Annotated in this window: 49 protein-coding genes (1 of these 49 cut by a window edge); 25 read left to right on the plus strand and 24 right to left on the minus strand. The window is 72.0% G+C overall.

Annotated features, from left to right (window positions below; genetic code table 11):
- Positions 1-7 precede the first annotated feature (7 nt).
- Together A3IC_RS0133620 and A3IC_RS0133625 are read right to left on the minus strand one after the other, a co-directional pair.
- Complete coding sequence (locus A3IC_RS0133620; protein ID WP_020554475.1) at positions 8-676, minus strand: hypothetical protein; 669 nt, start codon at positions 674-676, stop codon at positions 8-10.
- Positions 677-753: 77 nt separating this feature from the next.
- On the minus strand, positions 754-1,119 hold the full coding sequence (locus tag A3IC_RS0133625) for an ankyrin repeat domain-containing protein (RefSeq protein ID WP_026219055.1): 366 nt from the start codon (positions 1,117-1,119) through the stop codon (positions 754-756).
- Between the two features lie 303 nt (positions 1,120-1,422).
- Between A3IC_RS0133625 and A3IC_RS58010 the strand changes: the two genes are divergently transcribed.
- Complete coding sequence (locus A3IC_RS58010; RefSeq protein WP_020554477.1) at positions 1,423-2,295, plus strand: arylamine N-acetyltransferase family protein; 873 nt, start codon at positions 1,423-1,425, stop codon at positions 2,293-2,295.
- A gap of 3 nt (positions 2,296-2,298) precedes the next feature.
- Complete coding sequence (locus A3IC_RS0133635) at positions 2,299-2,970, plus strand: O-methyltransferase (RefSeq protein ID WP_020554478.1); 672 nt, start codon at positions 2,299-2,301, stop codon at positions 2,968-2,970.
- A gap of 99 nt (positions 2,971-3,069) precedes the next feature.
- Here the strand turns inward: A3IC_RS0133635 and A3IC_RS0133640 are convergent, their stop codons facing one another.
- Positions 3,070-5,883 (minus strand): DUF6493 family protein, encoded by a 2,814-nt coding sequence (locus A3IC_RS0133640; protein ID WP_020554479.1) that lies wholly within the window; start codon positions 5,881-5,883, stop codon positions 3,070-3,072.
- Positions 5,880-7,277 carry an SWIM zinc finger family protein gene (locus tag A3IC_RS0133645; protein WP_020554480.1) on the minus strand — a complete coding sequence of 466 codons (1,398 nt, stop codon included), beginning with the start codon at positions 7,275-7,277 and terminating at the stop codon, positions 5,880-5,882. The genes A3IC_RS0133640 and A3IC_RS0133645 overlap by 4 nt, the downstream gene beginning before the upstream one ends.
- Before the next feature lie 485 nt (positions 7,278-7,762).
- On the opposite strand from A3IC_RS0133645, the gene A3IC_RS0133650 reads away from it, so the two are divergent.
- Complete coding sequence (locus tag A3IC_RS0133650) at positions 7,763-8,629, plus strand: helix-turn-helix domain-containing protein (protein ID WP_026219056.1); 867 nt, start codon at positions 7,763-7,765, stop codon at positions 8,627-8,629.
- A 49-nt stretch (positions 8,630-8,678) separates the two neighbouring features.
- Here the strand turns inward: A3IC_RS0133650 and A3IC_RS0133655 are convergent, their stop codons facing one another.
- From A3IC_RS0133655 to A3IC_RS0133665, 3 genes are all read right to left on the minus strand, one after another.
- Positions 8,679-8,915 carry a DUF397 domain-containing protein gene (locus A3IC_RS0133655; protein ID WP_020554482.1) on the minus strand — a complete coding sequence of 79 codons (237 nt, stop codon included), beginning with the start codon at positions 8,913-8,915 and terminating at the stop codon, positions 8,679-8,681.
- A gap of 437 nt (positions 8,916-9,352) precedes the next feature.
- Entirely contained in the window at positions 9,353-9,808 is a 456-nt protein-coding gene (locus tag A3IC_RS0133660; protein WP_040877594.1) for an ATP-binding protein, read from the minus strand.
- Positions 9,809-10,193: 385 nt separating this feature from the next.
- On the minus strand, positions 10,194-11,264 hold the full coding sequence (locus A3IC_RS0133665) for a hypothetical protein (protein ID WP_020554484.1): 1,071 nt from the start codon (positions 11,262-11,264) through the stop codon (positions 10,194-10,196).
- Positions 11,265-11,553: 289 nt separating this feature from the next.
- Here A3IC_RS0133665 and A3IC_RS0133670 point away from each other — a divergent pair, with 289 nt between their 5' ends.
- The 6 genes from A3IC_RS0133670 to A3IC_RS0133695 all read left to right on the plus strand — a co-directional run bounded on the left by A3IC_RS0133670 (position 11,554) and on the right by A3IC_RS0133695 (position 21,892).
- Positions 11,554-12,573, plus strand: a complete 1,020-nt coding sequence (locus A3IC_RS0133670; RefSeq protein WP_026219058.1) for an acyl-CoA dehydrogenase family protein — start codon at positions 11,554-11,556, stop codon at positions 12,571-12,573.
- Positions 12,573-13,730, plus strand: a complete 1,158-nt coding sequence (locus A3IC_RS0133675) for an acyl-CoA dehydrogenase family protein (protein WP_020554486.1) — start codon at positions 12,573-12,575, stop codon at positions 13,728-13,730. The genes A3IC_RS0133670 and A3IC_RS0133675 overlap by 1 nt, the downstream gene beginning before the upstream one ends.
- A 144-nt stretch (positions 13,731-13,874) precedes the next feature.
- Entirely contained in the window at positions 13,875-16,352 is a 2,478-nt protein-coding gene (locus tag A3IC_RS62990; protein ID WP_020554487.1) for a serine/threonine-protein kinase, read from the plus strand.
- Positions 16,353-16,737: 385 nt separating this feature from the next.
- Positions 16,738-18,102: an ABC transporter substrate-binding protein gene (locus A3IC_RS0133685; RefSeq protein WP_158696199.1), complete on the plus strand. Its 1,365-nt coding sequence runs from the start codon at positions 16,738-16,740 to the stop codon at positions 18,100-18,102.
- Between the two features lie 230 nt (positions 18,103-18,332).
- A complete protein-coding gene (locus A3IC_RS58025) occupies positions 18,333-19,496 on the plus strand; it encodes a globin domain-containing protein (RefSeq protein ID WP_020554489.1) in 1,164 nt (387 codons plus the stop codon).
- A gap of 89 nt (positions 19,497-19,585) precedes the next feature.
- Positions 19,586-21,892, plus strand: a complete 2,307-nt coding sequence (locus A3IC_RS0133695; protein ID WP_020554490.1) for an FdhF/YdeP family oxidoreductase — start codon at positions 19,586-19,588, stop codon at positions 21,890-21,892.
- 80 nt (positions 21,893-21,972) lie between these two features.
- On the opposite strand, the gene A3IC_RS0133700 is transcribed toward A3IC_RS0133695, so the two are convergent.
- On the minus strand, positions 21,973-23,160 hold the full coding sequence (locus tag A3IC_RS0133700) for an FAD-dependent oxidoreductase (protein WP_020554491.1): 1,188 nt from the start codon (positions 23,158-23,160) through the stop codon (positions 21,973-21,975).
- Positions 23,161-23,255: 95 nt separating this feature from the next.
- Here A3IC_RS0133700 and A3IC_RS0133705 point away from each other — a divergent pair, with 95 nt between their 5' ends.
- Positions 23,256-24,464: a carboxylate--amine ligase gene (locus A3IC_RS0133705; protein WP_020554492.1), complete on the plus strand. Its 1,209-nt coding sequence runs from the start codon at positions 23,256-23,258 to the stop codon at positions 24,462-24,464.
- Between the two features lie 9 nt (positions 24,465-24,473).
- Positions 24,474-25,409, plus strand: coding sequence for a glycoside hydrolase family 16 protein (locus A3IC_RS0133710; protein WP_020554493.1), 936 nt, complete (start codon positions 24,474-24,476; stop codon positions 25,407-25,409).
- Here A3IC_RS0133710 and A3IC_RS0133715 read toward each other — a convergent pair.
- The 7 genes from A3IC_RS0133715 to A3IC_RS0133750 all read right to left on the minus strand — a co-directional run bounded on the left by A3IC_RS0133715 (position 25,306) and on the right by A3IC_RS0133750 (position 34,228).
- Positions 25,306-26,145, minus strand: a complete 840-nt coding sequence (locus A3IC_RS0133715; protein WP_020554494.1) for a polysaccharide deacetylase family protein — start codon at positions 26,143-26,145, stop codon at positions 25,306-25,308. The two genes, A3IC_RS0133710 and A3IC_RS0133715, sit on opposite strands and share 104 nt — an antisense overlap.
- Positions 26,142-26,486, minus strand: a complete 345-nt coding sequence (locus tag A3IC_RS58030) for a hypothetical protein (RefSeq protein WP_020554495.1) — start codon at positions 26,484-26,486, stop codon at positions 26,142-26,144. The genes A3IC_RS0133715 and A3IC_RS58030 overlap by 4 nt, the downstream gene beginning before the upstream one ends.
- Positions 26,483-29,296, minus strand: a complete 2,814-nt coding sequence (locus A3IC_RS66940; protein ID WP_052173932.1) for a glycosyltransferase family 2 protein — start codon at positions 29,294-29,296, stop codon at positions 26,483-26,485. Before A3IC_RS66940 ends, A3IC_RS58030 begins: the two co-directional genes overlap by 4 nt.
- Positions 29,293-30,585 (minus strand): oligosaccharide flippase family protein, encoded by a 1,293-nt coding sequence (locus A3IC_RS0133735; protein ID WP_020554496.1) that lies wholly within the window; start codon positions 30,583-30,585, stop codon positions 29,293-29,295. The genes A3IC_RS66940 and A3IC_RS0133735 overlap by 4 nt, the downstream gene beginning before the upstream one ends.
- Positions 30,582-31,856: a glycosyltransferase family 2 protein gene (locus tag A3IC_RS0133740; RefSeq protein WP_020554497.1), complete on the minus strand. Its 1,275-nt coding sequence runs from the start codon at positions 31,854-31,856 to the stop codon at positions 30,582-30,584. Before A3IC_RS0133740 ends, A3IC_RS0133735 begins: the two co-directional genes overlap by 4 nt.
- Positions 31,853-32,662, minus strand: coding sequence for a glycosyltransferase family 2 protein (locus A3IC_RS0133745; RefSeq protein WP_079026843.1), 810 nt, complete (start codon positions 32,660-32,662; stop codon positions 31,853-31,855). The genes A3IC_RS0133740 and A3IC_RS0133745 overlap by 4 nt, the downstream gene beginning before the upstream one ends.
- Positions 32,663-32,905: 243 nt before the next feature.
- A complete protein-coding gene (locus tag A3IC_RS0133750) occupies positions 32,906-34,228 on the minus strand; it encodes a DUF5685 family protein (RefSeq protein ID WP_020554499.1) in 1,323 nt (440 codons plus the stop codon).
- A 117-nt stretch (positions 34,229-34,345) separates the two neighbouring features.
- On the opposite strand from A3IC_RS0133750, the gene A3IC_RS63000 reads away from it, so the two are divergent.
- The 4 genes from A3IC_RS63000 to A3IC_RS0133770 all read left to right on the plus strand — a co-directional run bounded on the left by A3IC_RS63000 (position 34,346) and on the right by A3IC_RS0133770 (position 38,968).
- Entirely contained in the window at positions 34,346-34,888 is a 543-nt protein-coding gene (locus A3IC_RS63000) for an arsenate reductase/protein-tyrosine-phosphatase family protein (RefSeq protein ID WP_020554500.1), read from the plus strand.
- A 145-nt stretch (positions 34,889-35,033) separates the two neighbouring features.
- Positions 35,034-36,761: a penicillin-binding transpeptidase domain-containing protein gene (locus A3IC_RS58050; protein WP_020554501.1), complete on the plus strand. Its 1,728-nt coding sequence runs from the start codon at positions 35,034-35,036 to the stop codon at positions 36,759-36,761.
- 16 nt (positions 36,762-36,777) lie between these two features.
- Positions 36,778-37,659, plus strand: a complete 882-nt coding sequence (locus A3IC_RS0133765) for an acyl-CoA thioesterase (RefSeq protein ID WP_020554502.1) — start codon at positions 36,778-36,780, stop codon at positions 37,657-37,659.
- Positions 37,660-37,798: 139 nt separating this feature from the next.
- On the plus strand, positions 37,799-38,968 hold the full coding sequence (locus tag A3IC_RS0133770; RefSeq protein ID WP_020554503.1) for a hypothetical protein: 1,170 nt from the start codon (positions 37,799-37,801) through the stop codon (positions 38,966-38,968).
- Between the two features lie 34 nt (positions 38,969-39,002).
- Here the strand turns inward: A3IC_RS0133770 and A3IC_RS0133775 are convergent, their stop codons facing one another.
- A complete protein-coding gene (locus tag A3IC_RS0133775; protein ID WP_020554504.1) occupies positions 39,003-39,344 on the minus strand; it encodes a YkvA family protein in 342 nt (113 codons plus the stop codon).
- 18 nt (positions 39,345-39,362) lie between these two features.
- The gene (locus tag A3IC_RS0133780) at positions 39,363-40,742 is read right to left on the minus strand and encodes an NADP-dependent succinic semialdehyde dehydrogenase (RefSeq protein ID WP_020554505.1); all 1,380 of its coding nucleotides are present in this window, start codon (positions 40,740-40,742) and stop codon (positions 39,363-39,365) included.
- Between the two features lie 140 nt (positions 40,743-40,882).
- Here A3IC_RS0133780 and A3IC_RS0133785 point away from each other — a divergent pair, with 140 nt between their 5' ends.
- Positions 40,883-41,218 carry a glyoxalase superfamily protein gene (locus A3IC_RS0133785; RefSeq protein ID WP_020554506.1) on the plus strand — a complete coding sequence of 112 codons (336 nt, stop codon included), beginning with the start codon at positions 40,883-40,885 and terminating at the stop codon, positions 41,216-41,218.
- Positions 41,219-41,226: 8 nt separating this feature from the next.
- Here A3IC_RS0133785 and A3IC_RS63005 read toward each other — a convergent pair whose 3' ends face one another.
- Together A3IC_RS63005 and A3IC_RS0133800 are read right to left on the minus strand one after the other, a co-directional pair.
- Positions 41,227-41,619 (minus strand): leucine-rich repeat domain-containing protein, encoded by a 393-nt coding sequence (locus tag A3IC_RS63005; RefSeq protein WP_020554507.1) that lies wholly within the window; start codon positions 41,617-41,619, stop codon positions 41,227-41,229.
- 236 nt (positions 41,620-41,855) lie between these two features.
- The gene (locus A3IC_RS0133800) at positions 41,856-42,488 is read right to left on the minus strand and encodes a TetR/AcrR family transcriptional regulator (RefSeq protein WP_020554508.1); all 633 of its coding nucleotides are present in this window, start codon (positions 42,486-42,488) and stop codon (positions 41,856-41,858) included.
- A gap of 99 nt (positions 42,489-42,587) precedes the next feature.
- Between A3IC_RS0133800 and A3IC_RS0133805 the strand changes: the two genes are divergently transcribed.
- The 7 genes from A3IC_RS0133805 (at position 42,588) to A3IC_RS0133835 (ending at position 50,652) form a co-directional block, all read left to right on the plus strand.
- Positions 42,588-43,247 carry an FMN-dependent NADH-azoreductase gene (locus A3IC_RS0133805; protein WP_020554509.1) on the plus strand — a complete coding sequence of 220 codons (660 nt, stop codon included), beginning with the start codon at positions 42,588-42,590 and terminating at the stop codon, positions 43,245-43,247.
- On the plus strand, positions 43,247-43,567 hold the full coding sequence (locus A3IC_RS0133810; RefSeq protein WP_020554510.1) for a DMT family transporter: 321 nt from the start codon (positions 43,247-43,249) through the stop codon (positions 43,565-43,567). The genes A3IC_RS0133805 and A3IC_RS0133810 overlap by 1 nt, the downstream gene beginning before the upstream one ends.
- Positions 43,568-43,771: 204 nt before the next feature.
- Positions 43,772-44,608 carry an ABC transporter ATP-binding protein gene (locus tag A3IC_RS0133815; protein WP_020554511.1) on the plus strand — a complete coding sequence of 279 codons (837 nt, stop codon included), beginning with the start codon at positions 43,772-43,774 and terminating at the stop codon, positions 44,606-44,608.
- A 9-nt stretch (positions 44,609-44,617) separates the two neighbouring features.
- Positions 44,618-47,182 (plus strand): ABC transporter permease, encoded by a 2,565-nt coding sequence (locus A3IC_RS0133820; protein ID WP_020554512.1) that lies wholly within the window; start codon positions 44,618-44,620, stop codon positions 47,180-47,182.
- A 115-nt stretch (positions 47,183-47,297) separates the two neighbouring features.
- Complete coding sequence (locus A3IC_RS58060) at positions 47,298-48,434, plus strand: sensor histidine kinase (protein WP_245599748.1); 1,137 nt, start codon at positions 47,298-47,300, stop codon at positions 48,432-48,434.
- Positions 48,431-49,081, plus strand: coding sequence for a response regulator (locus A3IC_RS0133830; protein WP_020554514.1), 651 nt, complete (start codon positions 48,431-48,433; stop codon positions 49,079-49,081). Before A3IC_RS58060 ends, A3IC_RS0133830 begins: the two co-directional genes overlap by 4 nt.
- Before the next feature lie 125 nt (positions 49,082-49,206).
- On the plus strand, positions 49,207-50,652 hold the full coding sequence (locus A3IC_RS0133835) for a TerD family protein (RefSeq protein WP_020554515.1): 1,446 nt from the start codon (positions 49,207-49,209) through the stop codon (positions 50,650-50,652).
- A 29-nt stretch (positions 50,653-50,681) separates the two neighbouring features.
- Here A3IC_RS0133835 and A3IC_RS58065 read toward each other — a convergent pair whose 3' ends face one another.
- Both A3IC_RS58065 and A3IC_RS58070 read right to left on the minus strand, forming a co-directional pair.
- Positions 50,682-51,377 (minus strand): hypothetical protein, encoded by a 696-nt coding sequence (locus tag A3IC_RS58065; protein WP_020554516.1) that lies wholly within the window; start codon positions 51,375-51,377, stop codon positions 50,682-50,684.
- A gap of 51 nt (positions 51,378-51,428) precedes the next feature.
- Positions 51,429-52,127: a TetR family transcriptional regulator C-terminal domain-containing protein gene (locus A3IC_RS58070; RefSeq protein WP_020554517.1), complete on the minus strand. Its 699-nt coding sequence runs from the start codon at positions 52,125-52,127 to the stop codon at positions 51,429-51,431.
- A 133-nt stretch (positions 52,128-52,260) separates the two neighbouring features.
- Between A3IC_RS58070 and A3IC_RS0133850 the strand changes: the two genes are divergently transcribed.
- Entirely contained in the window at positions 52,261-52,581 is a 321-nt protein-coding gene (locus A3IC_RS0133850) for a 4a-hydroxytetrahydrobiopterin dehydratase (protein ID WP_020554518.1), read from the plus strand.
- Positions 52,582-53,090: 509 nt separating this feature from the next.
- Complete coding sequence (locus A3IC_RS0133855) at positions 53,091-53,615, plus strand: hypothetical protein (protein ID WP_020554519.1); 525 nt, start codon at positions 53,091-53,093, stop codon at positions 53,613-53,615.
- Positions 53,616-53,636: 21 nt separating this feature from the next.
- Here A3IC_RS0133855 and A3IC_RS0133860 read toward each other — a convergent pair whose 3' ends face one another.
- The 3 genes from A3IC_RS0133860 to ureA form a co-directional block, all read right to left on the minus strand.
- Entirely contained in the window at positions 53,637-54,671 is a 1,035-nt protein-coding gene (locus tag A3IC_RS0133860) for an agmatine deiminase family protein (RefSeq protein ID WP_020554520.1), read from the minus strand.
- A 238-nt stretch (positions 54,672-54,909) separates the two neighbouring features.
- A complete protein-coding gene (locus A3IC_RS0133865) occupies positions 54,910-56,583 on the minus strand; it encodes an urease subunit alpha (RefSeq protein WP_020554521.1) in 1,674 nt (557 codons plus the stop codon).
- A 20-nt stretch (positions 56,584-56,603) separates the two neighbouring features.
- Positions 56,604-57,166: the 3' portion of an urease subunit gamma gene (gene ureA, locus A3IC_RS0133870; RefSeq protein WP_020554522.1), read on the minus strand. Its footprint extends 286 nt past the window's final position; 563 of the gene's 849 nt are visible here — the last part of the coding sequence; its start codon lies beyond the right edge, outside the window — the gene reads right to left on this strand; the stop codon is at positions 56,604-56,606.

Consider the following 57,166-nt stretch of genomic DNA (forward strand, 5'->3'; position numbering starts at 1 on the left):
CCCCCCCTCACCCACCCCCCAAATAAACCTGCCGATACCCACTCCACACCGCCGGCCCCAGGTCCGCCGGCACGTGTGGTGGAAGCGGCCACATCGGCCCGCTCACCTCGCACAGGACCACGTGCAGACCCTCGCCCGCGTCGAACCAGCGCAGGCCCACCGCGCCGGGTGAGCGCAGCAGTTCGGCGACCGCCTCCTCGTGCAGCCAACGCCCCATCGCCGCGCCCGAGCCGTGCGCGGTCAGGTGCAGCAGTTTGTCGCCGGCCGGGAAGAGCCGGCTCGCCGACACGTTGGGCCAGCGGCGGATCTCCCGGCAGTCCAGGCGTGAGGAGGTGACCGCGCCGCTGAGTTCGGGCGGCAGCGGTGTACCGGTGGTGTCGTGCAGGTCGCCGCCGTCGGCGGCGAGCACCCCGACGTGCTTGAGGTCGTACACGGTCAGGTAGCGCGCCGCCGGCGGCCCGGCCTCGGCCTCACCGTTGCCGAACGCCCCGCACAGCACGAAGCGGCGCGCCCGCCGGAAGCCGGGCATCCGCAGCAGATCGTCGTGATGCCGATCGCACCAGGGGGAAAACGTGCCGTCGAGCGCCTCGGGCAGATCCGAGCGCAGGTGCAGCAGGCCCGCGCCGATGGGGAATTCGTCCGGGTCCAGTCGCGGTATCGCGGGTTGGTCGGACATCGTTCGCGCCTCCCCCCGGGCCCTCCCGCCCGGGTGTCCCTGGCGCAGGCGGGAACTGACGGAAAGTCATAATTTTGTTACCCACCGGTCGCGGAAAGCATGTCCTCTTTGCCGAACATCCGAGCGGCCTCGCGCGCGCTCGGCGTGCCCGCGTCCGGATCGGCGCCCGCGGTCACGAGCGCCGCGACCACCTCGCGCTCGCTCTTGAACACGGCGCCCGCGAGCGGGGTCTGTCCGCGGTCGTTGGCCCGGTCCGGGTCCGCGCCGCGGGCGAGCAACGCGCGAACCGCGTCGGCGTGTCCGTGGTAGGCGGCGAGCATCAGCAGGGTGTCGCCTCGGTCGTTGGCCAGGTTCGCCGGCAGGCCCGCGTCCACGTAACGGCCGAGCGTCTCGGCGTCACCGGTGCGCGCGGCCTCGAACAGTCGCCCGGCCAACTCCTCGATCGCCCGCTCGTCCTGTTCAGCCTGTTCGTCCTGCTCGTCCTGCTCAGCCTGTTCGGCCTGTTCGTCCCGCTCGTCCCGCTCGTCCCGCTCGTCCCGCTCGTCCTGCTGCCCCGGCTGCTGCTGCTGCTCGCTCACGATCGATCTCCGAGAACACGACGACGTGCCGGTGTGACGGTCGAGCCGACACCGGCCCGACCGGATCCGAACCTATCGGGTGGCGCGCCGGGGCAACGGCGTCGCCGGCCGAGGCGCGCGTGTGAGAATCGGTGCCATCGTGGCCCCCGGATCCCAAGGAGACGGCTCGTGCGCCATCCGCACCACCTCGACCTCGACGCCTACTTCGCCCGCACCGGCTGGTCCGGCGAGCGGGCACCCACCTGGGCCACGCTGCGCTCGCTGCACCTGGCGCACGTGGTCGGCATCCCGTTCGAGAACGTCGAGGTCCTCCTGGGCGGGGTGCCCTCGCTTGAGCTCGCCGATCTGGAGGACAAGCTGGTCCGCCAGGGGCGGGGCGGCTACTGCTTCGAACACAACCTGCTCTTCGCCGCCGTGCTGGAGACGCTGGGCTTTCGGGTCACCCGGCTGGCCGCGCGGGTGCGGATGGGTACGGACACGATCCGCCCGATGACCCACATGTTGCTCTCGGTCGAGGTGCCCGGCGAGGCGCACCCCTATATCGCCGACGTCGGCTTCGGCAGCGGCGGCCTGTTGGAGCCGCTGCCGCTGCTGCCGGGCGTGGCCAGTCCGCAGGGGGCCTGGCGCTACCGGCTGGTGCGCGAGCGGGACCTGTGGCTGCTGCAGACCGTGTACGGCGAGGACGGCTGGTTCACGGTGTACTCGTTCACCCTGGAGCGCCGGGAGTCGGTCGACTTCGAGATGGCCAACTGGTACATCGCGACGCACCCGCGCTCGCCGTTCCGCAATACGCTGCGGGTGCAGTGCAGCGGCCCGCATCGGCGTGCGTACATCGACGGCCGACTGCTGACCGTGGTGCACAGCGACGGGTCCCGGGAGGAACGCGAGTTGACAAACGATCACGAGGTGCTGCGGCTCCTGGTCCGCGACTTCGGGTTGCTGCTGCCCTGGGACACGGCCTTCCCCGCGCCGTCCGAACCACCCGCGCCCGGCGAAGCGCCCCGGCGCCCCGAATCCGCCGCGCGACCCGAGGAGAGCTGAGCCATGTCCTTCGACAAGCAGGTGCAGGTCACCGCCGAGCTGTACGACTACCTCCTGGACCACTCGCTCGCGCCGGACGAGGTTCAGCGCGGCGTGATCGAACGGACCCGGGAGATGGGCCGGTTCGCCGGATTGCAGGTGCCGGCCGAACAGGGCGCGCTGTTGACGCTGCTGGCGGGCGTGATCCGGCCCAGGGTCGCGGTCGAGGTCGGCACGTTCACCGGCTATTCGGCGCTGTGCATCGCCAAGGGCCTGGCCGAGGGCGGCCGGCTGCTGTGTTGCGACGTGTCCGAGGAGTGGACCGCGATCGCCCGCGAGGCGTGGCGCGAGGCGGGCGTGGACGACCGGATCGACCTGCGGATCGCCCCGGCCCTGGAGACGCTGGACGCGCTGCCCTCGCACCCGCACATCGACCTGGCGTTCCTGGACGCGAACAAGGACGGCTACATCTCCTATTGGGAGGCGCTGGTCCCGCGGATGCGGCCGAACGGTCTGTTGATCGTCGACAACGTGCTCTTCAGCGGCCTGGTCCTCAAGCCGAGCGGCGACCCGACGCCGGAGGCGGTGGCCGCGTTCAACGCCCACGTCAAGGCCGACCCGAGGGTCGAACCGGTGATGCTTCCGGTCGCGGACGGCATCACCCTGGCCCGGGTGAAGGAGCTCAACGAACTGTGATCCAAGGGCCGGACGGGCCGTTCTCGACCCGTCCGGCCGCTGTGGCTTCACCGGCCCGCCCGGCCCGCTCGGCCCGTCCGGTGGACATGCGGCGTGTACTCAGCCGCGGTCGGCCAGAAGCCGGCGCAACCGCTTCGCCTCGCCGACCGCCCGCGAACTCCCCTTCCGGTCGGCCAGCGCGTCCAGCCCCGGGATCGACCCGGCCCGCCCACCGCCGCTCGCGGCGGTCTCCGCGGCCACCGCCAGGGCGTCCGCGAGGCCGGTGTGCTTCGTACCGGCGAGCAGATCGGGCAGCAAGCCGCTCATGACGCCCCACACCGCCCGCCCCGCGCCCGCCCGGGCCGCGTCCTGCAACGAGGTGACCACCCGGGTGGTCTTCAGCCCTCGGGTACGCACCGCCTCGCCGATGTCGCGGCCCAGCGCCGCGGTGTCCCACGCGTCGCCCCGGGCCGCCAGGGTCACCACCGCGTCCACCGCGGCGGCGCGGTCCTCGGCCGTTCGGGCGCCGAGCGCGTAGGCCAGCGCGAGCGACATGCCCGGTCCGAGTGGGCCGTGCGACTCGGCCAGGGCGGGCAGGATCTCCGCGCCTCGACAGCTCCCGTCGATCGCGCGCTGGGTACGGATCGCCACGTGCGCGGCGAGCGCGTCCCGGTCCCGGGGCAACACCAGCGGCCAGCAGTGCAGGTCCGGCTCGGTGTTCTCGGACCGGCCACCGCCGCGCGCGGCGGCCCCCGGGTCGGCCAGGTCGTACAGGATCAGCGCGCTCTTGGGCAGCAGCTCACGATCGCCGGGGGCGACCGAGGCCAGGGGGCCGTCGAAGTGCACCCAGCCCCGGTCCCGGTTGGAGAACTCGCGGTGGATCCGGTCGAAGCGCCGCCGCCCGACGACCGCGGCCGGCGGCCCGCCGGCGGCCAGGACCGCGGCCACCCGCAGCCCGGCGGGCGAGGTGAGCCGGCCGGCCCGGGCGGCCACGACGGGATCGACGTCGGCGGGCAGCCGCAGCAGCGCCTGGTCGACGTCCCGACGCCACGGGGTGTGTCCGGAGGCTTCCCACTGTTCCAGGCCCGCCACGAGGGCGTGGGGGTCCACGAAGCCGGTCGCGTCGGCGATCTCGGCCAGGTACGGGCCGCTGCGTGGCAGACGCAGCCGGGTGCCCACCTCGTACAGGCGCGCGAGCAGGAAGCGTTGCGCGGGTTCGAGTCGCTCGACATCGACCTTGGCGCCGGGGATCAGCTCGTGATCGGATGCCTCGGTGCCCTTGCCGAACAGGCTGCGGAACCAGCCGGAGCGGGAACCGCCGTAGCCGGTGGCGGCGGCCACCATCGCGCCGACCGCACCCTGCACCTGATGAATGAACCAGTGCTGGTGGATGATGTGTCCGTGCCGTTCGGTGAGCGGCAGCAGCGCGGTGTGCAACGCCTCGCGGTCGCGGGCGTGTTCGCGCAGCATCGCGGAGACGATCCGCTCCACCGCGAGCGGGTCGGTGGCCCGGCCACGCGGATCCACCCACGGGTTCGCGGTGCGGGCGAACAACACCGCCAGTTCCTCGACCAGTTCGGCCGGCGAGGCGATCGGCGGCGGCAGCTCGCGCGGAGGTGGCGGCGCGAGCGGCGGCGCCGGATCGGGCTCGGCGGCCACGCTCTCGCCGATCAGGGCCGCCGCCTCCGGGCGCAGCGCCTCGCCCAGCAGCGGCAGTCGCGCACGCACCTCGTCGTGCACGAGGGCGGCCTGGTCCGGGGCCAACGGGCCGACCCGCTTGGCGATCAGGGTGAGTGCCCGCTCCTGGAGGTCGACCGCGGTCGACCCGAACACGGTGCAGGCACAGGCCAACAGGGTGCCCGCGTGGTCCGGGTGGCGTTCGATCGACTGGGCGAGCCAGACGAGTTGGCTGCGGACCAACTTCTTCTCGCTCCGAAACAGCACCGACCGGCTCGCCTCGGCGAGCCGTTCCGCGTCCAACCGACCTGCCGCGTCCAGCCGGCGCAGCACCTCCTGGGCGGTCCCGGCCACCGGTGACGGTGCGTCCGGGAGCAACCGCAGGTAGGAGTCGACACGGGCGGCGAGTTCGTCGTCGGTGGGCGCCATCGCGTCGTGCATGCGCACGAACGCGCGCAGTGCGTTCGGGCGTTCGCCGCGCAGCAGGCGGGAGAGACAGCCGTCCAGGACGATGTCCCGCTCGATCACCTTCGCGTCGGCGAGTTCGGCCAGCGCGGCGCCCCAGCCGGGCGACCCGGCCTGCTTCAGGGACTCGTGATTCTCCAGGTGTGCGCCGACTCCGGCGACCTCGAACAGCGCGGGCAGCAGGTCGGTGAAGTAGGGGTCCTCGCGCAGTCGTTCGGTGAGCGTGCGCCCGGCGGCTCCGGTGCTCTCCTGCCCCACCTTCGCCACCCAGCGGACCACGAAGCCGGTCGTGGTCGGCGTGGGCAGACCGCTGCCGCGCACCAGGGCGTCCGCCACGGCCCACTGGTTGTCCCACGGGTCCACGGGCATCTTCGCGGCGAGCCGCCGCACGATCTCCGCCGTCCAGGCCGGGTTGCGCTCGGCGAGCAGCGTGTGCACGGCCCGTTCGTCGACGTCGGTCGTGGTGGGCCGGGTCATGTCCTCGCGGGAGAGCCACTGGGCGATCCCGGCCGGGCCGCCCAGGCAGGCGATGCCGACGTAGCGCAGCGAGCGCAGGCCGCGCGAGGTGTCCCGGAGCGAGCGGACCGCCTCCTTGTACTGCGGCAGCAGCTTGCGGCGTTCGGCCTCGGTGCGTCCGGCGAACAGGGCGAGGATCGGCGCCGGGTCGCCGGCCGCCCGGTCCTGCTCGTGCAGGGCCACCTGTACCTGTGCCCAGGTGAGCGGTGCCCGGGTCGGCGGCTCGGTCCCGGCGGGACTCTCGCTCCCGGTCGTCCTCGGTTCGGTCCCGGTCATCGGTTCGCCTCCTGCGCTGCGGGGGCCGTCGCGGTCGGGTCGCCGGCGGCCCGACCGCGCACGATCTGCGTGGCGAGCAGATGCTTGCAGGGCCCGCGTCCACCGCGATACTCGGCCCACCACTGGCACGTGCAACTGCCCGCCCCGGCCAGTCGCAGGCCGTAGGTCTGCTCGCCGCTGCGCACGGTCGCGCTCTCGCCGGTCCCGGTCAGCGTCACCGCGCCCGCGGCCACCAGGGCGTGGGCGTCCCGCAGGCGCGGGTTCATTCGCTCCACGCTGCCGGTGTCGTAGGGGAGCTCGCGGTGGTAGTAGGCCGCCTCGGCGACGTCGTAGCCGATCCGGCCCCCGGTGCCCAGCCGGACCAGCGCGGCCCGCACCCGGTCGGCGCCGAGCCCGGAGCGCGCGGCCAACTCGCCCACCTCGACCCGGGGTTCCCAGGCCAGCAGGGCCGAGATCAGGTCGGCGTCCGCGGCGCCGGAGTCGGCGGCCAGGCCGGTGAGCACGGCGCCCTCGCCGGAGAACCCCCGAGCCGGGTCCGGGGACAGGGTCAAGGTCAGCCGCATGCCCGGCAGTTCGATCTCCCACGCGGAGGACACCGCGGCGCCGCGCGCGTGCACGGCGGGTCCGTACACCCGCAGCGCGAGTGCGTGGCGCAGCAGCCGGGTCAGCGCCCCGAGCCGGTCCGGCCCGGGCAAACACACCGCGCCGGGCAGCGGGCGGGCGGTCAGCCGCAGCGACCGCCCGGCCGGGACCGCCCACAGCGGCTGCCTGGCGCCGCGTGGCAGCGCGCGCAGGAACCGCACCGCCTCGCCCGCCGCCAGCTCGGCGCGCAGGTCGAACCCGGCCGAGATCACCTGGACTTCGGCGAAGCCGCGCAGCCAGCGCTCGGGCAGCGGAACCTTCTTCTCCACGACCGGGCCGTCGAAGGTGGTGACGGTCACGTCGTCGGGTCCGACCGCCAGGTGCAGCGGATCGGCGCCGCCGACCTTCGCGAGCGCCTCGCGCAGCGGCGCGTTGACGTCCACGTTGGTGGTGCCGGTGCCGAACATCTCGCCGTCGATGCCGGCGGGCAGTACGTCCAGGCGGGCGTGCACGCCGCAGCACGCGGAGAACGACTCGAAGCGCAGGCGGTCGCCGTTGCCGGTCACCACCGGGTCGAGCAGGCCCGGCCGCATCGGCTGGTGGTAGCGCGCCGACGCGACGTCGGCCACCGCGAGCAGCCCGCCCGCGGCCGCCTCCGGCGCGGTCAGGAAGCCGTCGAAGAAGCGCGGGAAGGGGCTCAGGCCGTGCGAACTCAGGCCGCCGCAGGTCTGTAGGCCGAGTGAGCGTTCGCCGTCGACGGCGGCAAGGGTGGACGACCGCAGATAGGTGAAGGAGTGCACCGGGGAGGACATGCGAAAAACGGTAGACATCCCGTCCGACAGCGGGAGTCGGCCCGAGGGGGGCTTGTTCGGCCGGCGCGCTGACACGAACGGGTGAGCTTGCGCGTCGACTTCGCCGCCGACTCGGGTGCTCCGGGCGCCCGTCCGGGCGGCCTGCGTCCGCGCGCCACGGGTCACCCGCACGGGGGTGGATACGACACGAGTCACTGGTTGCGCGCGTAGCGTGCGTATTGGCCCGCTCGTTCGTCGCAAACATCCGGATTACCCGATAGTAGAGGGGGATTCGCGGTGCCGCGGCATCGATTAGGTGGTATCACCTGTGCGAGCATGGGCGGCTGGGGCCCGGGGCCCGAACATGAGCGGCGGAACCGCGGCACGTGTACGACTCGGGTGGGTGGTGGCACATCGTCAAGAGAGTGCTGTTGTAACCATGATCCGAGGACGCGTGGCAACGCGCCGGCATACTATGCGCTGGTCCATTCAGCCGGAGGTAGCAGATGCCCGCAACGCAGCCGGGGAGCGGCTCGACGGTTCGCCGTATTCTCCTCGGTTCCCAGCTTCGCCGTCTGCGCGAAGCGAAGGGGATTTCGCGGGAGGAGGCCGGATACGAGATCCGCGCCTCCGAATCCAAGATCAGTCGAATGGAACTGGGGCGCGTCAGCTTCAAGGAGCGCGACGTGGCTGATCTCCTCACCATGTACGGCGTGGGCGACGAGACCGAGCGCGCGGCGCTCCTGGGCCTCGCGGCGGAGGCCAACGCCCAGGGCTGGTGGCACAACTACAACGACATCCTGCCGAGTTGGTTCCAGGTCTACGTGGGCCTGGAGGAGGCCGCCTCGGTGATCCGCACCTACGAGGTGCAGTTCGTGCCCGGCCTGCTCCAGACCCCGGAGTACGCGCGGGCCGTGGTGATCGCCGGTCAGCCCTCCGCGTCGGCGGCGGAGGTCGACCGTCGGGTGGGTCTGCGGATGCAGCGACAGTCGATCCTGTACCGCGACAAGCCGCCCAGGTTGTGGGTCGTGCTGGACGAGGCCGCTCTGCGGCGCCCGATCGGCGGTCGGGACGTGATGCGCGATCAGGTCCGGCACCTGATCGAGATGGCCGCCCTGCCGAACGTCACCATCCAGATCATGCCGTTCCGGTTCGGCGCGCACGCGGCCGAGGGCGGCCCGTTCCTGTTGTTGCGGTTCCCGGAGAGCGACCTGCCGGACGTGGTCTACCTGGAACAGCTCACGAGCGCGCTTTATCTGGACAAACGCGACGAGGTCGACGCGTATACCGAGGTCATGGACCGGTTGAGCGTGGACGGCATGCCGCCGGACAAGAGTGTGGATCTGCTTCAGCGGATCCTGAAGGAGAACTGACCCGGGTCGACGTGTGGACCCACCCGGGCGGAGCGACCCGGGCGGGCTTTCACGCGAGCAGGTTGTCGAAGTCCCCGTCCTTGACCCCGAGGATGAGCGCCTCGATCTCGGCGCGCGTATAGATCAGCGCCGGCCCGTCGGGGTGGCGCGAATTGCGGACCGCGACGTCGCCGTCCGGCAGCGCAGCCATTTCCACGCAATTGCCTTGCGAGTTGCTCCGGCGACTCTTCTGCCAGGTGACCCCGTCGAGCGCGGTCGCCGATACCCCGTTGTGCGTTGCCTGCATGACGCTTCTCCTGGACCTCTCGCCGAGCGACCCGACGGCGGTCGCCCGCCCCCCGGTTGCGGCACGTGTCGTTCCTTCGTCCCGGTCCGTCGCAATTTCTTCCAAAACCGGTCCGACTTACGCATGCACGTGCATCTGACCATGCATATGCAGCGTACAACGGTGATGATAGCGCAGCCCGACTTCACTCACACGGGAGGGCTCATGCATTCCTCAAGGTTTCAAAGGAAGCGTAAAAGCTGCTTAAGCGACGGGGGACGAAACGGGCGTAAGAATGCAGAAAACCCGTCGAAGGATCGACGGGTAAACGCTTCGCAACCTTAACTTGGATACCGCTGCATTCGGTTGCCGCCGGCGAATGTGAATTAGAACTCTCCGCAAAGCTGCAACGCTAAGCCTGCAACGCAATGCGGTCCATTCACTGCGGACCGTGTTTGTCAGGCCGGTATCTCGAACATCGCCCAGACGACCTTTCCGGTGCGCCGGCCCATACCGTCCAGCGGGAACCAGCCCCACGAATCACTGAAGCAGCCGACCAGATACAGCCCTCGGCCGGATTCCTCGTCCTCGCCACCGGCTTGGGCCTCGGGGAGGCTCTCACCGGGATCCTGAACCGCACACATCACTCGCTCACCCTTGCGCAGGAGCGCGAGTTGGATATTGTGCGCGACGTCGGCCGCATCGTCACGGCCGGCGCCGAGTCCGTGACACAGCGCGTTGGTGACGAGCTCGGACACGACCAGCGCGAGGTCGTCCTCCAGGCACGCGGCGCCCCAGCCGGCGAGCACCGACTGCGTGAAGTCCCGAGCGGCCTTGACCGACTCGCGACGGGCGGCGAGAGCTTGTATCGCGATATCGGATGTAGGGCCCATATCCCCGGCCAGAGGCTCCATCCACTGAAACGTCGACGTCCGGAACCCTGCGGGACTCGCGACGGTCATCCGTGCCTCCGAGCGGGTACTGGTCCCCGGCCTGTTGGGAACGCCGCCAGAGGACTCGCCTCACAGAGCGTCCATGCACATGCGCGTGCACATGCACACACTTCATTATGAGGATGCCGACCCCAACTGCAAGACCGGATGCACGTGCATCGACGATTTCTGCGTCTGCACCACGCCGATGCACGTGCATTTCGATCGACCAAGGGTCGCTTTACGCCCGGTTCTCGGACATATCAGAGAACCGGTCTTTTCCTTCTTTTGGCCATACCTCGGGAATAATCCGGACAAGCTACGCATGCCTTGGCCGGCCGACTCCCGATCGTGCCCGTTCGAGCACTCAGGCCGAGGCGCCCGACGGCTGCCGGGGGGCCTCCCGGGCCTGGTCGTCCGAGCCGTTCCCGCGGCCTGTGAACTGGATCACCAGTGCCGCGCCGGCAACCAGGAAGACCGCCAGACCCGGACCGAACAGCAGCCACGGCATGACCGAGACCTCGGTGTCCTCGTCCGGGATGCTGTCCGCGTTCTCGAAGGTGTCGATGTTCGCGCCGATGTTCTCCACCAGGGCGTTGAACTTGGCCAGGATGCGGTCGGTCTCGACCAGGCCCTTGCCGACCTTCGGGTACTGCGTGGCCAGTTCGGCGGTGAACTGCGGGGTGGGCTTCTTCAGCAGTGCGGCCATCGACGGGAGCGACTTGGTCTTCATCCCGACCGCCATCTTGCCCAGCGTGTCCAGGTCGTTGTGCGCCTGCTGGTATCCGGCGTCGGTGAAGGTGGGCCGGAAAGCGGTGAACATCTTCTCGGACGCCTTGGTCTTGCCGATCACCCCGGTGGCGAAGACGCCGACCACCATGCCCAGACCGACCACGGCCGCCAGCGACAGACACACCGTGCTCAGCACGACCCTGTTGCCGACCAGGGAGAACAGCAGGCCGCCCGCGCCGACCACGAGCAACACGATGCCCGGGATCAGATAGAGGTAGGTGACCGCGGTGTTGGGCGCGTCCGCCGTCGGAATGTCGTCGGCCTGGCGGAAGTTCCCGGCCTGCGCCTCCATCGTGCCCGCGAGCTTGTTGAACCGGGGCATGATCGTGGGCAGTTCCTTGAGGCCCTTGCCCACCTCGGGTGCGGTCACGCCCATCAGATTGATCAGCGCCGGCGTCTCGATCCCGGCCTGCTTCGCCAGGCCCGGCAGCGTCTCCGCCTGGAGCTGCGCGAGCATCTCGTTCATCGTGACCAGGTCGGTCCGGCTCTGGGCGATCGCGGCCGGGGTGAAGGCCGGGCGGAAGTCATTGGTCAGATCGTCGACAGCCTGCGTCTTCTTCGGCAGGCCGGCGGCCAGCGGGAAGATGATCAGGGCCGCACCCAGCAGGGCGATCAGCACCAGCGCCACGTGGCGGTATGCACGCACAGCGGGTTCTCCCTTCGCTTTCCGTTATTCCTCGGATCGTATGGGTGATCACCTCGATCACCCGGGACCCGCACGGCGGAAAGCACCTGTTCTCGTTGTTTGTCACTCGGGCAGCCGATCTTCGCAAAGCGCAACCCGCCAGTCAGCTACTGGCAAGTAATGTCATGGGATCGAGATCTCCGGCACATCGCTCTCCCGGGCGGGCGATGCCATGGATCGGTCCACCGTCAAGGGCTACGTTTGCGCCCGCCGGCTCGTGCGAGCGGCGAGGTGTGAACGGAGGTCGCCGGTGGATCTTGAACCGACGGAAGATCAAAAGGCGGTACGAACCGCCTTTTCGGAGTTCTTCACGGATCGATGCCCCATTTCCGTGGTCCGCGCGGCCGAGCCGCTCGGCTTCGCGGCGGACCTGTGGCGGCGACTGGCGGCGATGGGCGCACCCGGCATGGCGCTGCCCGAAGGGGTCGGCGGCGGCGGAGCCGGCCGCTCGGACCTGACCCTGCTCCTGCACGAGGCCGGCCGGGTCCTGGCGCCGGTGCCGCTGAGCGGGCATCTGGCCGCGTCCCCGCTGCTGGTCGACACACCGTGGTGCGCCGAGGCGGCCGAGGGCACGTTGATCGTGGCACCCGCGCTGCGACCGACCGTGGACGGGCTGGCCCGCCTGGTGCCCGGCGGCGCGGTCGCGCACGTCGTGGTGGCCCTGGACGAGGACGAACTGGTCGCCGTGCGCGGCGAACCGCCGATGACCGCGCCGGTCAACCACGCGTGTGCGCCGCTCGCCGACCGGTACGTGCGTGACGACCGCGGTGGTCGGGTGGTGCTGGCCCGAGGTGACGAGGCGGCGCGGCGCTTCGCGATGTTGCGCCGCGAGTGGCAGTTGTATACGGCGGCCACGCTGGCCGGACTGGCCGAGCGGGCGTTGGAGCTGGCGGTGGCGTACACGCTGGAGCGCGAGCAGTTCGGCAAGCCGATCGGCGCGTTCCAGGCGGTCCAACAGGGGCTGGCCGATCTGGTCGGGCCGGTGGACGGGATCCGACTGCTGGCCGCGCGGGCCGCGTGGTGTGCCGACGAGGGCGATCCGGCACAGGCCGGCCGGCTGGCGACGATGGCGTTTTTGGCCGCGACCGAGGTGGCCCGCGCCACGACGTATCGCGCGGTGCACTTCCACGGCGGATACGGGGTCACCCTCGAATACGACATCCAGCTCTACTTCCGCCGTGCACGGGGTTGGCCGCTGGTCCTGGGTGACCCGGACGAGGAGTACCAGCGGTTGGCCGACGACCTCTTCGGACCTGTGGGGAGCAGCTGATGGACTTTCGACCGAAGGAGTCGGTGGAGGAGTTCCGACGTTGGATCCGGGCGTTCGTCGCGGAGCACCTGACCGAGGACATGATCGAGCGGGCCCGGCGCACCGGCACCTTCCACGACTGGGAGTTCCATCGCGCGCTCGCCGCGACCGGGGTGATCGCCGAGGGCATGGCCGGGCCCGGGCGCGGCACCGGCCGTGATCCGTTGGAGTTGTACGTCCTGTTCGACGAACTCGGGCTGGCCGACGCACCGTTCTTCGGGCTGGCCAACACGATGCTGGTGGCGGGCATCGTCGAGCAGATCGGCAGCGCGTTCCATCTGGCCGAGGTACTGCCCCGGTTCCACCGCGGCGAGGCGATCGCGGCGCTCGGCTACAGCGAGCCGGGGTCGGGCTCGGACGTGGCCGCGGCGGCCACTCGGGCGGAGCGCGTCCTGGGCCACCCGGAGGACGAGCCGGTGTGGCTGGTGAACGGGCAGAAGATGTTCACCACGCTCGTGCACGAGGCCGGCTACGTGATCCTGCTGACCCGCACCGACCCGGACGTGGCCAAGCATCGCGGACTGACCATGTTCCTGGTGCCGATGGACCTGCCGGGCATCTCCTTCCAGCCGGTGCAAACGATGGGCGGAGACCGTACCAACATCACCTACTTCACCGACGTCCGGGTGCCCGACCGTTGGCGGCTGGGCGAGGTCGACGGCGGGTGGGGCGTGATGAAGGTGGCGCTGGCGTACGAGCGCGGTGTGTTCGGCAACATGAACCAGGGTGTGTCGCTGCTGCGGCGATTCACCCGGTGGGCGGCCGAGAGCGGGGCGATGGACGACACCTCGGTACGCAAGCGGCTGGCCAGGATCGCGATCGACAACGAGATCACCGCGCTGCTGGCGCTGCGACCGGCGCTGATCGCGAGCGCGGGCGGGTTGCCGACGACCGAGGGCTCGATCGCGAAATTGTTCGCGAGCGAGGCGTACAACCGCGCCGCCGAGGCGTGCCTGGACATGGCCGGGCCCGAGGGGTTGCTCGGCGAGCCCGGGGACGCGTGGTTCGTCGACCATGCCGCTCGGGACGCTCCGGTGACCACGATCTACGGCGGAACCAGTGAGATCCAGCGCAACAACATCGCCGAGCACCGGTTGGGACTGCCGCGGGCTCGCTAGGGCGGGCGCCGGTGGTGTGGTGCCCGGCGTCCACCGATATGACGGGCTCGGATGGCGGGCGGCCGAACGGGTGGCCGGAGCGTGGGCCGCTTCATGGCAGACTTCGGCACCGTTCACACCGGTGAGCGAAACGGAGTTTCTGCCATGCGGCCGCTGCACGACGAGGACCCTTCGAGCGTTGGCGCCTACCGATTGGTGGGCCGGCTCGGCGAAGGGACCACGGCTCGGACCTATCTGGGGGCCGCCCCCGACGACACACCCGTCGTCGTGCGGGTGATCCGGGCCGACCTCGGGCGTGATCCCGCCTTCCGGGCCCGTTTCGGCGACGAGGTGGACGCTGCCCGGCGGTTGCCCGGCCTGGGCACGGCGGTGATCCTGGACGCCGACACCACCGGACGTCAGCTCTGGTACGCCACCACCCACCTCCCGGGCCCGACCCTGGAGCAGACGGTGCGCCGGCACGGCCCGTTGCCCGGCCATTCGCTGCGCGTGCTCGCCGGCGAACTCGCGGCCGCGCTGGGCCGATTGCACGCGGTCGGGCTCCACCACGGCCGACTCGACCCGGGTTCGGTGCTGCTCGGCCCGGACGGGCCGTGGTTGCCCGGGCTCGGGATCGCGCACGGGTCGGCCGGCTCGTCGGTGACCGCCGACGGCGTGGTGATCGGCACCGTGCTCGACTCCCCCGGTTTCCGTTCGCCGGAGCAGGTCCGGGATCTGACGGTGGGTCCGCCGAGCGACGTGTTCTCGCTCGGGTCCGTGCTCGCGTTCGCCGCGACCGGCGTGGGCCCCTTCGATCGGGGTGGCGCGGCGGGCTCGGTGGCCGATCGGGTCGCCGAGGGTGATCCCGGACTCGGCGACGTGCCCGCGTCGTTGCGCACCCTGATCGCCGCGTGCCTGGTCAAGGACCCCGCGCACCGGCCCGCTCCGGAGGAGGTGGTCCGGGTCGCGGCCGGCACCCCGGGGCCGACCTGGCTGCCGGCGGCCGGCGCCGCGTGGGTAGCCGAACGGGTGGCCAATCCGTGGGAGCCGCCCGAGCCGATGCCCGGCAGCGAGCCGTACGCGCCGGGCACCGTACCGGCCCCGCCGCCCGGCAGCGCGACCGCGTCCGCGCCCGCCGCCTCGGCGTCAGCCTCCGCCGCGGCGGACGCCGCACCCGCGGCGGCACCGGCATCGGCCGAGGCGGCGACCCCGGCGGAGCCGGCCGCCGCACCCGAGCCCGCCGCGCCGCCCACACGCGCGGCGGCCTCCTCCCGCACCCGTCGGTCCGGTACCCGGGCCAAGTCCCGCCGCGGTTTCCTGGGCGTCGCGGCCGGCGCCGCGGTGCTCGGCGGCGCGGTGGCGGCCTGGGCGCTGAGCCGAGGCGGCGACTCGCCCAAGGCCACGCCCAAGAAGCCCGTGCCGCCGCCGAGTCCGGTCGCCTCGGCCGGCCCGAGCACGCACGCCTCGGTGCAGGAACTCACCGTCTGGACCACCGAGAACCTGGTGCCCGCCGCGCTGCTCGGCGACTTGGGCCTGGAGTTCGGGAAGAGCGGTTCCGGAGTCCGGCTGGGCAGCCGGCTCCAGTCCAGGGCCGGCTATACCCAGGCTCTGGAGCAGGCACTGCGCGCGGGCCGCGGGCCGGATGTGTTCGAGTTGGACCTGCTCGCCCTGGCCCGGTTCAACGCGGCCGACCTGATCATGGACCTGACGCCGCATCAGAGCCGATTCGACGCCAACACCTGGTTCCCCGCCGTGCGCGCCTCGGTCACCTCCGCCGGCCGGATCATGGCGTTGCCATTGGCCGCGAACGTGCCGGTGGTGCTGTACGACAAGGGGCTGTTCCAGGCCGCACAGGTGGGCATACCCGCCGACCGGGTGACCTGGGTCGCGGACCTGGAGAAGTTGCGCCTGGCCAACGCGAGCAACCCCGACTACCGCGCGCTGTACGTACCCGGCGGTGCGTGGCCGATCCTGGGCTCGTGCGTGTGGGAGGACGACGGCACGATCGCGGTCCAGGAGGGCGACGCGTGGCGCGGCACGCTCGACCTGCCCGGCTCGGTGGAGGGGGCCAGGTTCTTCCGTCACCTGCAGTCCTACGCGCCGGACGCGGTCGGCGTGGGCAACGACGACCCGGCGATCGTCACCCGTGTGGCCAAGGGCAACGTCGCGTCTGCGATCGCCGATTCGGCGCTGTACGACGCGGTGGTGGCGGCGAATCCGGCGCTGCGCGCGGTGCTGGGCGCGTTCGCGATCCCGGGTCGGACGGCGGGCAAGCCGGCCGCCGTCGGGGTGCGCGGCACGGTGCTCGCGGTGTCGGCCTCCAGCCTGTTCAAGGAGGCCGCGATGGAACTGCTGGCGCTGATCGCCACCGAGCGCTGGCGCTCGCGGATCGCGACCGACGGCCGACTGGTCCCGGTGCGCACCGGCCTGGACCGGGCCTTGCCGCCGGACAATCCGATGATTTCGGCCTCGATCACCGCGCTGCCGGTGGGCGGGCGGGCGTATCCGGTCGCCCCCGGCTGGTCCGAGCGCCCGCTGGTCGAGCTGTCCAAGCAGACCCTTGCCGGCACCGATCCGCTGGCCGCGGCAGCCGCCGCGAACACGATCGTGGCGCGCGAGTTCGGGGTGTCACCGCCGGCTTGACGGATCTCCCGATCAGCAGCGCGGGGCGCGCGCCCTAGGGTTTGCGGAACATCCGTATCCCGCCAACCGGAGGAGCCGCACAGTGCCGTCGTGGAACGACGACCCGCAGGTGTCATCGGAGGATGGCGCATCGGCCTACCCGCCCCCTCGGCCCACCCATGCGCCGATGGCCGTGCCGCCGCCCCCGCAGCCCCCGCAGCCCCCGGCCGGATCGCCTCCGCAACATCCGGCCGGGCCGCCGCCGCAGCAGTACCCGGGCGGCGCGATACCGCAGTATCCGGCCGGCCCGTCGCCGCAGTATCCGAACGTGCCGCCTCCGCCCGGCTGGGGGCCAACTCCGCCGCCACCCGGCGGTGGTGGCGGTTCGTCCCGGCGCAAGGTGGTCGTGGCCGGTTCGGTCGCGGCGGTCGTCGCGGCCGGTGGCGGCGTCGCCGCGTGGTTGCTCACCCGCGGCGACGACAAGGGCGCCGCACCCACACCGACGCCGCGGCCCACCACGCCGGCGCCGGCACCCCCGGTCCCGCCCACTCCGGAGGCGCCCACCGGCGAGAGCGGCCCGTACACGCTCACGCTGTGGCTGGAGAAGCCGCTGACCCCGGGCGTCGACCAGGCCAGGACGAACGCCGACCTGGCCGCCGCGCTGGTCAAGGCGGATCCGCTCGGGACCGCCCGCACCGAGGTCCAGGAGATGATCGACAGTCGCAAGCTGGACACCGCGCTGACCGCGGGCAACGGCCCGGACATCTTCTTGGAGCAGACCTTCACCCTGGCCCGTCGGGTGCGGCGCGGGGACCTGCTCGACCTGACACCGTACGCGAGCCGGTTGAACGTGGATGCCTGGCATCCGGCGGCCCGGGCCGCATGCACGTTCGAGGGCAGGCTGTACGCGCTGCCGATGGACGTGTACGCACCGGTGGTGGTCTACGACAAGCGGCTGTGCGACCCGGCCGGATTCACCGTGCCGCGCACTCGGGACGAGTGGATCGCGCAGTTGGACAAGCTCAAGCAGCACTACGCGAGCGACCCGAAGTTCGAGGCACTGCACATGGTCGGCAAGGCGTGGCCGACGATCACCGCGTGCCTGTACCAGGACGACTGCGAGATAGCCGTGCGCGAGGGCGAGCGCTGGGCCGGACGGCTCGGCAGCCCGGCGGGCCGCGCGGGCATCACCTTCTACCGGAAGCTCCAGGCGTATTCGACCGCGCCGAAGGACGTCGAGGAGCTCAAGGACCCGGCAGGCCGGGTCACCGCCGTGCTCGCGGGGGGCAAGGCGGCGATGATGATCCAGCCCGACTGGATCTTCCCGGAACTGATGCGCTCCTCCCCCGAGACGGCGCGCAACCTGGGTGCCTTCCCGATGCCCGGCCTCAGTGCGGACAAGCCCGGAGCGGTCGGCGTGTGGGGCGGGGTGCTGGCGGTGTCGGCGAAGACCCCGCACCCGGCGGGCGCGGTGAACATGCTGCGGGTGCTGGCCTCGGCGACCTGGCAGGAGCGGTGGGCGAACGAGAACGAGACGGTGCCGGCCCTGGCCGGCCTGACCACCACCTCGGGCAGCACGAACGTGATGCGGCCGGCCACGTTGGTCGCGCTCGGGCAGGGCCGGCCCTACCCGCAGGCGCCCGGTTGGTCGGCGGTACCGCTCAAGGACTTCGCCGAGAACGTGTTGGCGAAGGGGCTCGACCCGAGCGCGGCCGGGCGCAGCGCGGACGCCATGATCGCTGCCACCTTCGACAAGGACACCCAGCTCTGATCGTCGTGTGGGTGACCCACCGTCCGGGTCACCCACACGGCGTAAGAAATCCTCAAGCGTAAGCCCGCCGCGGTTCACCGCGGCGGGCTTCCCGCATTACCCACCCTCCGCGTTCGCGCGACCGCTTACCGTCGTCCCACTTCCCCTTCGGGTGGCCGGCGGTTTCCGGATTCGGCAGTACATGTCCCGCCGTCGGGTCGCTCTCCGAGCACACGAGGATGCGGTCCGTCATGTCCGGAAGCCCCGATCCCTCCCGGGCCGATCTGCTCCGCGGCAGCCTCACGGCCGTCGCCCCCGCCGCGCACGATCTGGTCTCGCACTTCTACGCCCTGCTGTTCCTGCGCCGGCCCGACCTGCGCGAGCTGTTCCCACCGGCCATGGCTCTCCAGCGGGACCGACTGCTCACCGCGCTGCTGCGGCTCGGTGCGGGCAGTGACGAACCGCACGAGCTGCGTCGCTTCCTGCGGCAGTTGGGTCGCGACCACCGCAAGTACGGCGTACTCGACGAGCACTACGAGGCGGTCGGCTCCGCGCTGACCGGCGCGCTGGCCCGCTACCTGGGCACCCGCTGGACGCCCGAACTCCAGGCGGCCTGGCTGGAGGTGTACACGTGGGCCGCGTCGGTGATGATCGAGGCCGCCGCCGACGACGCCGAGGAGGCCCCGCCCTGGTGGGACGCGGTGATCACCGGTCACGAGTCGCGCGGGCGGGACATCGCGGTGATCACCGTGCGGCCGGATCGGCCGCTGTCCTATCACCCGGGCCAGCACGTGAGCGTGGAGACGCCTTGGTGGCCCAGGGTATGGCGGCACTACTCGATCGCCAACGCACCGCGCGTGGACGGCCGGCTGGAACTGCACGTGCGCGCGGTGCCCGCGGGGTGGGTGAGCAACGCGCTGGTGCACCGGGCCCGGGTCGGCGACCACGTCCGGCTCGGGCCCGCGCGCGGTGGGCTGGTGCTGCGCGGCGAGACGCTGCGCAGCGCGCTGTGCGTCGCCTCGGGGACCGGCCTGGCGCCGATCAAGGCGCTGGTCCAGCACATGGCCCAGCGGCAGTTGGCCAACCGGGCGCACGTGTTCATCGGCGCGAAGTACGGGGTGGACCTGTACGACCTGAACGCGCTGTCCGCGATGGCGGAGGTGTATCCGTGGCTGAACGTGATCCCGGCGGTCACCCACGACCGCTCGTTCGCCGGTGATCAGGGCGCGCTGCCCGACGTGCTGGCTCGGTACGGGCGCTGGCACGACCACGACGTGTTCGTCAGCGGGTCGGCGGCGATGGTTCGGGCCACCGCACACCGGCTGACCGGCGAGCTGGGTGTCGCCCCGCAGCGGCTGCACACCGAGAGTCTGGACGAGATCGCCCAGGGTCCGCGGCTGCTCCAGGGCTGCTGAGCTGCGGACACTCGACCACGGGGGCGTAACGTACGGGGCACCAGGGTCGTGTCGAAGCGACCGGTTCGAACAGCAGCAGGAGCACCCGCATGGTCAGCAAGCCGCCCGTGAACGACGTCGGCGACGAGGGCCTCGTGATCGGCCCGCCCAAGGAGTACGCGGCCGGGCTGCCCGCCGTCGCCTGGTCACTGCGCCATGCCGGCCGTCAGATGGGGGTCAAGCGCAGCCTGCTGACGCTGGTTCAGGTCAACCAGAAGCAGGGTTTCGACTGCCCCGGGTGCGCGTGGCCCGAGCCGAACCACCGCAGCGTCGCCGAGTTCTGCGAGAACGGCGCGAAGGCGGTCGCCGAGGAGGCCACCGTGCGCCGGGTCGGCGCGGACTTCTTCGCCGCGCACCCGGTCGCCGAGTTGGCCGACAAGTCGGACTACTGGCTGGGCCAGCAGGGCCGGCTGACCGAGCCGATGTACCTCGCCGAGGGCGCCTCGCACTACGCGCCGATCTCGTGGGAGGACGCGTTCGGGGTGGTCGCCGAGGAGTTGACGGCGCTGGACTCGCCACACCGGGCGGCGTTCTACACGTCGGGCCGCACCAGCAACGAGGCCGCGTTCGTGTACCAGTTGTTCGTGCGCGCGTTCGGCACGAACAACCTGCCGGACTGCTCCAACATGTGCCACGAGTCGAGCGGTTCGGCGCTGACCCAGACGCTCGGGGTCGGCAAGGGCAGCGTGTCGCTGGAGGACCTGTATCAGGCCGACCTGATCTTCGTGGTGGGCCAGAATCCGGGCACCAACCACCCGCGGATGTTGTCCGCGTTGGAGAAGGCCAAGCAGGCGGGCGCCTCGATCGTGGCGGTCAACCCGTTGCCCGAGGCGGGACTGCTGCGGTTCAAGAATCCGCAGAAGGTGTCCGGCATACTCGGCTCGGGCACCCGGTTGACCGACGAGTTCGCGCAGATCCGTCTGAACGGCGACCTCGCGCTGTTCCGAGCGCTGAACCGGTTGCTGCTCGAAGCCGAGGACGCCGCGCCGGGCACCGTGCTCGATCGTGCGTTCATCAACGAATACACGCACGGCTTCGAGGAGTTCGCTGCGGACGTGCGAACCACGCCGTGGGCCGACGTGCTGGAGGCAACCGGGCTCGCGCGCGAGCAGATCGAGCGCATCCATCGCCGGGTGCTCGACTCGCCGCGGATCGTGGTGTGTTGGGCGATGGGCCTGACCCAGCACAAGAACTCGGTGCCGACCATCCGCGAGGTGGTCAACTTCCTGCTCCTGCGCGGCAATGTCGGCCGGCCGGGCGCCGGGGTGTGCCCGGTGCGCGGGCACAGCAACGTGCAGGGCGACCGCACGATGGGCATCTACGAGAAGCCCTCGGCGGCGTTCCTGGACGCGTTGGAGAAGGAGTTCGGCTTCGCCCCGCCGCGCGAGCACGGGCACGACGTGGTGGACACGATCCGAGCGATGCGCGACGGCGAGGTCGAGGTGTTCGTCGCGGTGGGCGGCAACTTCGTCTCGGCGACACCGGACACCACGGCGACCGAGGCCGCGTTGCGGGCCACCCGGCTGACCGTCCAGGTCTCCACCAAGCTCAATCGCTCGCATGCGGTCACCGGCCGGCGGGCGCTGATCCTGCCCACGCTGGGTCGTACCGAGCAGGACCGGTTCGTCACGGTCGAGGACTCGATGAGCGCGGTGCACATGTCGCGCGGGAAGTTGCCGCCGGCCTCGCCGCACCTGCGCTCCGAGGTGGCGATCGTGTGCGGGCTCGCCGAGCGGGTGCTGGGTGCTCCGGAGCGGGGCGATCAGGGGCGGGGCGATCGGGTGTCGGTGCCCTGGCGCGACTTCGCGCGCGACTACGACCTGATCCGGGATCGCATCGAGCGGGTGATCCCGGGCTTCACCGACTTCAATCGGCGGGTGCGCGAGCCCGGCGGCTTCGTCCTGCCGCACGGGCCGCGCGACGCGCGGACGTTCCCGACCACGACCGGCAAGGCGAACTTCTCCCGCAACGACCTCGCGGTGCTGCGGGTGCCCGCGGGCCGGCTGATCCTGCAGACGGTTCGCTCGCACGACCAGTACAACACCACGATCTACGGCTTGGACGACCGTTATCGCGGGATCAAGCAGGGCCGTCGGGTGGTCTTCGTGAACCCGACCGACCTGGCCGAGCTCGGCATCGCGGACGGTGCGCTGGTCGACCTGGTCGGCGAATGGAGCGATGGGACCGAGCGGCGGGCGCCGTCGTTCAAGGTGGTGTCCTACGACACCGCCGCAGGCTGCTGCGCGGCCTACTTCCCCGAGACCAACGTGCTGGTGCCGCTGGACAGCACGGCGGACGAAAGCAACACCCCGACCTCGAAGTCGATCGTGATCCGGCTGGAGCCGCGATCGAGCTGACCCGGCGGCCGGGTTCGTCGTCGAGCGCCGGACGGGCCGATCGGCCCGTCCGGCGCTGAGGACCCGTGCTCGGTGCCCGGCTAGCCCCGGAAGCGGGCGGCCAGTACGGCCGCCAGGCGGCGGGAGGCGAAGCCGGTGCCGTGGACGAAGCGGACCACCGGGCCGAAGGTCACCGCGGCCGGCGGGCCGGTGACGTACAGGCCCGGCACGGTCGTCTCGAACGCCGCGTCCAGCGCGGGCAGTCCGCCGACCGTGCCGATCCGCCGCCGCACGTGCGGCGCGAGGAAGCCCAGTGCGGCCAGGTCGACCCGGTAGCCGGTCGCCGCGAGCACATGGTCCGTGCGCACCTCGCGCTGGTATCCGGTCCGGTCCCGGAGCAACATCCGGACCCGCCCGTCCGGCTCGCGGCGGGCCCCGGTGACCGTCTGCGCGTCCCGCACCGGGACGCGCCCGTCCAACCGATCCCGCAACCACCACGCGGCCGAGGGGCCGAGGACGCGCCGGGCCAGGTCGACCCGCACACACGCGGGCAGCAGCCGGAACGCGGCCGGACCGCGCGCGGCGGCGGCGACCGACCACCCGGCGCCCAGCGGCGAGTCCGGGGTGAGCCGTCGGGCCCGATGTGGCGCGGGTGGCGCGGCGAACCGCACCCGCTCGGCCCGGCCGAAAACACGCACCCGCGCGGCGCCGCCCTCGTGCAGCAACGCCGCGCTCTCCAGCGCGGATTGGCCCGAGCCGATCACCACGATGTCCCGGTCCGCACCGAGCTCGGCCAGGTCCGCGTGCTCGGCGGGGTGCGAGACCAGGTCGGCGCCCAGGCGTTTCAGCACGGGCGGCACGTAGCGGTGTGCGGCCAGTCCGGTGGCCAGCACGACCGCGTCCACCTCGACCTCGGTGCCGTCCGCGCGGCCGAGCGCGAAGCCGTGTCCGGCCGGTTCGACACCGGTGATCCGTACCTGTTCCACGTCCGGCACGAGCCGGTCGGCGTACCAGCGGCCGTAGGTCGCGAACGTCTCCCGGGGCACCGGCTGATCACCCGTCAGCGGCCGTTCGCCCCGGGCACGTTGGTAGTCGGCCAGGTCGAATCCCGGCCTCGGCGCGGCGATTGAGGACGCGTCGGGCCGGGACTTGAGCAGCATGCCGACCGGCATATGGCGTCGCCAGCTCTCCATGGGCTCGCCGAACACGCGGGTGGTCACCCCGAGTTGGCGCAGGTGGGCGGCGAGCGAGAGGCCGTAGGGGCCCGCTCCGACGATGGCGACGGTCATGGTGTGCGCCCTTCGAGTATTCGACGTGGAATATCGGCTTATCCGGTGAAAAGTCGGTTCTGCTGCTAGAAAGGTCCGGACGGGGAGGCAACGACATGGGTGGGCAAGGGGTCGAGCTGGATCGTTCGGTGCCGGCGCTGCTGTTCAAGGTCGGCCGCTATCCGCTGCATCAGGGTTCGGTCGGCGCGGTGCGCTCGCTCGGTCGGGCCGGCGTCGCGGTGCATGCGGTGGTCGAGGACGCGTACACCCCGACCGCGCTGTCCCGGCACCTGAGTCGGCGACACGTCTGGCCCACCACCGGCCTGGAGGACCCGGCGGAGCTGCTGGATCGGCTGCTGCGGATCGGTCGCGGGTTGCCCGCCCGCGCGGTGCTGGTGCCCACCGACGACGAGGCGGCGCTGCTCGCCGCCGGTGCGCGGGACAGGTTGGCCGAGTGTTTCCTGTTGCCCGGGGTCGAACCGGACCTGCTCGCGGAACTGGCCGACAAGCGCGGGCTCTACCGGCGTTGCCTGGCCCATGGGGTACCCACGCCGGACACCCGATTCCCGGCCGACCGGGACCGGCTCGTGGCCTGCGCAGGCGAGTTGGGCTACCCGGTCGTGGTCAAGAACCTCGCACCGTGGGATCGGCTGCGCGCCCCGGTGGTGGCCGGCACCACGCTCGTACCCGACGAGCGTGCCCTGCTCGCCCTGGTCGGCGCCCCGCGCGCGGTGGCGTTGCAGGCGTACGTGCCGCGCGAGGTGGCGCAGGACTGGATCGTGCACCTGTACGCCGCGCCGGACGGCCGATGCGCGCCGGTGTTCACCGGCCTCAAGCTCCGCTCCTGGCCACCGCACGCGGGAGTGACCACGTACGCACGGGCGTTGGCCAATCCGGGGCTGGCCCGCCGGTCGGCCCGGCTGTGTCGGGCGATCGGCTATCGCGGGCCGGCCGATCTGGACTGGCGGCTGGACCTGCGCGACGGGCGGTACAAGCTTGTCGACTTCAATCCGCGGCTGGGCGCCCAGTTCCGCATGTTCGAGACCGAGTGCGGGCTGGACGTGGTGCGCGCGCTGCACCTGGATCTGACCGGTCGGGCGATCCCGGCGGGCGCCCAGCGCGAGGGCCGGCGCTACGTCGCCGAGCACCTGGACGTCGCGGCGCTGCTCGCCTACCGGGGCCGGGCGGGAGCGGCCCGGCCGCCCGGCTACCCGCCGGTCCGCGGCGGCCTGGAACCGGCGTGGCCGGCCTGGGACGATCCGCTGCCCGCCGCGGCGGCCGCGGTGCGGGCGCTCGCCGTGGCGGTGCGTCGGTACGGGCGCTGAGGGCACGCGGTGACGGTGATCCGGCGGGTGCGACGCGCGGTGGCGCTGCTGCTGCCGGTCGTGCTGCTCGCGGCCTGCGGGTCCGGATCGCCCACCGGGCCCCGGCTGTTGTTCGCCGAGGACTTCACCGGTTCGAGGTTGGCCGCCGAGCGCTGGGTGACCTGCTACGACTGGAACGTGGACGGCTGCACCAACGCGGGCAACGGGGAGCAGCAGTGGTACCGGCCCGAGCAGGTCCGGGTGAGCGGGGGCCAGGCGATCCTGAGCGCGGTGCGCCGGCCCACGCGCGGCGCGAACCACGTCGTGTACCCGTGGGCGTCGGGCATGGTCTCGACCGGGCGGCCGAGTTGGTCCGGCCGCCCGCGCTTCACCTTCACCTACGGCCGGGTCGAGGCCGAGTTGCTGATGCCGCGCGCGCCGAACTCGTTCCCGGCGTTCTGGCTGATGCCCGCCTCCCGGTACACACCGCCGGAGGTGGATGTGGTCGAGCTGATCGGCGCGGACGATCGGGCCAGGTCCACGGTGCACTGGCGCGATCCGGATGGTCGTCCGCAGGCGTGGGTGCACGAGTCGCCCGCGCGCGACTGGTCGGACCGGTTCCACCACTTCACCCTCGACTGGGCGCCGGATCGCCTGACCTGGTGGATCGACGGCGAGCAGGTGTTCACGGTGACCGATCCGGCGCGCGTCCCGAACGAACCGATGGAGGTGCTGTTCACGCTCGCGATGGGCTATCCGGAGCCGGTGCCGGATCACGTACACGACGCCGAGCTGCGGATCCGATCGGTGCGGGTGTGGGCACCTCGAGTGCGGGTCCGCCGCCGACGGGTCGCTCACCGGGTCACCCGGTCCGGTCCGCCACCGGATCGCGGTGTCCCTGCCAGGGATCGGGATGTCCGCGCCGGCGCGCCCGGGTCCGCCGCCAGGCCCGCCAGCCCAGCGTGAGCGGCCCGTCCCGAAACGGTGCCACCCGGGTACCGGCGCCGGCCAGCCAGGCGTCCAGGCGGGTCGCGTCCGTGTTCGCGCGCACCAGCAGGCGGGAGATCCGCCACGGGTCGTCCTCGCGCGAGCTGTGCGCGTCGCGCACGGCCATCGCGGTGCGAAAGCCGGCGAGTCGCACCGCCTCGCGCACGGCCGCGTTGTTGTAGCCGAACGGATAGGCGAACGAGGTGATCGGGCGCTCCAGTTCGGCTTCCAGCCGCTCGCGCGAGTCGGTGATCTCGCGGTGCATCGGCTCGATCGGCAGGGTGTCCAACTCGCGGTGCGTACAGCCGTGCGCGCCGATGGTCAGGCCCGGCGCGTCGGCGATCCCGCGCAGGTCGTCCCAGCTGAGCATCGCGGCGGGTGGCAGCGCCGGCCGCGGGGTGGGCCACAGCGCGTCGGTGGTGACGTAGAGGGTCACCGGCAGATTCCGCTCGACCAGTTGCGGCAGCGCGTGGCGGGCGAAGTCGGCGTAGCCGTCGTCGAAGGTGATCAGCACGCTGTGTCGGGGCAGGTCGCGCCCGCCGTGCAGGGCCTCGGTGAAACGGTCCAGATCCACCGGGACCCGGCCGCCGGCCAGGATCCGGTCGAGGTGGCGGCCGAACTCGGCCGGGCCGACCGTGAACGGCGCGATCCACGGCGGCGGGTCGTCGCGCACGGAGTGGTACAGCAGTACCGGAACCGCGGCCTCGGATCTCATCGGTTGTCCCTTCGTACGGCGCGGGTGTGCGCGATGGTGCGGATCAGCGCGGCGGCGGTGGTCAGCGCCGCGAGCGTGCCGAGCACGCGGGGGCCGGAGAAGGCGCCGGCGAGCAGGAACGCCTCGGCGGTCAGCGCGCACAGCGCGGCGCTGCCGGCGACCGAGGTCACCGCCGTGGCAAGGACCGTGGCGCTGTCCCCGGCGAGGGCGTAGCCGGGCCCCACCGCCAGGAACGCGACCACCACGAGCACCCGCAGCGGTTGTCCGGCGGGCAGTGCCGGCGCGCCGAACGCGAGCCAGCCGGCCGCGGCGGGCAACGCCGCGCGGATCGGGCCGGTCACCGTCGGGGGCCGCTTCGGGCCGGGGCGTCCCGCGTCCGCGCGGCCTGCGGCGGCGCGGTTCCGCTCGGCTCGGTGCTCGGGTCGATTCGGTAGATCACCGCGTCCCGATCGCGCAGGAGCAGGGTGAAGCGCGGTGCCGTGGAAAGCGTGTGGTCCATTCGTTGGAGCGCGCCGGCCGGCAGCAGGCCGGTCTGCTCGCATTCGGCCCGCTGAGCGGCGGTCAGGAACAGGTACGCGGTGTGACCGGCGTATTCGTCGGCCAGCGCGGTCAGGCCGGCGACCGGATCGTGCACGACGCCCTCACGCAGGGTCGGCGTCTCCATCGCGAACCAGCGGTGTTGTTGTCGCTCGTAGTCGGCGTAGGCGCCGGGGAAGTTGTTGGTGGCCGCGACGATCAGATCGCCGGGGGCGGACACGGTGGCCAGCCACTGCCGGGCGGCGATCTCGCCGTCGGCGAAGTGGTTCTGCCGCTCCTTGCCGTAATAGCCGAACACGAACCCGGTGAGCAGCAGCGCGAACACCACCGGGAGCAGCACCGCGCGCGGGCGCGGGCGGCCTCGGTCGCCGAACAGCGGTGCCAGCCACGAGGCGATCAGGAACGCCAGCGCCGGGAGCGCGAACAGGTAGACGCGGAAGATGATTTCGCCGCCGTAGGCGCCGGCCGCGAGCAGCGGCAGCGGCGCGATCGCCAGCAGCGTGGCGGGCGAGCGGCGCAACCGGGGGCAGCGGACCAGCGCGGCGGCGGCGAGCAGCACCACGCCGACGGTCAGTGCACGATCGACCCGGGCGACCAGCACCTGCCCGGGTTCGGCGGTGCCCAGATCGACCATCCCGGCGTGCGCGTTGGCCTCGAATCGGCCGAACTGTGCCCAGGAGGAGCCGAATTGGTCGAGGAGGAAGGGGCGGGCCACGGTCAGGTCCCAGGCCGGGACGGCAACGGCGACGAGCGCGAGCAGGGGCAGGGCGACCCGGCGGTGGTCACGCGAGCAGGCCAGGGCACCGACCGCGACCACAAGCATCAGCGGGGTGAGCTGATGCGCCGTCACCACCGCGAGCACGAGCGGCGTGCACAGGGCGACAGTGGCGAGCGGGCGCCGGTCGCGGTCCAGGACCAGCGCCAGGATGCTCACATACAGTACGAACGCGAAGGTCTGCGGCGCGAAGTAGTCCTGGCCGACCCACGCGGTGCCGAAGTGGATCCACACCGCCGCCCAGACGACCCGCCGGTTGCGGGTGAGGGTGCGATAAAGCAGAACCAGCGGGCCGATCAGCAGCAGGTCGAAGGCGAGCGGCGACCAGGTCGCCATGGTCAGCGCGTCGTGCACGCCGACGCCGCGGACCACCGCGGCGGCTGCGGCGAAGAAGCCCGGCCACTGGTGATACGGCGCCAACTCACCCGCGTGCGGCAGGGTTTCGCCGGTGCGCAGGAACTGGTCGACCACCTCTACGTGCTTCCACGCCCACGCGTAGCGCAGATGTTCGTACAGCACCGCGGGGGTCGCGTGCAGCATGGTCACCAACGCGCCGGTGTACAGCGCGTATCGGGGCGCCCGGGCGGCGCGGTCGAGCAGCGTCGCGGCGAAGCCCGCGGTGAGCAGGCCCAGTGCGCACCAGTACAGCACCGGCAGCACGTCCAGCAGGCCCAGACCGCCCATCCGGTCCACCGCGACCGGCATGCGCATCGCGAGCACCCACAGCAGTGCGGCGACCGGCAGCGCGAGCAGCCCGAACGCGCGGAAGGCGAGCGCCGCGGCGGTGGGCCGCGGGTCGTGGCCCAGGCCGCGCAGTCGACCGGTCGCGTAGCCGAGCGCGGTGGTGAGCACGCCCAGGGCCAGGGCGGGGATGGTGGCCTTGGGTGGCGCGGCGTCCGGCGCGAACGGCCGGACCAGGGCCCGTGGGATCGTCGAGGCCAGGTAGGAACGCTCGGAGGCGAGCGCGGTGTCGGTGCCGGTGTGCCGGCTGACCGCGGCCTTGGACAGGCCCTCGGCCCAGCAGCGGGCCCGAAAGTAGCGCCATGTGGTGCGCGCGGCGGGGACACGGTGGCGGACCACGGCGGCGGGTTCGTAGGCGAGCGTGCCGCCGCGGTGTCGGGCCGCCGCGCGGATGCACAGTTCGGTCTCCTCGCAGCCCAGCGGGCGAACACCGACCCGGCCCAGGTCGGTGCGGAAGCCGCCGATGTCGAGCAGCACGCCGCGCCGGAAGGACATGTTGGCGCCGATCAGATTGCGTACCGGCGCGGCGTGTTCGGGCATGCCCCGGTAGGTGCAGCCGACCACCCAGTCGAATTCGGCCGGGAACCAGGCCGGGCGGCCGGTGTCCCAGTTCGGCCGGATCCGGCCGCCGACGCCGAGCACCTTCGGGTCGGTGTAACCGTCGAGCAGGCGCATGGTCCAGTCGGGTTCGGCCACCGCGTCGTCGTCGAGGAAGGCCACGATCTCGCCGTGCGCGCCCTCGACGCCGGTGTTGCGCGCCCCGGAGAGGCCGCGTCGACCGCGGTTGCGCAGCACGGTGACGTCGGTGAACTCGCGGGCCGCGCGGGAGGCGAGTTCGTGGCAGTGGTCGGCGACCAGGATCGTCTCGGCCGGTGGCTCGTCCTGGGCCCGGATCGAGGCGAGGGCCGCGCTCAGGTCGTCCCAGCGATCCATCGTGTAGGCGCAGACGATCACCGTCAGGGTGGGTCGGGGCGGCGTGTACTCCGCCGGTGGCACCGCGTGCCGGGCCGCCGCCGCCCGCGCTCGTCGGACGGCCGCCTCCTCGGCCCGGATGGCGACCCAGGCCAGGCGTCTGGTGCGTGGTGGGGTCTCCGTCATGCGGGCCTCCCGGGGGTGGCGGGCAGCCAGACCCGGCGGGCCGTCAGCAGCGCGAGCGCGGTCGCGGTCTGCGCGCCGAGCCACGCGACGCCGGCGCCGAGCACGCCGAGCACGGGCAGCAGGACGACGGTCAGGGCCAGTACGGCGGTCGCGAGCCCGGCCTGGACGGCGACCACCACGCGCATCCGGCCGAGCACGCGGCATGCGCTGATCGCGGTGGCGACCACCAGGTGTGGCAGCGCGGACAGGGCCAGCAGTTGCAGCAGCGTGGATCCGTCGCGGGCGTAGCCGGGGCCGAACACGCGCAGGACCAGGGGCGCGCCGGCGACGAGAGCGGTGATCGCGAGTGTGAGCAATGCTCCGGTATGCCACAGCACCCGGTGACAGCCCGCGGCGAGTCCGGCACCCTCGCCGGCCGCTTCGACCAGCAGCGACGCGCCCATGTTGAGGCTGATCAGGTAGAGCGTGTTGGCCACCACCCAGGCGAGCGAAAAGTAGGCGCTCTCCCGGGCACCGGCGTGTTCCAGCACGATGATCGGCGGCAGCGTGGTCGCGGCCAGCCAGCACAGCGTGCCCAGATAGTCGGCGCCGGCGTAGCGCAGGATGGAACGGGCGGGCAGGAAGCCGGACTCGTCCCGGGCGCGCGCGGGACGGCGGGTCGGGAGCAGTCGGGCGAACAGCCACGCGTCCACCACGACCAGGGTGCAGATCAGGGCGAGGGTCCAGGACATCAGGATCCCGAGCGTGGGCATGAGCCCGGCGAGCGCGGCGACGAGAACGATCTTGGCGACCGCGAAGCCGCTGTTCTTGCCGACCACCAGTCCCGGTCGGCGCAGCCCGGTGAGCGCGCCGTCCTGGAGCGCGAAGAGCGCGTACGCCACGGTGGTGGCCACGAAGCAGCAGCCGGCCGCCGGGTGGCGAAGGAACCCCAGGCTCGGCGCGCACACCGGGATCAGCGCCAGGAAGCCCACCACCGCGATCAGCGTGGCGCCGCACGCGGCGGCGTACGCGACCCGGATCAGCGCACGCCGGTCGTGCCCCGCCCGCGGCAGGAACCGCACGAGCACGTTGCCCAGGCCGAGTTGCCCCAGCCCGGAGAGCAGCATCAGCGCGGACACGGCGGCATAGCCGCGGCCCACCGTCGCGTCGCCGTACCGGCGGGTGGCAAGTGCCCAGTAGCCGGCGCCGAATGCCGAGGTGACCAGCGAGCCGACGGTCAGCACATGGCCGTTGCGCAGCAGCGGGTCGGCCCCCGGGCGGCTCGGCCGGCGCAGCTGAGCCTGCGTCACCGGGCCCGCCCCGGTTGCTCCCAGGGCGTGTGCGCTCCGTGCATGCGCACCCGGGCGTGCAGGTAGGCGAGCGGGCCGGCGGCCAGCGCACGGCGTTCGAGCCCGGCCAGGCGGGCGGGCCAGGGGACTTCGGGGCGGCCGGGCGCGCGGGTGCGGGTCAGGGCGTGCCGGATGCCGCCGGGCACGCGGCGGGCGAGCGCGCCGAGCGTGCGTGGCTCGCGCAGCACGGCGGCGGTCAGATAGGCGCCCAGGCCGGTGCCGTAGCCGCGGACCTGGTGCGCCACCGCGGCGTGATCGGCGCGATGCCGATGCCAGATCAGCGCGCCGGGTTCGTAGCCGATTCGGTGGCCGCGCACGATGGTGCGAAAGAACGCGAGCAGATCGTCGCCGCCGCGCGCGGGCGTGCCGACCCCGGTCGCCGGGTCGAAGCCGCCCATCGCGCGCAGCACGTCGGCACGAAAGGCCATGTTCGCGCCCGAACCGAAGCGCCCCGCGGTGAACGGGAACAGCGGATCCGCCGGCGGCGCCTGGGCGTCGTACAGCATCGGCTCGAATCCCTTGGTCAGACCCGCGTGGTGATGCAGCATCAGCTGCGCGGGGGTGCGCAGTTCGGCGGGCAGGATCAGCCCGGTGACACACGCGGGTCGGCCCGCCCGGGCGAAGCCCGCGACCAGGCCGGCGACCCAGCCGGGGTCGGCCAGGACGTCGTCGTCGGTGAAGGCGAGCAGTTCGCCGGTGGCGGCGGCGATGCCTCGGTTGTGCGCGAGCGCCAGGCCGGCGCGGGGTTCACGGAGATAGCGCACCAGGCCCGCGCAGCCGCCGCGAACCACGCTCGCGGTGCGGTTGGTGGTGGGCGCGTTGTCCACCACGATCAGCTCGATGTCGGGATAGGTCTGCCACAGCAGGGTGCGCAGGCACGCGGCGAGCAGTTCGGGTCGCTCCCGGGTCGCCACGATCACGCTGACCCGGGGCGATTTCCGGCGTCCGGGCGGTCCGGGGCTGTGGTCGGGCGGGACGGGGGCACCGAATCGGGCGCCGGCGGCGGCGATCAGCCGATCCGGGTCGGCGTCGTGGGATTCCAGGTCGAGCAGGCCCACGGGGATGCCGTCGTGTCGGATCAGGACGAGTACGGCGCCGGTGGGGCACCCGGCCGGCCGGCCGTCGGGAGTGCTCAGCCGGGCGGCGCCGGCGGCGGTGACATCGAGCACGCGCACATGCACCAGATCGGGCGGGGCGGCGGGTTCGGGGTTCGGGTCGGGTCGCGAGGTCACCCCTCCTCCCCTGCCCGGATCGTCCGCACGCCGCCGTGCTCGCGCAACACGGTGCGCAGCACCCGGTGTCCGTCGCGCAACGCGTTGAGATTGGATCGGCCGCTGCGGCGCGGCAGTTCGAGGCTGGGCACCTCGGCGATGCGCAGCCCGGCGCGAAGCGCGCGGACGATCATCTCGGCCTCGATCTCGAAGCCGGTCGAGCGCAGGTCGAGGTGGTCGAGGAAACACCGGCGAAACGCACAGAAGCCGTAGCACAGATCGGTGAGCCGATAGCGGTAGAGCCGGCGCACCAGCGCCATCAGCGCGTGGTTGCCGATGCTGCGCAGCGTGGTCAGGTCCAGTGATCCGCCGCCGCCGACGAACCGGGAGCCCTTGACGAAGTCGTAGCCGTTGGTCAGGAAGTGCACGTAGTGCGGGATCTCCTGGGGCGACATGCTCCCGTCGGCGTCGATGGTGACGATGATGTCGCCGGTCGCGTGCCGGAATCCGGTCCGCAGCGCGCTGCCCTTGCCGGGCCCGGACTGCGGGATGACCCGGGCCGCGGGCAGGTAGCGGCGGGTGATCAGCGAGGTGGCGTCGGTGGAGTCGCCGTCGATCAGCAGGACCTCGTCGACGCCTTCGGGGATCTGTTGGAGCACCCAGGGCAGATTGCGGGCCTCGTTGCGGGCGGGCACGACCAGGGTGACCCGATCGCGCGGCGCCGGGCCCGGTGCCGAGTGCCCGGCGCGCAGCGGTGTACCGCCGGGCAGTTCGGCGATCCGGGGCAATGGACGTGTCGCGTGTGCCGTGTGCGTCGTGTCGTGCATGACCAGGCCCCCTCCCGTCTGCCGCGCCCAGGGAGGCACACGGCATCGGGCCGGCGAACCGGCCCGAGATCGGTGACGCCGGGTGCCGATGGCGCGACACCCGGTCATCGCTGATCGTGGTTGGACGGCGAAAGCAGGGTCAATCGGACCGAGGATGCTTTACCAAGACGTTACGGTTGGGCGTTTTTACCGTCGAATGCCAGTTCGGTGATATTTCGTGCTTCCCGGGGTGTTACGAGGCTTTCAGCAGGAGCAGTCGCACGAGCAACATTCGCCGCATTCACAGCAGTTGCCACAGCAGTCGCAACCGTCGCAGCAGTCCCCACAGTCGCACTTGTGGCAGCAGCCCTGCCGCTGTTGACCGGTGCACGGGTCCTCGAACGACTCCCGGCAGCACCACTGGCACGTGCAGCACAGCCCGGCCCAGATCGCGCAGGCCACGAACACGTTGTGCCCGCCGGGCGGCGGAGGCGGCGGGGTCGGACCACCGGGCGGACCCCACGGGCTGTTCGGGTCGTACGGGCTGCCGGGCGGCTGCTGGTTCGGCGGTTGCGGATAGGGCGGCTGCTGGTTGGGCCAGGAGCCCTCGGGCCGCGCGGCCAGGCGCCGTTCCGGCCGCTCGGCGTGCTTGGCGCAGCCGTTGCCGTGCTTGGCGCCCACCGAGCACGAGGGCGACTCGACCGGGAAGCCCGCGTGCCGGAAGGACCGGTCGATCGCCTCGTCTATCTCGTGCACGAGCAGCCGGTGGACGAGCACACCGTCGACGAACTCGACCTCGGCCAACGCGAGTCTGATCCCGGTCGCGGCGTCGCGGCACAACCGGTGCGCCTCGTCCGGCCCGGTCCCGGTGGCGAGCAGCGGGTTCCAGGCGCCGGCGGCACGGTCGGCATGGATGTCCTCGACCGCGTCGAGCAGGTGCGCAAGCCGCCCGAACAACCGACCCGCCTCGGCCAACGACTCCGCGTTGTCCGGGCGTTCGGCCAGCACCGCGGTGTGCGCGAACGCGGCGCCGGTGGCGGTCTCGGTGGGTTCGGTCACGGTCAGCACGGACACACCCGGTCCGGCCAGCGCCTCGACCTCGACCTGCCGATCCACCGCCTCGACCATCACGGCCGTGTCGAAGCCGACCTCCAGCGCGGCGTCCGCACCCTGGCGGGCCCAGCGCTCGGCGACCCGGCGCGCACCACCGGCCACCGCACGCCGCTTGTACACGCCGTCACCGTCGTCGATGTGGTCGCGCATCTTCGCCGACGCGAGCACCAGGGACACCGCTCCGGCCAACCGGGCGCCCTCGCCCATCGCGACGTCGGCCCGACGCATCGCGCGCAGCGGACACGGGCCCGCCTTGCGCCGGCCGTCCGACGTGGGCCGCGCGGACTGCGCCTCGACCAGGACCGAGATGATCAGCCCGTCGTAGTTGGTGGCGACTCGGGCCGCCTGTCCGTGGTCGTCGCGCAGCGCGAGACACATGCCGCACAGGTGCGCCATCCACTCGCTCTGCAGCTTCTCCGACAGTCGGTGCCGGCACGGCCGGATGATCCCGAACAATCCCTCGCCCCATTTCACTGCGCCGTTCCGGTCCCCCACGGACGGCTCAGCCTACTGATCACCCGTCACCCCCGTTCGGGATCCGCACCCGGGCCGGCCGGGGTCGACGACCGGCCCACCCATAGGATCCGCAGCGTGAGCGCATCGATACTGGTCGTCTGTAGCGGGAACATCTGCCGCTCCCCGCTGGTCGAGGCGATGTTGCGGCACCGGCTGGCCGGTTCGGCGCTGCCCGCCGAGGTCGGCTCCGCGGGCACCATCGACTGGAACCACCGGCCGATGGCCGACAACAGCGCGGTGGTGCTGCACGAATACGGGATCGACCCGGGCTCGCACCGCAGCCGCAAGCTCACCGCCGACCTGCTGCGCACGGCCGACCTGGTGATCGGCATGTCGCGCGAACACCACTGGGCGATCGACACGCTCGCCGCCGACGCGCTGCCCCGCACCTTCCTGCTCGGCGAACTCGTGCGACTGGGCGAGCGGTTCGGCCCGCGCGGCGATCTGCCGCTCGCCGACTGGGTGACCCTGGTCGACGCCCTGCGACCGGCGAACCGACTGGCCCGCCCCGCCGACGAACTCGACGATCCGATGGGCGAACCGCTCGAATCCTTCCGGGTGATGGGCGCCCGCGCGGACGAACTCACCGCGCGGTTGGTGGGGCTGCTCACCGGGTGACACCGTTCGGGGCGGCGAGCCGGCTCATTCGAACAAATGATCTTTCCTCGCGGTGTGGCAAGACCCCCTGGGCACACCGACCTTTTGGCTGCCTCATACACTCGCTGTCCCGTCGTGGGGATCGGCGGTACCGGGTGGGGTGGGCATGCGCGACGCAGAGCACGACCGGAACTACCAGGACGACCGCGAGTACGACGACTACGGCGACGACGGCCACCACGAGCACGAGGACCGGCGCCGGAACGGCTGGGTGTTCCTCGTGCTGGCCCTGTTACTGATCGTCGGCACGGGTTACGGGGCCTACTCGTTCCTGCTGCAGGACGACCCCTCCTCGACCACGAAGGCGAACCCGACCGCGTCCGGGGCGGCGGGCGCCGCGGAGCAGAGTCCGCGCAACGCCGCGCGGCGCTTCCTGGGCGAGTGGCAGACGGGCAACTGGACGGGCGCGGGCGCGCTCACCACCGATCCGAACGCGGCGGGCGCGGCGCTGGTGGGGCTCGACGACGGGCTTCGGGTGAGCAGTCGCCGCCTCACCGCGGGCGAGGCGCAACCCGAACGGCCGGACGGCAGCGTTCTGGTGCCGTTCGAGGCACGGCTGACGCTCAAGGACGCCGGCGAATGGACGTACACCGGCACCCTGACCGTCGCCAGGGCACCGGGCCGGGGCTACCTGGTCGGCTGGGCGCCGACCGCGCTGCACCCGGAACTGACCTCGACCACCCGACTCAAGCTGATGCCCAATCAGGGCGGCGCCGGCGGCGGGGACTTGCACGCGAAGGACGGCTCGGCGCTGTCGCCGACCGAATATCCCTCGCTGGCCGCGCTCCGAACCGGCCTGGCGAGCAAGGCCCGACCCGCCGAGCAGGCCGCGTCCGGCGGCACGGTGCTGCTGGTCGACGCGGGCACGAGCGCCACGGTCAGGCAGGTCGCCACGGTCGGCGAAGTGCAGACCGCGCCGCCTGCGGACGGTGGCGTGCGGACCACACTCGACGCCAAGCTCCAGGCGGCGGCCGAGCGGGCGGTCGGAGGCGAGTCGAGGACCACCTCGCTCGCGGCGGTGCGGATCGGTACCGGCGAGATCGTCGCGCTGGCGAACAACCCGGCGAGCGGCCCGAACAACGCTTTCCTGGGCACCACTCCGCCCGGCTCGACGCTGAAGATCGTCACGGCGGCGACGCTGCTGACCAAGGGCGCGGTCGACCTGGACGACAAGGTCGGCTGTCCCGAATCGGCGAACGCGGGCGGCATGCGGTTCACCAACTCCGAGGGGCGCGCGTTCCCCGAGGGCACCTTCAAGCTCGCCTTCGCCCAGTCCTGCAACACCACGATGGCGAACCTGTCCGGCAAGCTCACCGGCGCCGACCTGGCCGGCATCGCGCACGACTGCTTCGGCATCGGCGGCGACTGGAAGACCGGGATCGTCTCGTTCGACGGCCGAGTGCCCGTCGCGACCGACGACACCATGAAGGCCGCGAACATGATCGGTCAGGGCCAGGTGCAGATGAACCCGCTCACCATGGCCTCGGTTGTCGCCACCGCGAAGTCCGGCACGTTCCGCCAGCCGCATCTGCTCGTCGACCAGGAGGGCCTGTGGCGGGCCCCGCGTCAGCTCTCCCCCGGGGTGAGCAGCCGGTTGCGCACGCTGATGCGGTCGGTGGTCACCGAGGGCACCGCGCGCGACTCGCTCGGCGGGCTCGGCGGCGACGTGGGCGCCAAGACCGGCACCGCCGAGGTCGGCGGCGGCAAACCGAACAACGGCTGGATGGTCGCCTACCGCGGCGACATCGCGGTCGCGGTCTGGGTCGAGGGCGGCATCACCGGCGGCCGGTCGGCCGGGCCGATCGTCAAGTCGTTCCTGGGTGCGGCGGGCTGACCGGCCGTAGTCCATCATGGGCAGCGTGAGCGAACACGATCTTGCCGACGAGGGCCCTGGCCGGGCCGAGACCTTCCTCGACCTGCTGCGCTTGGAGCAGATCGAGGAGAACATCTTCCGGGGCTGGTGCCACGCCGGGGCGCCGCTGCGGGCCTTCGGCGGCCAAGTCGCCGCCCAGGCCCTGGTGGCGGCGGGCCGCACGGTGGTCCCGGACCGGCACGTGCACTCGTTGCACAGCTACTTCCTGCGCCCCGGCAGCACCACGGCACCCATCGTGTACCAGGTCGACCGGGTCCGGGACGGGCGCTCGTTCGCGACCCGGCGCGTGACCGGCGTACAACACGGCGCGGTGATCTTCACGCTGTCGGCGTCCTTCAAGGTGGCCGAGGAGACCCCGGGACACCGCCGCGCGATGCCGGACGTCCCGCTCCCGGAGGATCTCCCGGACCCGTACGAGAAGTTGTCCGCCGAGGAGCGCGCGCACTACGAGGAGTCGCAGACCCGGCTACTGATGGACCTGCGCTTCGTTCCGGAGGACCGGTCGCCGGGCACCCACATCGTCGACGGCATCCCGCACCAGCGGGTGTGGATGCGGGCCGCCAAGCAGCTTCCGGACGACCCGCTGTTGCACGTGTGCGGGCTGACCTACATGTCCGATCTGACCCTCGCGGGCACCGCGGCCAAGCCGTACATCACCGATCCGTCGAAGCTGCAGATGGCCTCGCTCGACCACGCGGTGTGGTTCCTGCGTCCGTTCCGCGCCGACGAGTGGTTGCTGTTCGCCCAGGCGTCGCCGTCCGCCCAGGACGCGCGCGGGCTGGCGATGGGCGAGTTCTACAACCACGACGGGGTGCTGGTGGCATCGGTGGTGCAGGAGGCGGTGATCCGCCAGCGGTAGCGCCCGGCGCGTGCTCCACCGCCGGCCCGGACCGCGTCGAATCTCCGCTCGGGGCAGGGGACTTGCCCGATTTCGTGGTCCCCGCACGGTCGATTGCGGCTAGGCTCCCGGAATTCGGATCGAAGGTCGGGGGGCTACCGTGTCCGAGATATTCGAACAGATGCCCGCGCCGGGGATGGCGATCGCCTCGCCCGGGGTCGCGGCGCACATCGGCCGATCACGCCGGGGCGCCCTCGGCAAGCGGCTGCGGGGGCTGCTGTACGGGCTGGTGATCTCCGGCGCGCTGCTCGGATACGGGTGGGGCCGGCAGGGGGCGCCGGGCGCGGGGGCCGCAGCGGTCGTCGGGGTGGTCTTCACGATCTTTTTCGTCCTCTGGGTGCCGGCCAGGATCGCCAACCACGTGAGTGCGGGCCGGGCGGCGCATCGACTGCTGCGGGAGCATCCGTGGGTACCGGTCCGGTTCACCTTCGCGGAAGTGGAACATCCGGACGGGTACCCGATCGAGGGCGTGCGGTTGCTCAAGGCGGACGGCGGCACGCTGCTCGACCTGGACATCCCCTGGTCCGCCGAGCTGCGGCGGCAGGTGCGCGCGTCGAACGTGACCCGGCTGTGGTGCGCGGGCGATCCGACCACCGGTGCGGTGATCGCGCTGCCCGGCGGCCTGCACGCCTTCGTGTACACCCCGGACGCCGAGCCGAGCCCGGCGCTGAGCGCGACCGCCGCCGGGCACGACGCGCGGGCGGGCGTACCCGCCGGCATCGATCCCGGCGGGCTGGTCCTGGCGCCGCGGCGCGGGGTACGCCTGCTCCGGCTGATCGCGTACAACGGGGTCGGCCTGGGCGTGCTCTCCATCGTCGGCGGTCTGACCGGGTTCGCCGGCGACGACCGGTCGCCGGTCTGGAGCTACCTGGCCCCGCCGCTGATCGCCGCAACGCCGCCGATCCTTTTCCTGTTCATTCCGTTGACCGTGCCGCTGCTGCGGATCGACGGCACCGGCATCACCCGCACCTCCGCACGCGGGAAGATCTCCCGGCTGACCTGGGCGCAGCTGGTCGACGTGGAGTTCCGGGGAGCCGAGCTGAACGCGTACTTCCGGCCCGATGCCACGACGGACGGGTGGTACCTGTCTCCTCGGACCGGCCGTCGGAGCGGCACGCTGGTCTATCGGGAGCGCTTCGGCTTGTCCGCCACGGAACGACGGGCCCGCCGCGAGGCGATCTCGGCGGCGCTGCCGTTCTTCGCGTGGACGGTCGCGGGCGCGCAGGTGCGAATCGACCTGGGCGACGGTTCGACCGCCCCGCGGCACTGACCACCGCCGCAGGCGCTTTGCTCGGACGCGCCGGTCACGGTGGCGGGGCGGCCTTTCGGCCCGCACCCGGTCGCGCGAGCGCGTCCACGCCGTGCCGCACGCCCGCCCGCACACCGCCGGCCGAGCCGAGTTGGCGCAGCGCGTACAGCAGTACCGCGATGTCGTCGATCAGGATCGGGTCGGGCAGCAGGTCCACCGGGCTGATCGCGTAGATCAGCGCGCCCAGGAACACCATCCGATCGCGCGTACTTGCTTCCGGGCCGCGCACCAGCCGCCAGGTCCGCAACAATCGGCGGACCAGGACGACCACGATCACCAGCGTCACGACGAACACGAGCGCCGCGACGCCGATCACAATCCAGAGCCAGGTGTCCACGTCGGGACATCTGCCCCGTCAGCCGCCGCCCACCCAGACCGTCTTGGCGTTGCAGAATTCCCGGATGCCCAGATGGGCGAGTTCGCGTCCGTAGCCGCTGGTCTTGATGCCGCCGAAGGGCAGCTCGGGGTGGGAGGTGACCATGCCGTTCACGAAGACCGCGCCGGCCGCCAACTCGGCCGCACAGCGCCGCTGTTCGGCGTCGTCGTCGGTCCAGGCGTTGGCGCCCAGGCCGAACGGCGTCGCGTTGGCCAGCGCGATCGCCTCGTCCAGGTCGGAGACTCGGTACAGCCCGGCGACCGGGCCGAACACCTCCTCGCGGTACATCCGCATGTCCGGGGTGAGCTCGGCGACCACGGTCGGCGGGTAGTACCAACCGGGGCCGGGCGGGCGCTCGCCGCCGCACAGGATCCGGGCGCCCTTGGCCCGGGCGTCCTCGACCTGCTCGGTGACGTCGCGCACGCCCTGCTCCTGGGCGAGCGGACCCACGTCGGTGCCCGCTGCGGTCGGGTCGCCGACCCGGAGCGCGGCCATGTTCGCGGTGAACGCCGCGGCGAAGTCGTCGTAGACGTCGGTGTGCACGATGAAGCGCTTGGCCGCGATACAGCTCTGTCCGTTGTTCTGGGTGCGGGCCGTGGTGGCTGTTCTGGCAGCGGCCTCGATGTCGGCGGAGGGCAGCACCAGGAAGGGGTCGGAGCCGCCGAGTTCGAGCACCGTCTTCTTCAGCTCGCGGCCGGCGATCGCCGCGATCGAGCGCCCGGCACCCTCGCTGCCGGTCAGCGTGGCGGCCACCACACGCGGGTCGGAGAGCACCCGCTCGACCAGCTTCGACCCGATCAGCAGCGTTTGGAAGGCCCCTTCCGGAAAGCCGGCCCTGGTGAACAGCTCGCCGAGGTACAGCGCGGTCCGCGGCACGTTCGACGCGTGCTTGAGCAAACCGGTGTTGCCCGCCATCAGCGCGGGCGCGGCGAACCGCATCGCCTGCCACAGCGGGAAGTTCCACGGCATCACGGCCAGCACCGGACCCAGCGGCTCATACCGTACGTACGCCTTGCGGGCGCCGACCGCGTCCGCGTCGGCCCGCTCGTCGGCCAGGAAGTCCGCCGCCCGATCGGCGTAGAACCGACACAGCCGCGCGCACTTGGCCACCTCGGCCTCGGCGGCGGCGAGCGTCTTGCCCATCTCCGCCGTCATCATCGCCGCGACCTCGCCCTTCTCCGCGTCGAGCAGATCCGCGGCCCGTCGCATCGCCTTCGCGCGGACGTCGTACGCGTCCCGCCGATGGGCCCGGAACACCTCGTCGGACCGCGCGATGCGGGCCTCGATCTCCGGTTCACCGATCTCGGCGAACTCCTCGATCGTCTCCCCGGTCGCCGGGTTGACGGACGCGATGGCCATGGGCCCTCCAGATACGGATACGGACGGTGAGTGCGACGGACACTGACGTCGATCGCGGCACCCCGCCGACCCGTTACCCACGCCACGCCGGCTGACACAACGCCGGGCGGCTGTCGTACCCGGCTGGGATCATCCGCGCCATGAAGGAACAAGCCATCCCCATCCTGCGCGTGGCCGACGCCGCCGTCTCGGTCCGCTGGTACACCCGCCTGGGCTTCGCCCAGGAGTGGGAACACCGCTTCGAACCGGGCTTCCCCGCCTTCGTGGACATCGCGCGCGGCGACGTACACCTCTTCCTCAGCGAACACACCGGCGACGCGACCCCGGACACGCTGGTCTACCTGCGGGTCGCGGACGTGGACGCGGTGGCCCGGGAATTCGGGCTGCCGGTGGAGGAGGCGCCGTGGGCTCGGGAGGTGCATCTGACGGACCCGGATGGGAATCGGCTGCGGGTGGGGACAGCGCGGGAGGAGTGAGCGGGGCTTCAGTCGCCGGTCATGCCGATTTGCAGCTCGAGCCGACCGTCGGCGACGCGTTCGGCGAGCGGGCCGAGGTGCTCCGACTGGGCTTGGTCGATCCGTAGCCAGGTCAGGTCCGGAAGGTCCGCAAGAGGGCTCAGATCGGTCACGGGCGCGTCGCACAGACCGAGCACGCGAAGGCGGGGCAAATCTGCCAACGGAGACACGTCCGTCACCTGCGATCCATCCACATACAGACGGTTGAGGGCGGGCAGGCCGCGTAGCGGGCCCAGTTCGGCAACCCGAGTGCGGGCGATGCCGAGTGCCGCCGGCCTCGGATACTTCGTCAGACCCGACAGGTCTGCAAACCAGCGTCGCCGGGGCCGCGACTCGCGGCGGGTCTGCACGACCAGGCTCACGTAGGCCGTGGTGAGTTCGTAGGTGCTGTCCTGTGGGCCGAGTTCGGTGACGCCGAACAGCCGGGCCTGATCGAGCTTGACCCGCAGGCCGGCGCGGTGGCGTCGGTCGAAGGCGTCGTCCTGTGCAGGTCGAGGGCGCCTTCGTCGCGAAGTCGGAAGTGGAACAGGTCGTCCGACGTGGCGGGTTCGGTCGTTTGGCGGGAGCGTAGCGAGGGGTCGCCGTCGGGCTCACCCCATTATTCGGGCGACTTCGGGCGATCGCCGGCCAGTACGCCCCTGGCGAGTGCCGTCAGGCCGTTCTTGATGCGGTCGGGGGAGATGCCCTGTTCCCGCTGTCGCCGGTAGACCTCCGGCGCCAGCGGCGCGAGCAGCGTGTCCGCGAGTGCCTCGGGGTCCGGGCGGTCCGCGGCCAGGACGCGCACGTGCGTGAACCAGAACCCGTACGCGCCGGTGCGGTAGCGCGCGCTGCCGGTCTCCGCGCCCAGGAGCAGGTGTACGTGCCGCTCCAGCAGGTCGACCATCGCCGCGTAGAAGGCCGCCAGGCGCTCCGCCGGATCGCTCTCGTCCGGGCCCAACGGCGGTGCGCCGCGCAGGATTTCGTGTTGCAGCGCGCGCTCGTGCTCGTCCAGCAGGGCGCGCGCGATGGAGGCGCGGTCGGGATAGCGGCGATACAGCGTGCCGCGGCCGATGCCCGCGGCCTTGGCGATGTCCTCCATGGTGACCTCGGCCGGATCGCCGGCCGCGAACAGCTCCTCGGCCGCGGCCAGTACGCGAGCCCGATTGCGCGCGGCGTCCGCGCGCTCGCGCGGCGGCCCGGTCCCGTCCGCGGTGACCGGAAGGCCGGTGAGCAAGTCGGTGCGTTTCGTCATGTCCCCACTCTAACCATCAAGTGGACACAACGTCCACTTAGCCGTTACAGTCGAATCCTCAACCGGACACTCTGTCCACTTATTCTCCCGGGAGCACCCATGCCGCACCTCCTGCACCTCGACTCCAGCGCCCGCGCCGACTCCTTCTCCCGGACCCTGGGCGCGGCCTTCGCCGACGCGTGGCGCGCCGCGCGACCGGACGCCGAGTACACCCACCGCGACCTCACCGCCCGCCCCGTGCCGCCGATCGACCAGGCGTGGACCGAGATCTGCGACACGATGCTGCGCGAAGGCATCACCGCGATCGCGGACTACCCGCAGGCGGTCCGCACGCCCGAGCAGCGCAAGGCATGGGACACGGTCGAGCCGCTGTTGGCGGAACTGGTCGCCGCGGACGTCGTGTTGATCGGCGCGCCGATGTACAACTTCGGCGTGCCCGCCCAGCTCAAGAGCTGGATCGACCAGGTCACCTTCCCCAAGATGTCGCTGGCGCCGCGCCGCTTCGTGGTCGCCTCGGCGCGCGGCGGCTCGTACCTGCCGGGCACCCCGCGGGCGCCGTTCGACCACCAGACGCGCTACCTCGTCGACTTCTTCACCGGGCACTACGCGATCTCGGACGCGATCGTGCTCGGTACCGAACTGACCAACTCGCTCGTGGACCCCGGCCTCGCCGAGCGGCGGGACCAGCACCTGTCCTCGCACGCGGAGGCGCTCGGCCGCGCCGCGGAACTGGGGCGCTCACTCGTGGAGGCGTACTGATGGCCTGGTTGATCCTGCTCGGCGCGGGCCTCGTCGAGGTCGTGTGGTCGCAGAGCATCAAGCCCACCGAGGGATTCACCAAGCCGCTGCCGACGGTGATCTGCTTCCTGCTCGGTGCGACGGCCGTCTACCTGCTTTCGGTCGCGATGCGTGATCTGCCGGTGGGTACGGCGTACGCGGCGTTCACCGGAATCGGCACCGTCGGCGCGATCACGCTGGGCGTCACGCTCCAACACGACGCGCTCGGCGCGGGCCGGATCGCGGCGCTCGCACTGATCGTGGGCGGGCTGGTGCTGGCCCGGCTGACCTCGACGGCGTGAGCCCCGACCCGTCGGGCGGGGCCGGCACGGCATCGTCGCCCCCGACGACCGGCAACAACGGCCCGACAACAAAGGACGGACAACAAAGGACGGACAGGATGCAACTTTAGTGACAGCTCTGCGCACGTTCGCGGCTATCGAGCGCACTCGCCCGAGCCGGAGGCTGAGGAGGAGTAAGGACCCCCAGTCAAGGAGCACACCCGCATGTCTCCCGGAAACCGCCGGCGCCCCCCGACCACGACTCCCCCGGCGAACCGGCTCGCCGAGCCGGACGCGTACGAGCGCATCGATCACGACGATCGGGCCAAGGGCAGCGCGGCCAGTTCCCGGGCCCTGACCAAGTGCTACGGCGAGGGTGAGACCCGAGTGGTCGCGCTGGACGAGGTCGACGTGGAGATCGGCCGCGGTCGATTCACCGCGATCATGGGCCCCTCGGGGTCCGGCAAGTCCACCCTCATGCACTGCCTCGCGGGCCTGGACTCGGTCACCTCCGGGCACAGCTGGATCGGCGACACCGAGATCACCGGGCTCAAGGACAAGGACCTGACCCGGCTGCGCCGGGACAAGATCGGCTTCATCTTCCAGGCGTTCAACCTGCTCCCGACGCTGACCGCGCTGGAGAACATCACACTCCCGATGGACATCGCGGGCGTCAAGCCGGACCCGGCCTGGCTGGACACCGTGATCGACACGGTCGGTCTGCGTGACCGTCTCAAGCACCGGCCCAGCGAGCTCTCCGGCGGTCAACAGCAGCGCGTGGCGTGCGCCCGCGCGCTGGCGAGCAAGCCGCAGATCATCTTCGGCGACGAACCGACCGGCAACCTCGACTCGCGCTCCGGCGCCGAGGTGCTCGGCTTCCTCCGCAGCAGTGTGTACGACCTGGGTCAGACCATCGTGATGGTCACCCACGACCCCAACGCGGCGTCCTACGCCGACCGGGTGCTGTTCCTGGCCGACGGCAGGGTCGTGGACGAGATGTTGTCGCCGACCGCGGACACGGTGCTCGCGCGCATGCAGCGCTTCGCCCGTGCCACGAGCTGAGGCGCCGCCATGTTGAAGGCGACGTTCCGCAGCTTCCTCGCCCACAAGGCCAGGATGGTCCTGTCCGCGCTCGCGATCCTGCTGTCGGTCGCGTTCGTGGCGGGCACCCTGATGTTCACCGACACGATCAGCAAGACCTTCCACGAGCTTTCCCGCACCGCCGCGGCCGACGTCACGGTCAAGCCCAAGTCGGAGTTTCGCGAGGACCGGCTCGGCCGCACCGGCCAGCAACCGACCGTGCCCGAGAGCACAGTGGCCGCCATGCGCACGGTGCCCGGCGTCGCCGACGCGCATCCCGACGTCACGGTCACCAACGTGATCGTCGTCGACGGCAAGGGCAAGAAGGTCGGCCTGACCTCCGACCCCCAGGTGCAGGCCGCCGACTGGTTCCCGAACAAGCAATCCCCGGTCGAACTCGGGAAGGGCCGCGCACCACAGGGGCCGAACGAGGTCGTGCTGGACAGCGACGCGGCCGACCACAACAAGGTCAAGATCGGCGACCGGGTGCACGTGGTCGCCGCACCGGGCGCGTTCGACCCGACCGTGGTCGGGCTGGCCGACTACAAGACCATCAACCCGGGGGTGACCCTGCTGTTCCTGGACGGCACCGCCGCCCGTGACCGGCTCCTGGGCAAGCCCGGCGTGGTCACCTCGGTGTCGCTCACCGCGCAGTCCGGCGTCGACCAGAAAGAGCTCAAGGCTCGGGTAGCCGCCAAGCTCGGCACGGGCTTCGACATCAAGACCCGGGAGGAGGAGGCCGACGCCGCCTCCGCCGACCTGGGCCAGGCGCTCAACGTGATCAAGTACGCGCTGCTCGGCTTCGCGGGCGTCTCGCTCCTGGTCGGCACGTTCCTGATCTTCAACACCTTCTCCATGCTCGTCGCCCAACGCACCCGCGAACTGGGTCTGTTGCGCGCGATCGGAGCCAGTCGGGCCGACGTGAACCGCTCGGTACTCCTGGAGGCGCTGCTGCTCGCGGTGGTCGGATCCACGCTGGGCCTGCTCGGCGGCCTTGCGCTCGGGCAGGGACTGTTGACACTGATGCGCACGGTCGGCGTCGACCTCAAGGGCACCCCGCTGGAGATCAAACCCGCGACGCCGATCATCGCGTACACCGTGGGTGTCCTGGTCACCGTGGTCGCCGCCTACCTGCCCGCGCGCCGGGCGGCCCTGGTGAGCCCGATGGCCGCGCTGCGCGAGGCCGGCGCCCCGCCGGCTAAGTCGCTGCGCAAACGGGCGATCGGCGGCACCGTGGTCACCGTGCTGGGCGCGATCGCGCTGGCGGTCGGCGCGTCCGCGACCAAGTTGGACCCGGCCCACGGGCTGGCCCTGGCAGGCGGCCTGATCGGCACCCTGGTCGGCTTCATCGTGCTCGGGCCGGTGCTGGCCCGGCTGGTGATCCCGTGGCTGGCCGGCACGTTCCCACGCCTGTTCGGCACGGTCGGCCGGCTCAGCCGGGAGAACGCGCTGCGCAATCCGCGCCGCACCGGCGCGACGGCCGCCGCGTTGATGATCGGCGTCGCGCTGGTGGCCTCGCTGTCGGTGGTGGCCACGTCGATGAAGGACTCGGTGGGCAAGCAGATCGACCAGCGCCTCGGCGCCGACTTCACCCTCCAGAGCAGCGGCGGGCTCAACTTCGCCCCGGAGGTGGCGGAAACGGTGCGCAAGGTGCCGGGCGTCGCCAACGTGGTGCGCCAGCGCGAGACCGAGGCGAAGGTGCTCTTCGACGGGTCGACCGAGACCATCTCGGTAACCGGCGCCGACCCGGGCATCGACGCGATGATGAAGCAGAAGTACACCGCGGGCAACGCCGCCGACGGGCTGGCGGCGGGCAGGATCGCACTGCCCGAGTCGTACGTGAAGAATCGCCGGCTCGGCGTCGGCGGCACGGTGACGCTGCGCACGCCCAACGGCAAGAGCGCGGAGCTGCGGGTCGGCGCGGTGATCGACGACGAAGGCATCGGACTGGGCAACTCGGGCGCCGGCATGGTCGGCCTGGACACGCTGAGCAAGCTGGTCCCGGAGTTGCTCGACTCGGTGGTCATGGCCAACACCGCGGACGGGTCGAAGAGTTCGCAGGTGCGAGCGGCCCTGGACACCGCGCTCAAGCCCTTCCCGCAGGTGCAACTGCGTGATCAGGCGGATTACAAGCAGACCGTGCAGGACCAGACCAACCTGATCTTGCAAATGGTCTACGGCCTGCTCGGGCTCGCGATCATCATCGCGATCCTGGGTGTGGTGAACACGCTGGCCCTGTCCGTGATCGAGCGCACGCGCGAGATCGGACTGCTCCGGGCGATCGGCATGTCGCGAGTGCAGCTGCGGCGGATGATCCGACTGGAATCGGCGGTGATCGCGGTGTTCGGCGCGGTGCTCGGCCTCGCTCTGGGGGTGGGCTGGGGTGTCTCGGCGCAGCGCATGCTGGCGTCGCAGGGCCTGGACGTGCTGACCATCCCGTGGCTGACCATCGCCGAGGTCGTCATCGGCGCGGGCGTCGTGGGCCTGCTCGCCGCCCTGCTGCCGGCCCTGCGGGCCTCGCGGATGAACGTCCTGGCCGCGATTTCCACGGAATAATCACCCTTCGATGATCGACACCACCACGACCTCCGATGGTGCGCCGGCGTCCCTCGCCGGCGCACCGTCGGCGGCGGTGCCGCGGGCCGGGTCCGGGCCCGACTACCGTGGCCGGGTGAGCTTGCGCGCCTGGGCGGCGACCCGCCGTTCGTTCGGGTTCGACGTACTGGTCTCGGCGATCGCCATCGCGCTCGGGGCGGACCTGCGGATGGGTAGCCATTGGGGCCTGGTCGACTGGCCGTATCTGCACCAGGCGAGCGCGGTGGTGGCCGGCACGCTCCTGCTGAACCGCAGGCGCGCGCCGTTCGGCTCGGGGGTGGCCATCTGTGCCGTGTCCCTCGTCCACCCCACGCAGGCACTCTTCTTCGCGGCCTATGCCGCCGGCGCCTACGTCGAGGACCGGCGGCGCGCGGGTGCCCTGATCACCGCTCTGGTGCTGACGGCTGCCCAGCCGTGGCACCATTCGGCCCCGCCGGACATCATCGGCAGCGCCGGCCTCGCACTGGTGCCGGCGCTGCTCGGCCTCTATGTCGCCGCCCGCCGCCGGTTGCGCCTGGATCGGGCCGATCGGGCGGAGCGCGAACGCGAGTTGCTCTTCGAGCAGGTGCGGATGCGGGAACGGGCCCGGATCGCGGGCGAGATGCACGACGTGATCACCCACCGGGTCAGCCTGATGGTGCTCCAGGCGGGCGCCCTGCGCACCCGGGCCCGGGACGAGGACGTGCGCGCGAGGGCGGAGGAACTGCGCCTGGTGGGCTGCAAGGCACTGGAGGAATTGCGCGGACTGGTCGCGGTGACCCGATCGGAGCAGCAGGTGGGTTCGGTGGTGGCCGCGCCGCGCGCGGTGCTCGACGTGTCCGATCTGGTGGCCGATTCGCGCTCGGCGGGCGTGTCCGTCGAGGTGATCACCCTCGGCGAGCCGCACGCCACCTCGCCGGTGGTGGGTCGGGCCGCCTATCGGGTCGTCCAGGAAGCGCTGACCAACGTGCACAAACACGCGCCGGGCGCGTTGGTGGACGTACGACTGCACTACGTGGGTGACGAGGTGCAGATCACCGTGCGAAACTCGGCTCCCACCCGGGCCGCCGACATCGCCCTGGGTGCCGGTGGCAGCGGTCTGCTCGGCCTGCGCAAGCGGGTCGAGTTGGTGGCCGGCACGCTGCGTACCGGCCCGCTGCCCGACGGCGGCTACGAACTGCTCGCCGTACTGCCGGCCGGCGCATCGACCACGACCACCGGAGATCCCGCATGATCCGCGTCCTGCTCGTCGACGACGAACGTATGGTGTGCGCGCACCTGCGCACGATTCTCGGCGTGGCCGACGACATCGAGGTGGTCGGCGAGGCGTACGACGGCGCGGAGGCGGTCGAGTCGGTCCTGCGCCATCGGCCCGACCTGGTGCTGATGGACCTGCACATGCCGGGGGTGGACGGGCTGACCGCGATCGAGCAGATCGTCGACCTGCCGAACGCGCCCCGGGTGATCGTGTTGACCACGTTCGGCCTGGAGCAGTACATCCTGCGCGTATTGCACGCCGGTGCGGCCGGGTTCCTACTCAAGGACACCCCGCCGGAGGACCTGATCGGCCTGGTCCGGGTCGCCATGGACGGGCACACCGTGCTCTCCCCGGCGGTGACGCGCGACCTGGTCACCGCCTCCTCGGGGCGCAACGCGGCCCGCGAGCGCGCGGCGCTGGCCGTCGCGGCGCTGACCGAGCGCGAGATCGAGGTGCTCACCTGCATCGGCGAGGGGTTGTCCAACGCGCAGACCGCCGACCGACTGTTCCTGAGCGAGACCACCGTCAAGAGCTACGTGTCCCGCATGCTCACCAAGCTGGACTGCGCGAACCGCACCCAGGCGGGACTGCTGGCCTACGACGCGGGCTTGATCCGCCGCTGACCCGAGCGGCCGGGCCGGCTCGGTGCGGTGAAGGCCCGGATGGACTCGGTGCGGTGGGGCCGCGTGCTCGGTAATCTCGGAGGCGTCCGGCTCCGGTCGGGGATTCGTGAACCGGAGGGGTGCGCATGTCGGTGACGCTCGCGAAGGGTGGCAACTGCCCGTTGGCGGTGGCCGCCGTGCTGGTGGAGGTCGCCTCCGAGGCGCCCGTGGACGTCTCGGCGCTGCTGCTCGGCGGATCCGGAAAGGTGCGCTCGGACGCCGACTTCGTCTTCTACAACCAGCCGACCGGGCCCGGCGTGCGGCTCCGGGCGGGCGCGCCGGGCCGACCGGCCGCGGTGCAGGTGGACACCGCGGCGGTGCCGGCGGACGTACAAACGATCGTGGTGACGCTGAGCCTGGACGACGGCCCCGGCGCACCGGTCACCTTCGGCGGGACGGTGCCGCCCACCGCGACCGTGCGCGACACCTCCGGCGAGGCGCTGGTCACCTTCACCCCGCACGGGCTGGGCCGGGAGACCGCGCTGGTGATGCTGGAGTTGTACCGGCGCGGCGGCGCGTGGAAGGTGCGCGCGGTCGGCCAGGGCTACGCCAACGGACTCGCGGGCATCGCCACCGACTTCGGCGTCACCGTCGACGACGAGCCGACCCCGCCCCCCGGCCGCGCCGGCACGCAGCCGTCGGCCCGACCCCCGGGGCGGGCCGAGGCACCGCCCGTGCCCGGGGACGCGCCGCAGACCCAGGCCACGGCGCGTCCCCAGGCTCCGACGTCGGACGGCCCAGCGCCGACACCTGTCGCTCCGCTGCTGCCGCACGAACCGCCCAGGCCCACGCCGATCCCGCCGCCGGTGCCGCGTCGCGCGGCGACCGCGCAGCCCACCCCACCCCCGACGCCGGCTCCACCGCCGCCGACACCTGCGACCCCGGCTCCTGCTCCTGCTCCGACGTCGGCGGCAACCGCGCCGCTTCCGGTCGGCGACACCCGCACCGCCGGACCGATCAACCTCGACAAGGGCCGGGTCAGCCTGCGCAAGGACCAGTCGGTCTCGCTGGTCAAGACCGGCGCACCGCCGTTGACCCGGATCCGGATGGGCCTGGGCTGGGCCCCGGCCAAGGCCGGCAGCAGCATCGACCTCGACGCGTCCTGTATCGCGTTCGACGCGCAGGGCAAAAAGGTCGTCACCGTCTGGTTCATGAAGCTGTCCGGTCTGGACGGCGCGATCGTGCATTCCGGCGACAACCTGACCGGTGAGGGCGAGGGTGACGACGAGTCGATCGTGGTCCGGCTGGACGCGCTGCCGCCGCACGTCACCGGACTCGTGTTCACCGTGAACTCGTTCCTGGGGCAGAAGTTCACCGAAGTCTCCCGAGCCTTCTGCCGCCTGGTCGACGACACCACCGACGCCGAGTTGGTGCGCTTCGACCTGTCCGCCACCGAGCCGCGCACGGGCGTGCTGATGTGCAAGCTGGTCCGCGAGGGTGCGGCCTGGTCGATGACGGCACTCGGCCGCTTCGCCGACGGCCGCACCGTGCGCAAGCTGGTGGACCCGGCCCGCGAGGCGCTCGGCCACTGACCGCACGGCGCCGCACCGAGCCGGTGGGATCACGAACAGCGCTCGCCGTACTTGACCACGCCCACGTGCACGGTGTCCGCGACGGGTTGCCCTTCGGGCGGGCGCTGGGTGCAGACGACCCAGTGCGTCTCGATCAGCACGAGCCGACTCCCGCCCAGGTCTTCCGTCTTGACGTGCGCGTCGCCGCGCAGCGCCCGGCGGACGACGGTAACGCTGCGACCGACCAGGTTGGGCATCCGACCGTCGACCACCTCGGGGGCGTCGGTCGGCACGGTGCCGGCCGGACACTTCTCGTCGTGCCGGACCACGCCCAGGTCGACCGGAAGTTCCTTGGCCAGCGGCCCCGGCTCGGGGTTCTGGTCGCACACCTTCCAGTTGCTGTACACGAACTGCCGGCGGCCGCGACCGCCCGCGTCGTGCGACGTGACGAATCGGTAGCCGGCCCGGCGGGCACCGTCCCACGCCTCTTGCAGGTCGACACCGACCACGTCCGGCAGCACGTTCTTCGGCACCGGTGACGGCTTGGCGCGCCGGGTCGCCGGCGCCGGACCGGAGGGCGCCGGCCCCGTGGGCGCCGCCGCCGTGGCCGCGACCCGTGCGCCGTCGGCCGACGGCGCACGCGTGTCGTCCTTGCGTTCCCGGTGCACCAGCCCCACGATCACCAGCACCGCGACAACCGCACAGATCACCCCGAGTCGCTGTCCCGGGTTCCGCCACCACGTCATGTCCCCACGATGCGGCCGACGGCCACCAAACGGGAGCGATTCACCCCCTGATCACCTGTTCGTGTGGTTTTCGCCCGATTCTGTAACTGCGCCCGAACCCGGGGCCGCATCGGCGGGCTCGTCCGCGCCGTCCGCGCGGTCCGCGGCCGCATCGGCGAACCCCGGTCGGCCTCCCGCCGCGAACGCCTCCCGCACCGCGAACTCGGTCGCCTGCCGCAACATCTCGGCCCGGGACGGCCCCGGCGCGCCGATCACGATCCGCGTGGCCAGCCCGTCCAGCAACGCATGCAGCCGCAGCACGTATCCGTCCGGGTCCGGATGCGGCCCGATCATCGCGCGCAGGTCCGCCATCCACGGGCCCTCGATCTCCGCGCTCGCGGCCAGTACCTCCGGGTCGGCCAGCGAACGCGTCCACACCTCCAGCCACAACGTCCACCGCGAGTCGGCCCGCTCGTCGGGCAGGTAGAGGTCGATGTAGCCGGCGAGCCGCTCGGCGAGCGGCACGTCGACGGCGGTGAGCAGCGCCCGGCGGCGCTCCGCGAAACCCGACTCGCTCCACCGCAGCGTCTCCACGAGAAGCTGCTCCTTGGACCCGAAGTAGTACGCGACGTGACCGCCACTGATCCCGATCCGCTTGCCCAGGCCGGCCATGGTCAGTTGGGCCAGTCCGTGCTCGGCGATCGCGTCCATCGCCGCCTGGAGCACCACCTCCCTGGGCTGTTCCAGCCGCTTGCGCCGTGTCCCCGCCATGCTCAGCACCCCTGGTTCGTTCGACGGCGGACCTCGCCTGCCGCCATGTTAGAACGTCGTTCAATACCGCGCCCGGCGAACCGGCGCCGCCATACTTGCCAGAGGCAGTCCCACTCCGACGAGAGGATCCCCCGTGGCACCCCAGCCGCTCACCGACGCCGAACTGACCGAGGCCCTCGCCGACCTCCCGGGCTGGCAGGTCACCGACGGTGAACTGACCGCGACCTACAAGTGCGCCCGAGCCGACGTGCCGGCGTTCTACGCGACCGTGGCCGCCGCCGAGGACCAGGCGAACCACCACGCCCGGATCACCATCCTGTACGGCACCCTGTCGTTCGCGCTGACCACCCACGACGCGGGCAACCGAATCACCGCCACCGACGTCGAGTTCGCCACCCGCGTATCCTCCTTCGCCGCCGCCCACAGCGCCCAAAGCGTCACCGCCCGGGACTGACCGCCCCCAACGCCACCTCGCCGCCGCCAAGCCCCCTGACAACAACGGCAACACAGCCGCGGCGCACCACACGCACGACACCGAACCGATCCCACCGGCGCCCAGCCGCCGTCGAACCAGGCCCCGGAATCGGCGGCGACCCGGCCGGCGCGCGGCCGGGCGGCGGCAACCGGCACACACGGCGTCGCCACGCGCGGGACCGAGCCGATCCCACCCCCGCAGCGCGCCGACGGTGCTCACGCGCCCGGCGGAAAGCGCCGCGTACGGCCGCCTTGCGTCGAAGCACCCGCCCGAAAGGCCACAGCCCCTCCTTCGGGCACCGCGGCCGGCGCGCCCCTGCCCCGAGCGTGTCCGCCCCACGGCACCCCCGCCCGCGGTCGGCCCGCCCATGCCCGGCGCACATCGGGCCGACCCCGCCCGCCCCGACCCGCCCGCCGGGCCACACACCCTTCACTCGGCGCTTCCTGGCCGTTCATCCGGGCGACCCGCGCGCCGCCTAGCCTCCGAGCATGAGCACCGACGCACCGGCGTCCCACCCCGTCTCGGCCACCGTTCGCGGCTGGCTCCTCCCGATCGCCGGCGCCGGCTCGGCCGGTTGGCTGATCGGGACGTACGCGATCCGCGCCGCCGCCCAGGGATCGTGCGACGACTTCGGGCAACGCGGCTGCACGGGAGACGACTTCGCCCCATCCCTGATCGGCCTGGCCGGCCTGGTGCTCCTGCTCGCCCTGGTCGCCGGCGCGGTCGCGGCCACGGCGGCCCGGCGCGGCATACCCGCGTTCACCGGCGCCCTGCTGTTCGCGGGTACCGTCGCCGTACTGGCCGCGTTCACCGAACCGGCCTCCGACGCCGGTTGGTACGTCCCGACCGCGACCGCCGTCGCGCTGGTCGTCCTGCTCCTCACCCTCGCCGCGTTCGGCACGAGCGAACGCGGCCCGGCACCCGACGCCACCGACACCGCGAAGCCGGCCGAACCACTGCCCGCCGGACGCCCCGGACCCGACGGCGGCACACCCGCCACCGGTCACCGCTGACCATTCACCGCCCGCTCGCCCTCACCCCTTCGGCTGCTGCTGGGTGATGCAGTGGATGCCGCCGCCGTTGGCGAAGATGTCGCGGGCGTCGACGAGTTCGATCGTGCGGCCGGGGAAGAGCTTGCCGAAGGTCGCGGCGTTCTCCTCGTCGCGCGGGTCGTCGAACGCGCACAGGATCACCGCGCCGTTGGCGACGTAGTGGTTGATGTAGCTGAAGTCGACCCAGTCGTCGTGCGCTTCGAGCACGGTCGGCGCCGGGATCTCGACCACTTCGAGCGCACGGCCCCGGGCGTCGGTGGAGGCGCGCAGCAGCGCCACGTTCTCCTTGCCGACCTCGTGGTCCGGGTGTGCCGGGTCGGGCTGCACGTGAGCCAGGACCAGGCCCGGGCGGGCGAACGACGCGACGATGTCGATGTGACCTCGGGTGCCGTACAGGCCGTAGTCGCGGGTCAGTCCGCGCGGCAGCCAGATCACCTTCTGCACGCCGAGGAACGCCTTCAGTTCGTCCTCGACCTGCTCCCTGGTCCACCCGGGGTTGCGGCCCTCGTCGAGTTGCACGGTCTCGGTGATCAACACCGTGCCCTCGCCGTCGACATGGATGCCGCCGCCCTCGTTGACCATCCGCGACGCGTAGCGCCGGGCGCCCGCGGTCTCGATCACGTGCTCGGCGATGTTTCGGTCGTTCTCCCAGGACGCCCACTCCTGGGCGCCCCAGCCGTTGAAGATCCAGTCGACGGCGGCCGGTTCGCCCTGCCCGCCGGTGAGGAACGTCGGGCCGATGTCTCGCATCCACGCGTCGTCGAGCGGGCGCTCCAGCACGGTGAGCGGCCGGTCGACGTAGCGCGCCACGGTGTCCGACTCGCCGATGTCGGTGATCAGCGTCACCGGCTCGTAGCGGGCGATCGTCTCGGCCACTCGACCCCACGCGGTCCGCGCGGTGTGCAGGTCCTCCTCGGCGAAGGTCTCGTTGCGGCTGGGCCAGGCCATCCAGGTGCGCTCGTGCGGAACCCACTCCGCGGGCATCGAAAAGCCGTCTGCGGCCGGGGTGTTCGTCATCTGGGTATTCCTTCGGACTCGAACTTGCGGCGGATCTGCCGGCGGACGACCGCAGGGTCGACCGAGGAAGACGGAAGACCCACCGCGGGGACTACGGGAGGTACCACGGGCGCACCGGCACCGGGCGGCGCCGGGGCACATCGCCAATCGGTCGGCAGCCGGGCGCACCGGCACCGAGAGGTACACCGGCGCTCCGGCACCGAGAGGCGCGTGAGTGCGCGGCGGAAGCACGCGGGCGCTACAGGAAGTACAGGCGGTTCAACGACACCGATTCGGCGGCCTGCGACATGACGGGTTCGCCGTCCATCGTCACCGCCCCGGTGTCCGCGGCGACCCGGACCTCCGCCAGTCGGTTGTTGTGGATCATCGCCGCCGGACCGATGCCCCGGGTGCCGCGCACGCCCACCCGTCGGCGCCGGGTCGGCATCAGGTCGCCGCCCGTGGCCGCCGCCGCCTGCGAGGTGAAGGCCACCGACAGTTCCGCCGGCGCCGCGCCGTGTGCGCCGAACTGCGGTCCCAGGACCAGCGGTTCGCAGTTGTCGGTGGACGCGTTCGGGTCGCCCACCGCGCCGTAGGCCGGGAACCCGCTCTTGAGCACGAGTTGCGGCTTGGCGCCGAACCACTGCGGGTGCCACAACACCAGGTCGGCCATCTTGCCGACTTCGATCGAGCCGACCTCGTGCGCCAGACCGTGCGCGATCGCCGGGTTGATGGTCAGCTTGGCGATGTAGCGCTTGACCCGCTCGTTGTCGTGCCGTTCGTGCTCGGCGCCGCGTTCGAGCTTCATCTTCCCGGCCATCGCGAAGGTGCGCCGCACGGTTTCGCCCGCGCGGCCCATGCCCTGCGCGTCGGAGGACGTGATCGGGATGACCCCGAGGTCGTGCAGCACATCCTCGGCGCCCATCGTGCCCGCCCGGATCCGGTCGCGGGCCATCGCGGCGTCGCCCGGCAGATCGGTCTTGAGGCCGTGTGCGGACACGATCATGCCGAAGTGCTCGCCCAGCGCATCACGGCCGAACGGCAGCGTGGGGTTGGTCGAGGAGCCGATCACGTTGGCCACTCCGGCCATCCGCATCACGTTCGGCACGTGCCCGCCGCCGCACCCCTCGATGTGGTACGCGTGGATCGTCCGCCCGTCCAGCACGGACAGCGTGTCGTCCACGGACAGACACTCGTTGAGGCCGTCGGTGTGCAACGCGACCTGTACGTCGTGGTCTTCGGCCACCCGCAGCGCGGTGTCCAGGGCCCGGGCGTGCGCGCCCATGTCCTCGTGCACCTTGAAGCCGGACGCGCCGCCCTCGATCAGCGCCTCGTCCAGCGGCCCCCGGCCCGAGGACGAACCCCGGGCCAGGAAGGCGATGTTGACCGGCCACGCGTCGAACGCGGAGAACGCGTGCCGCAGTGCCCAGGGCGAGTTCACCCCGACGCCCCACACCGGACCGAACTCCTGGCCGACGATCGTGGTCACCCCGGAGGCCAGCGACGCCTCCATGATCCGCGGCGACAGCAGGTGCACGTGCGTATCGATGGCTCCGGCGGTGGCGATCAGCCCCTCGCCGCTGACGATCGTGGTCCCGGTGCCGACCACCACCTCGACGCCGTCCTGCGTATCGGGATTGCCCGCGCGGCCGATCGAGGCGATCCGACCCTCGCGAATACCGATCGAAACCTTGCGAATGCCCTGGATCGCGTCGATCACCACGACGTTGGAGATCACCACGTCGCACGTGTCGCGGACCGTGATCGCCTTCAGGTGCAGCCCGTCCCGGGCGGTCTTGCCGAAGCCTGCCAGGAACTCGTCGCCGGGCAGCGCCGAGTCGTGCTCGATCTCGATGACCAGCCCCGAGTCGCCGAGCCGCATCCGGTCGCCGGCCCTGGGGCCGTACGTGGACGCGTAGTCGCGCGGGTCCATCACATCACCACTGCCGCCGCTCACCGGACGCCACCTTCCTTGCCGTTCCCCGAATCCGACGCCCCGTCGGCGGCAGCCGCCGACCCACCCGGCTCCGCGCCCAGGTATCCGCACGCGTGTGCCTTGCGCAGCGCCTCCTCGAGCGCGCCGGGCGCGTCCAGCGGCCCGTCCACGAGCCCCGCGAAGCCGATCGCCACCCGCGCCCCGCCGATCGGCACCAACCGCACCTCGACCGTCGCACCCGGGTCGAAGCGCACCGTGGAGCCGGCCGGGATGGCCAGGCGACGCCCGTACCCGATCGCCCGGTCGAAGCGCAGCCTCGGGTTGGTCTCGAAGAAGTGGAAGTGCGACGTGACGCTGATCGGCACCTCGGAGGTGTTGGTCACCGAGACCGACGCCAGGTCGGCGTCCGCGTACGGGTCCACCGCCGGTCCGCCCGGGATCACCGCGCCCGGCGCGTCGTCGCCCAGCGAACCGGGGCCGGACACCGGTGACGCGACCGCGCCGGAGCGCGATCCGTGCCCGTGACAGTGCACCTCGCTCTCGCCCACCGGCAGGCCCTCGCCCGAGCGGAACGGATCGG

Origin of the sequence: Embleya scabrispora DSM 41855, from assembly GCF_000372745.1 — a bacterium.
GTDB lineage: Bacteria > Actinomycetota > Actinomycetes > Streptomycetales > Streptomycetaceae > Embleya > Embleya scabrispora.

Excerpts from the sequence above, each read along its gene's own strand:
- A3IC_RS0133620 (WP_020554475.1), bottom strand. The coding sequence starts at position 676 with ATGTCCGACCAACCCGCGATACCGCGACTGGACCCGGACGAATTCCCC.
- A3IC_RS0133635 (WP_020554478.1), top strand. The coding sequence starts at position 2,299 with ATGTCCTTCGACAAGCAGGTGCAGGTCACCGCCGAGCTGTACGACTAC.
- A3IC_RS0133640 (WP_020554479.1), bottom strand. The coding sequence starts at position 5,883 with ATGACCGGGACCGAACCGAGGACGACCGGGAGCGAGAGTCCCGCCGGG.
- A3IC_RS0133645 (WP_020554480.1), bottom strand. The coding sequence starts at position 7,277 with ATGTCCTCCCCGGTGCACTCCTTCACCTATCTGCGGTCGTCCACCCTT.
- A3IC_RS0133650 (WP_026219056.1), top strand. The coding sequence starts at position 7,763 with ATGCCCGCAACGCAGCCGGGGAGCGGCTCGACGGTTCGCCGTATTCTC.
- A3IC_RS0133655 (WP_020554482.1), bottom strand. The coding sequence starts at position 8,915 with ATGCAGGCAACGCACAACGGGGTATCGGCGACCGCGCTCGACGGGGTC.
- A3IC_RS0133660 (WP_040877594.1), bottom strand. The coding sequence starts at position 9,808 with ATGGAGCCTCTGGCCGGGGATATGGGCCCTACATCCGATATCGCGATA.
- A3IC_RS0133675 (WP_020554486.1), top strand. The coding sequence starts at position 12,573 with ATGGACTTTCGACCGAAGGAGTCGGTGGAGGAGTTCCGACGTTGGATC.
- A3IC_RS62990 (WP_020554487.1), top strand. The coding sequence starts at position 13,875 with ATGCGGCCGCTGCACGACGAGGACCCTTCGAGCGTTGGCGCCTACCGA.
- A3IC_RS58025 (WP_020554489.1), top strand. The coding sequence starts at position 18,333 with ATGTCCGGAAGCCCCGATCCCTCCCGGGCCGATCTGCTCCGCGGCAGC.
- A3IC_RS0133695 (WP_020554490.1), top strand. The coding sequence starts at position 19,586 with ATGGTCAGCAAGCCGCCCGTGAACGACGTCGGCGACGAGGGCCTCGTG.
- A3IC_RS0133700 (WP_020554491.1), bottom strand. The coding sequence starts at position 23,160 with ATGACCGTCGCCATCGTCGGAGCGGGCCCCTACGGCCTCTCGCTCGCC.
- A3IC_RS0133705 (WP_020554492.1), top strand. The coding sequence starts at position 23,256 with ATGGGTGGGCAAGGGGTCGAGCTGGATCGTTCGGTGCCGGCGCTGCTG.
- A3IC_RS0133715 (WP_020554494.1), bottom strand. The coding sequence starts at position 26,145 with ATGAGATCCGAGGCCGCGGTTCCGGTACTGCTGTACCACTCCGTGCGC.
- A3IC_RS66940 (WP_052173932.1), bottom strand. The coding sequence starts at position 29,296 with ATGACGGAGACCCCACCACGCACCAGACGCCTGGCCTGGGTCGCCATC.
- A3IC_RS0133745 (WP_079026843.1), bottom strand. The coding sequence starts at position 32,662 with ATGCACGACACGACGCACACGGCACACGCGACACGTCCATTGCCCCGG.
- A3IC_RS58050 (WP_020554501.1), top strand. The coding sequence starts at position 35,034 with ATGCGCGACGCAGAGCACGACCGGAACTACCAGGACGACCGCGAGTAC.
- A3IC_RS0133765 (WP_020554502.1), top strand. The coding sequence starts at position 36,778 with ATGGGCAGCGTGAGCGAACACGATCTTGCCGACGAGGGCCCTGGCCGG.
- A3IC_RS0133780 (WP_020554505.1), bottom strand. The coding sequence starts at position 40,742 with ATGGCCATCGCGTCCGTCAACCCGGCGACCGGGGAGACGATCGAGGAG.
- A3IC_RS0133785 (WP_020554506.1), top strand. The coding sequence starts at position 40,883 with ATGAAGGAACAAGCCATCCCCATCCTGCGCGTGGCCGACGCCGCCGTC.
- A3IC_RS0133800 (WP_020554508.1), bottom strand. The coding sequence starts at position 42,488 with ATGACGAAACGCACCGACTTGCTCACCGGCCTTCCGGTCACCGCGGAC.
- A3IC_RS0133805 (WP_020554509.1), top strand. The coding sequence starts at position 42,588 with ATGCCGCACCTCCTGCACCTCGACTCCAGCGCCCGCGCCGACTCCTTC.
- A3IC_RS0133810 (WP_020554510.1), top strand. The coding sequence starts at position 43,247 with ATGGCCTGGTTGATCCTGCTCGGCGCGGGCCTCGTCGAGGTCGTGTGG.
- A3IC_RS0133815 (WP_020554511.1), top strand. The coding sequence starts at position 43,772 with ATGTCTCCCGGAAACCGCCGGCGCCCCCCGACCACGACTCCCCCGGCG.
- A3IC_RS0133820 (WP_020554512.1), top strand. The coding sequence starts at position 44,618 with ATGTTGAAGGCGACGTTCCGCAGCTTCCTCGCCCACAAGGCCAGGATG.
- A3IC_RS0133830 (WP_020554514.1), top strand. The coding sequence starts at position 48,431 with ATGATCCGCGTCCTGCTCGTCGACGACGAACGTATGGTGTGCGCGCAC.
- A3IC_RS0133835 (WP_020554515.1), top strand. The coding sequence starts at position 49,207 with ATGTCGGTGACGCTCGCGAAGGGTGGCAACTGCCCGTTGGCGGTGGCC.
- A3IC_RS58065 (WP_020554516.1), bottom strand. The coding sequence starts at position 51,377 with ATGACGTGGTGGCGGAACCCGGGACAGCGACTCGGGGTGATCTGTGCG.
- A3IC_RS58070 (WP_020554517.1), bottom strand. The coding sequence starts at position 52,127 with ATGGCGGGGACACGGCGCAAGCGGCTGGAACAGCCCAGGGAGGTGGTG.
- A3IC_RS0133855 (WP_020554519.1), top strand. The coding sequence starts at position 53,091 with ATGAGCACCGACGCACCGGCGTCCCACCCCGTCTCGGCCACCGTTCGC.
- A3IC_RS0133860 (WP_020554520.1), bottom strand. The coding sequence starts at position 54,671 with ATGACGAACACCCCGGCCGCAGACGGCTTTTCGATGCCCGCGGAGTGG.
- A3IC_RS0133865 (WP_020554521.1), bottom strand. The coding sequence starts at position 56,583 with ATGGACCCGCGCGACTACGCGTCCACGTACGGCCCCAGGGCCGGCGAC.